49 protein-coding genes (1 of these 49 running past the window's edge) are annotated in these 57,181 nt (G+C 64.3%); 25 read left to right on the top strand and 24 right to left on the bottom strand.

The window, feature by feature from the left end; all coding sequences use genetic code 11:
• Nucleotides 1-726: the 5' portion of an undecaprenyl-diphosphate phosphatase gene (locus QZ307_RS00655; RefSeq protein WP_295994352.1), read on the bottom strand. The gene continues 228 nt to the left of window position 1, outside the view; only the first 726 of its 954 coding nucleotides appear in the window; it begins with the start codon at nt 724-726; its stop codon lies beyond the left edge, outside the window.
• A gap of 308 nt (nt 727-1,034) precedes the next feature.
• Between QZ307_RS00655 and QZ307_RS00650 the strand changes: the two genes are divergently transcribed.
• From QZ307_RS00650 to QZ307_RS00635, 4 genes are all read left to right on the top strand, one after another.
• Nucleotides 1,035-1,637: a helix-turn-helix transcriptional regulator gene (locus QZ307_RS00650; protein ID WP_295994321.1), complete on the top strand. Its 603-nt coding sequence runs from the start codon at nt 1,035-1,037 to the stop codon at nt 1,635-1,637.
• A gap of 205 nt (nt 1,638-1,842) precedes the next feature.
• Nucleotides 1,843-2,958, top strand: coding sequence for an acyltransferase family protein (locus tag QZ307_RS00645; protein ID WP_295994319.1), 1,116 nt, complete (start codon nt 1,843-1,845; stop codon nt 2,956-2,958).
• A 55-nt stretch (nt 2,959-3,013) separates the two neighbouring features.
• Nucleotides 3,014-3,559 (top strand): phosphodiesterase, encoded by a 546-nt coding sequence (gene yfcE / locus QZ307_RS00640; protein WP_295994317.1) that lies wholly within the window; start codon nt 3,014-3,016, stop codon nt 3,557-3,559.
• Between the two features lie 4 nt (nt 3,560-3,563).
• Nucleotides 3,564-4,475: an RNA methyltransferase gene (locus QZ307_RS00635; protein WP_295994315.1), complete on the top strand. Its 912-nt coding sequence runs from the start codon at nt 3,564-3,566 to the stop codon at nt 4,473-4,475.
• On the opposite strand, the gene QZ307_RS00630 is transcribed toward QZ307_RS00635, so the two are convergent.
• The 6 genes from QZ307_RS00630 to QZ307_RS00605 all read right to left on the bottom strand — a co-directional run bounded on the left by QZ307_RS00630 (nt 4,472) and on the right by QZ307_RS00605 (nt 10,040).
• Complete coding sequence (locus QZ307_RS00630) at nt 4,472-5,899, bottom strand: protein kinase (RefSeq protein ID WP_295994313.1); 1,428 nt, start codon at nt 5,897-5,899, stop codon at nt 4,472-4,474. The two genes, QZ307_RS00635 and QZ307_RS00630, sit on opposite strands and share 4 nt — an antisense overlap.
• A 106-nt stretch (nt 5,900-6,005) precedes the next feature.
• A complete protein-coding gene (locus tag QZ307_RS00625) occupies nt 6,006-6,455 on the bottom strand; it encodes a helix-turn-helix transcriptional regulator (RefSeq protein WP_295994310.1) in 450 nt (149 codons plus the stop codon).
• 82 nt (nt 6,456-6,537) lie between these two features.
• On the bottom strand, nt 6,538-7,290 hold the full coding sequence (locus tag QZ307_RS00620; RefSeq protein ID WP_295994308.1) for a DUF5067 domain-containing protein: 753 nt from the start codon (nt 7,288-7,290) through the stop codon (nt 6,538-6,540).
• 210 nt (nt 7,291-7,500) lie between these two features.
• Nucleotides 7,501-8,310 carry a hypothetical protein gene (locus QZ307_RS00615; protein WP_295994306.1) on the bottom strand — a complete coding sequence of 270 codons (810 nt, stop codon included), beginning with the start codon at nt 8,308-8,310 and terminating at the stop codon, nt 7,501-7,503.
• Nucleotides 8,304-8,999, bottom strand: coding sequence for an ABC transporter ATP-binding protein (locus QZ307_RS00610; RefSeq protein WP_295994305.1), 696 nt, complete (start codon nt 8,997-8,999; stop codon nt 8,304-8,306). The genes QZ307_RS00615 and QZ307_RS00610 overlap by 7 nt, the downstream gene beginning before the upstream one ends.
• 108 nt (nt 9,000-9,107) lie before the next feature.
• Nucleotides 9,108-10,040: a C39 family peptidase gene (locus QZ307_RS00605; protein WP_295994303.1), complete on the bottom strand. Its 933-nt coding sequence runs from the start codon at nt 10,038-10,040 to the stop codon at nt 9,108-9,110.
• Between the two features lie 242 nt (nt 10,041-10,282).
• Here QZ307_RS00605 and QZ307_RS00600 point away from each other — a divergent pair, with 242 nt between their 5' ends.
• The 4 genes from QZ307_RS00600 (at nt 10,283) to QZ307_RS00585 (ending at nt 16,073) form a co-directional block, all read left to right on the top strand.
• Complete coding sequence (locus tag QZ307_RS00600) at nt 10,283-11,005, top strand: response regulator transcription factor (RefSeq protein WP_295994301.1); 723 nt, start codon at nt 10,283-10,285, stop codon at nt 11,003-11,005.
• On the top strand, nt 10,995-13,319 hold the full coding sequence (locus QZ307_RS00595; RefSeq protein WP_295994299.1) for an ATP-binding protein: 2,325 nt from the start codon (nt 10,995-10,997) through the stop codon (nt 13,317-13,319). The genes QZ307_RS00600 and QZ307_RS00595 overlap by 11 nt, the downstream gene beginning before the upstream one ends.
• On the top strand, nt 13,316-14,299 hold the full coding sequence (locus tag QZ307_RS00590; protein WP_295994297.1) for a diaminopimelate dehydrogenase: 984 nt from the start codon (nt 13,316-13,318) through the stop codon (nt 14,297-14,299). The genes QZ307_RS00595 and QZ307_RS00590 overlap by 4 nt, the downstream gene beginning before the upstream one ends.
• 811 nt (nt 14,300-15,110) lie before the next feature.
• Nucleotides 15,111-16,073, top strand: a complete 963-nt coding sequence (locus QZ307_RS00585) for a DUF559 domain-containing protein (RefSeq protein ID WP_295994295.1) — start codon at nt 15,111-15,113, stop codon at nt 16,071-16,073.
• Nucleotides 16,074-16,295: 222 nt separating this feature from the next.
• Here the strand turns inward: QZ307_RS00585 and QZ307_RS00580 are convergent, their stop codons facing one another.
• The 6 genes from QZ307_RS00580 to QZ307_RS00555 are packed head-to-tail and all read right to left on the bottom strand — an operon-like array spanning nt 16,296 to nt 23,347.
• Nucleotides 16,296-18,893, bottom strand: coding sequence for an acetyl-CoA carboxylase carboxyltransferase subunit alpha (locus QZ307_RS00580; RefSeq protein WP_295994293.1), 2,598 nt, complete (start codon nt 18,891-18,893; stop codon nt 16,296-16,298).
• The gene (gene fabZ / locus QZ307_RS00575; RefSeq protein ID WP_275207037.1) at nt 18,886-19,359 is read right to left on the bottom strand and encodes a 3-hydroxyacyl-ACP dehydratase FabZ; all 474 of its coding nucleotides are present in this window, start codon (nt 19,357-19,359) and stop codon (nt 18,886-18,888) included. Before fabZ ends, QZ307_RS00580 begins: the two co-directional genes overlap by 8 nt.
• A gap of 15 nt (nt 19,360-19,374) precedes the next feature.
• Complete coding sequence (gene fabF / locus QZ307_RS00570; RefSeq protein ID WP_295994288.1) at nt 19,375-20,652, bottom strand: beta-ketoacyl-ACP synthase II; 1,278 nt, start codon at nt 20,650-20,652, stop codon at nt 19,375-19,377.
• Entirely contained in the window at nt 20,649-21,407 is a 759-nt protein-coding gene (gene fabG, locus QZ307_RS00565; protein ID WP_295994287.1) for a 3-oxoacyl-[acyl-carrier-protein] reductase, read from the bottom strand. Before fabG ends, fabF begins: the two co-directional genes overlap by 4 nt.
• A gap of 1 nt (nt 21,408) precedes the next feature.
• Nucleotides 21,409-22,371 carry an ACP S-malonyltransferase gene (locus QZ307_RS00560; protein ID WP_295994285.1) on the bottom strand — a complete coding sequence of 321 codons (963 nt, stop codon included), beginning with the start codon at nt 22,369-22,371 and terminating at the stop codon, nt 21,409-21,411.
• A gap of 10 nt (nt 22,372-22,381) precedes the next feature.
• Entirely contained in the window at nt 22,382-23,347 is a 966-nt protein-coding gene (locus QZ307_RS00555; RefSeq protein WP_295994283.1) for a nitronate monooxygenase, read from the bottom strand.
• Nucleotides 23,348-23,522: 175 nt separating this feature from the next.
• Between QZ307_RS00555 and QZ307_RS00550 the strand changes: the two genes are divergently transcribed.
• The 4 genes from QZ307_RS00550 (at nt 23,523) to QZ307_RS00535 (ending at nt 27,475) form a co-directional block, all read left to right on the top strand.
• Nucleotides 23,523-24,596, top strand: coding sequence for a beta-ketoacyl-ACP synthase 3 (locus tag QZ307_RS00550; protein ID WP_295994280.1), 1,074 nt, complete (start codon nt 23,523-23,525; stop codon nt 24,594-24,596).
• Nucleotides 24,597-24,826: 230 nt separating this feature from the next.
• The gene (locus QZ307_RS00545; protein WP_295994278.1) at nt 24,827-25,738 is read left to right on the top strand and encodes a hypothetical protein; all 912 of its coding nucleotides are present in this window, start codon (nt 24,827-24,829) and stop codon (nt 25,736-25,738) included.
• A gap of 48 nt (nt 25,739-25,786) precedes the next feature.
• Nucleotides 25,787-26,653 (top strand): hypothetical protein, encoded by an 867-nt coding sequence (locus tag QZ307_RS00540; protein WP_295994276.1) that lies wholly within the window; start codon nt 25,787-25,789, stop codon nt 26,651-26,653.
• A 93-nt stretch (nt 26,654-26,746) separates the two neighbouring features.
• Nucleotides 26,747-27,475, top strand: coding sequence for an Ig-like domain-containing protein (locus QZ307_RS00535; protein WP_295994274.1), 729 nt, complete (start codon nt 26,747-26,749; stop codon nt 27,473-27,475).
• A 566-nt stretch (nt 27,476-28,041) separates the two neighbouring features.
• Here QZ307_RS00535 and QZ307_RS00530 read toward each other — a convergent pair.
• Both QZ307_RS00530 and QZ307_RS00525 read right to left on the bottom strand, forming a co-directional pair.
• Entirely contained in the window at nt 28,042-29,217 is a 1,176-nt protein-coding gene (locus QZ307_RS00530) for a CapA family protein (RefSeq protein WP_295994272.1), read from the bottom strand.
• Nucleotides 29,218-29,227: 10 nt separating this feature from the next.
• Nucleotides 29,228-30,094, bottom strand: a complete 867-nt coding sequence (locus QZ307_RS00525; protein ID WP_295994269.1) for a hypothetical protein — start codon at nt 30,092-30,094, stop codon at nt 29,228-29,230.
• 488 nt (nt 30,095-30,582) lie between these two features.
• Between QZ307_RS00525 and QZ307_RS00520 the strand changes: the two genes are divergently transcribed.
• Both QZ307_RS00520 and QZ307_RS00515 read left to right on the top strand, forming a co-directional pair.
• Nucleotides 30,583-31,362: a sortase gene (locus QZ307_RS00520; protein ID WP_295994268.1), complete on the top strand. Its 780-nt coding sequence runs from the start codon at nt 30,583-30,585 to the stop codon at nt 31,360-31,362.
• Nucleotides 31,363-31,443: 81 nt separating this feature from the next.
• Nucleotides 31,444-32,355, top strand: a complete 912-nt coding sequence (locus QZ307_RS00515) for an exopolyphosphatase (protein WP_295994266.1) — start codon at nt 31,444-31,446, stop codon at nt 32,353-32,355.
• Between the two features lie 83 nt (nt 32,356-32,438).
• Here the strand turns inward: QZ307_RS00515 and QZ307_RS00510 are convergent, their stop codons facing one another.
• Nucleotides 32,439-33,107 (bottom strand): dioxygenase, encoded by a 669-nt coding sequence (locus QZ307_RS00510; RefSeq protein WP_295994264.1) that lies wholly within the window; start codon nt 33,105-33,107, stop codon nt 32,439-32,441.
• Nucleotides 33,108-33,161: 54 nt separating this feature from the next.
• A complete protein-coding gene (locus QZ307_RS00505; protein WP_295994262.1) occupies nt 33,162-33,425 on the bottom strand; it encodes a hypothetical protein in 264 nt (87 codons plus the stop codon).
• A gap of 153 nt (nt 33,426-33,578) precedes the next feature.
• On the opposite strand from QZ307_RS00505, the gene thrH reads away from it, so the two are divergent.
• The 4 genes from thrH (at nt 33,579) to QZ307_RS00485 (ending at nt 37,595) form a co-directional block, all read left to right on the top strand.
• A complete protein-coding gene (gene thrH, locus QZ307_RS00500; protein WP_295994261.1) occupies nt 33,579-34,178 on the top strand; it encodes a bifunctional phosphoserine phosphatase/homoserine phosphotransferase ThrH in 600 nt (199 codons plus the stop codon).
• Between the two features lie 167 nt (nt 34,179-34,345).
• Nucleotides 34,346-36,280, top strand: coding sequence for a tRNA uridine(34) 5-carboxymethylaminomethyl modification radical SAM/GNAT enzyme Elp3 (locus QZ307_RS00495; protein WP_295994258.1), 1,935 nt, complete (start codon nt 34,346-34,348; stop codon nt 36,278-36,280).
• Entirely contained in the window at nt 36,277-37,245 is a 969-nt protein-coding gene (locus QZ307_RS00490; RefSeq protein ID WP_295994256.1) for a class I SAM-dependent methyltransferase, read from the top strand. Before QZ307_RS00495 ends, QZ307_RS00490 begins: the two co-directional genes overlap by 4 nt.
• Nucleotides 37,242-37,595, top strand: coding sequence for a nitrous oxide-stimulated promoter family protein (locus QZ307_RS00485; RefSeq protein ID WP_295994255.1), 354 nt, complete (start codon nt 37,242-37,244; stop codon nt 37,593-37,595). The genes QZ307_RS00490 and QZ307_RS00485 overlap by 4 nt, the downstream gene beginning before the upstream one ends.
• A gap of 97 nt (nt 37,596-37,692) precedes the next feature.
• Here the strand turns inward: QZ307_RS00485 and QZ307_RS00480 are convergent, their stop codons facing one another.
• On the bottom strand, nt 37,693-38,151 hold the full coding sequence (locus QZ307_RS00480; protein ID WP_295994253.1) for a low molecular weight protein-tyrosine-phosphatase: 459 nt from the start codon (nt 38,149-38,151) through the stop codon (nt 37,693-37,695).
• 80 nt (nt 38,152-38,231) lie between these two features.
• Nucleotides 38,232-39,029 (bottom strand): hypothetical protein, encoded by a 798-nt coding sequence (locus QZ307_RS00475; RefSeq protein WP_295994251.1) that lies wholly within the window; start codon nt 39,027-39,029, stop codon nt 38,232-38,234.
• 277 nt (nt 39,030-39,306) lie between these two features.
• Here QZ307_RS00475 and ettA point away from each other — a divergent pair, with 277 nt between their 5' ends.
• From ettA to QZ307_RS00460, 3 genes are all read left to right on the top strand, one after another.
• Nucleotides 39,307-40,986 (top strand): energy-dependent translational throttle protein EttA, encoded by a 1,680-nt coding sequence (gene ettA / locus QZ307_RS00470; RefSeq protein WP_295994250.1) that lies wholly within the window; start codon nt 39,307-39,309, stop codon nt 40,984-40,986.
• Between the two features lie 296 nt (nt 40,987-41,282).
• On the top strand, nt 41,283-41,852 hold the full coding sequence (locus QZ307_RS00465; RefSeq protein WP_295994248.1) for a helix-turn-helix domain-containing protein: 570 nt from the start codon (nt 41,283-41,285) through the stop codon (nt 41,850-41,852).
• Nucleotides 41,852-42,637 (top strand): zeta toxin family protein, encoded by a 786-nt coding sequence (locus QZ307_RS00460; RefSeq protein ID WP_295994247.1) that lies wholly within the window; start codon nt 41,852-41,854, stop codon nt 42,635-42,637. The genes QZ307_RS00465 and QZ307_RS00460 overlap by 1 nt, the downstream gene beginning before the upstream one ends.
• A 98-nt stretch (nt 42,638-42,735) precedes the next feature.
• On the opposite strand, the gene QZ307_RS00455 is transcribed toward QZ307_RS00460, so the two are convergent.
• The 4 genes from QZ307_RS00455 to QZ307_RS00440 all read right to left on the bottom strand — a co-directional run bounded on the left by QZ307_RS00455 (nt 42,736) and on the right by QZ307_RS00440 (nt 51,434).
• A complete protein-coding gene (locus QZ307_RS00455) occupies nt 42,736-43,524 on the bottom strand; it encodes a 4Fe-4S dicluster domain-containing protein (RefSeq protein ID WP_295994245.1) in 789 nt (262 codons plus the stop codon).
• A gap of 11 nt (nt 43,525-43,535) precedes the next feature.
• Nucleotides 43,536-46,643, bottom strand: a complete 3,108-nt coding sequence (locus QZ307_RS00450; protein WP_295994243.1) for a molybdopterin-dependent oxidoreductase — start codon at nt 46,641-46,643, stop codon at nt 43,536-43,538.
• Between the two features lie 257 nt (nt 46,644-46,900).
• Complete coding sequence (gene fdhF, locus QZ307_RS00445; protein ID WP_295994241.1) at nt 46,901-49,609, bottom strand: formate dehydrogenase subunit alpha; 2,709 nt, start codon at nt 49,607-49,609, stop codon at nt 46,901-46,903.
• Nucleotides 49,602-51,434, bottom strand: a complete 1,833-nt coding sequence (locus tag QZ307_RS00440) for an NAD(P)-binding protein (RefSeq protein WP_295994239.1) — start codon at nt 51,432-51,434, stop codon at nt 49,602-49,604. Before QZ307_RS00440 ends, fdhF begins: the two co-directional genes overlap by 8 nt.
• A 167-nt stretch (nt 51,435-51,601) precedes the next feature.
• Here QZ307_RS00440 and QZ307_RS00435 point away from each other — a divergent pair, with 167 nt between their 5' ends.
• Complete coding sequence (locus QZ307_RS00435) at nt 51,602-52,834, top strand: MFS transporter (protein WP_295994237.1); 1,233 nt, start codon at nt 51,602-51,604, stop codon at nt 52,832-52,834.
• 120 nt (nt 52,835-52,954) lie between these two features.
• Complete coding sequence (locus QZ307_RS00430) at nt 52,955-53,686, top strand: hypothetical protein (RefSeq protein WP_295994234.1); 732 nt, start codon at nt 52,955-52,957, stop codon at nt 53,684-53,686.
• A gap of 114 nt (nt 53,687-53,800) precedes the next feature.
• Here QZ307_RS00430 and QZ307_RS00425 read toward each other — a convergent pair whose 3' ends face one another.
• Nucleotides 53,801-54,904, bottom strand: coding sequence for a cation diffusion facilitator family transporter (locus tag QZ307_RS00425; RefSeq protein WP_295994232.1), 1,104 nt, complete (start codon nt 54,902-54,904; stop codon nt 53,801-53,803).
• Nucleotides 54,905-55,231: 327 nt separating this feature from the next.
• On the opposite strand from QZ307_RS00425, the gene oxc reads away from it, so the two are divergent.
• Both oxc and QZ307_RS00415 read left to right on the top strand, forming a co-directional pair.
• The gene (gene oxc / locus QZ307_RS00420; protein ID WP_295994230.1) at nt 55,232-57,013 is read left to right on the top strand and encodes an oxalyl-CoA decarboxylase; all 1,782 of its coding nucleotides are present in this window, start codon (nt 55,232-55,234) and stop codon (nt 57,011-57,013) included.
• A 14-nt stretch (nt 57,014-57,027) separates the two neighbouring features.
• Nucleotides 57,028-57,181 (top strand): AEC family transporter (locus QZ307_RS00415; protein WP_295994349.1); only part of this gene is annotated, 154 nt, incomplete at its 3' end.

Below are 57,181 nucleotides of genomic sequence, written 5' to 3'. Positions count from 1 at the left end.
CCAGCCGAACATAACGGGAATGGCCAGGAAGAACGTGAACTCAGCCGCCGCTGTGCGCGAGCAGCCGCACAGCATGCCGCCGATAATGGTAGAGCCCGAGCGGCTCGTGCCGGGAATGATGGCCAGCATTTGGAAGCAGCCGATCTTGAGAGCGGTCTTCCAGTCGATCTCATCCACCGTGTGCACCTTGAAGAGGACCTGCTCGGCATCGTCGCCATCATCGCCCGGGCCCACCTCGTACACGGGGCGTGCGTGGCGCCCGCGCACCGAGCGCGCGCCGGCCCGATGGCTCTCCAAATACACCGCCTCGCGACGGCGATTGCGCTGTTCGAGCACGATGAACACCACGCCGTAGACAATCAGCGCAATAGCCACCGTCCAGGCGTTGTAGAAATACTCGTTGAAGAAGTCGTCCAACGTCAGGCCAATAGCCGCCGCCGGAATGCAGCCGATGACCACCATGCCCCACAAGCGCCAGGTCTCGCGCTTCTGACCGCTCGTCTTGCGCGGTGAAAAGGGGTTGAGCTTATGGAAGTACAAAATGAGCACGGCCATGATGGCGCCTAGCTGAATGACGACAAGGAACAGCTCGAGAAACTCCGCCGACACGCTCAGCTTCACGAACTCGTCGACCAGAATCATGTGGCCCGTGGACGAAATGGGCAGCCATTCGGTAATGCCCTCCACTACGCCGATGAAAAACGCCTTGAGCGCCTCGATGAGCATATCCATGCCTGTGCACACACCTCACTTACCAGGGACCATTGGAGCCGCACGCCTCAACCATGCAGCCTGAGCATCGTATCACGACCCGTTCTCCCGTCCCCTATCTTCCGCGAAAGTCCATGGCTCGCAATATTTTCAGCGGGTAGTTCGGTTATAGCGACATGGGTTCCTGCGCACTGCCCCTACAATCAAAGCATCACCGCTCGATCGCACCCGGAAAGACGGCGGTGACGACATCGATGCCGCACCTCAGCAGGCGCCCATCGCTGGACGAAGGCCCCGTCCTTCCCGTCGCAAGGGAGCATCTCATGAGAAAGCCGCCCGCCACTGCAGAATCGCACCCCCATCGCGCCGATCCGCGCCCCGCGCCCAGCAAGCCCCGGCGGCGACCGTCGCCTTCCTCGGTAGCCCGCGGCGCCGCCGTGGCGTGCTTCGCATTCGCCCTTTTCATGATCGTGGGCGCCTGCTTCATGGCCATGGACTGGCCGGCGCCCCTCGAAATGTCCGCCGCCGCCCTGTCGGTCAGCACCCTCGCGGGCGCTCTGGCCTTTATGGGCTTCGGCATCCTGTGCCTTATTCGCAAGGAGGCTCCCGCTGCAAACGCTGAGGCCGCCGAGCGCGAAGACCCGGTTGAGCGTCGTCTGCGCGCGCTTCACCTGACGGCGAAGGAGCTCACCGTCGCCCGTCTGATCTTGCAGCATCGAAGCTACGGCGACATCGCGCGCCTTTGCGACATCACCCCGCGTACCGTGCAATTCCATGCCTCGAATATCTTTCACAAAGCCCACGCTGCCCGCCGACGCGATTTCGAGCATCTCATTTTGGATGGCACGACCGACGCCGCCGAAAACGCCTCGCCTTCCGCCGGCCGCCGCCCCTCGGACCGGCGCCAAAAACCCACCTCGCGCTGACCAGAAGGTAATGGTTGGGAAAACAATGCAATTCGGTCATCGATTGCCTCGGAGCCCGTGATAGCGTGAGGACGAGGAAATAATGATGAGCACTCTCAACATATCATCTTCAGCTGAGCGACCAGCCGGCCCCTCCCCCACAGGGAGCGATGCCGCTGTCGCCGAAAGCCTTCCGAGCGGCGCCCCGCGACCCTCGCTTCACGAGATGCACGCCAGCGCTCCCGACGAGACCGACACCGCCTGGGTTTTCAATCTTCAGGCCGTCGCGGTGCTCCTTATCGTGTTAGGGCAAACCCTCGAAGCGCTCTATCGGTCGGGCGCCCTGCCCCTCACCGAGGTGGCCCTGTGGCTCCACGACTGCCTTATCCCCCTGCAAGTTCCCCTGCTCTTCTTCTGCTTGGGCTACCTGTATCAACGCTTCCGCAATGTGCGCAGCCGACGGGCGTGGGCCCTGAACCTCAAGCGCGAGGCCCTGGTTCTGCTGGCCCCCTTTGCCCTGTTCACCTTCTTGATTCTCGCAGCCAACAGCATCGCCCACAACGAACCTGCACTTAACCTACAACACCTGGTATCGGCCCTGTTGCTCAGCCCTGTCGAGCCGCTCGGCTACCTGTACACGGCCTTTCTTCTTATCGCCATCACGCCTACTGTGAAAAGCCGGCGCAACGCCTACGGGCTGCTGCTGGCCACCGCGCTCGTCAAGGTCGCCATCGTTGGCGCCCTGTCGATACCGGCCACCGTTCAAGCCACGGCAGCCCTGCCCTATGCGGTCGTATCGGTGGCGGAGAACTGGGTATGGCTTGCCGGCGGTATGGCCCTGGCGCTGCTGCGCGGCCTGCCTCTCATGCGCAGCCGCGAGAAAGCCTGGGCTCTCGGGGCCCTATGGATCGCCGCCAGCGTCATCACCTTCATGGCCGGATGGATTGGCGAGGCGTCCTACGCCGTGCTCGACGCCATCGGCATCCTGTGGTTCGCATCGCTCTTCGCCACCATCTTCCGCCGCGGCCACCAAGATCGGTTCTTCGACACCCTCACCCGCTTCACCATGGCGCTCTTTTTGATGGGAGGCCTGTTCCTCATCTTGGCCCAGGCCGCTTCGGAAGCGCTCGGATTCACGGGCGCGGGTGCCCCTCTGCTGTTCGCGCTCGTCTACGCGGTCGCGGCCTTCGGGGCGCCCCTAGCCGTCCAAGCCCTCCTCTCGCGTCTTGAGCGCGCAGATGCTGTCATCTATCCGGCCCGCTACTTGCCGCCCCTGGCCGACATCTTACGAAGCCCCACGGCAACCCGCCGCCGGCGCCCCTCGCGGCTTACTCTATACTAGGCTTTCCGTCATCAATCGGCGCACCGCTCATGGCGCGCCCTGGGGAAGGAAGCCCATGAAGCTCGTCATCGCCTCCGATATCCACGGCTCTCTTCAGTTCGCCCACCGCCTTATGGAGCACGTCGCCCAGGAAGACCCCGATTACCTGGTGCTTTTGGGCGATCTTCTCTATCATGGCCCGCGCAATGCGCTGCCCGAGGGCTACGATCCCGCAGCCGTGGCAACCTTGCTCAACGGTGCCCCAGTTCCCATCATTGCCGTACGGGGCAACTGCGAGGCCGAGGTGGACCAGATGCTGCTCGACTTCCCCTGCATGGACACAACGGCCCGCCTCATCGACGGTCCGGTTACCTTGCTCTGCTCCCACGGCCACGTGGTCGCACCCGACAGCCATCCGCCCCTCACGGCACCGGCCGCCCTGCTGACCGGCCACACGCATTGCAAGACCCTCGAGGAGCGGGACGGCGTGTGGTACGTCAATCCCGGCTCCGTGTCCCTCCCCAAAGACGGCCAACGCTCGTTCGCCACCTACGAGAACGGCACCTTTGCCCTGAAATCGCTGGACACCGGCGAAACACTCGCCTCGGCCACCCTAGGATAAGTCCATGACTCCCACGACGCCCTCCCCTCAAGTCGCTCGAAACCATTCAGCGGCCCGAGCCGCAGCCCCCTGGCTCGCCCCCTTCTCCACCATGACCGACGGCGAGCTGCGCGATCCCAAGCAGCTGCTCGGCTTGGCGCGCGCCCTTGACGCCCCGGCCGAGTCGTTGGCCCGCGGCCTTTTCGTCGCCGAGTCCATCAACGTTATCCAGCGCGCCCTGGATGCGGGCTACGAGCCTTTCGCCGTGCTAACCGACGAGCGCTGGCTCGCCAACTCCGCGGCCCTCATCGATGCCCTGCGCGCAGCGAATCCGTCACTGCCTGTGGCCGTCGTCTCTACCGACGAGGTACGCTCGATCACCGGTTACGAAACGACGCGAGGGCCCTTGGCCGCCTTTCACCGCAAGCCCGAGCCGCCTCTGGCCGACCTTCTCGCCAATGCCCATCGCGTGGCGGTTCTTGAGGACATCACGAACTACACGAATCTCGGCGCCATTTTTCGCAGCGCCGCCGCCTTGGGCATTGACGCGGTGCTCCTGACCCCTTCCTGCCACGACCCGCTCTACCGGCGGGCTGCACGGGTGTCCATGGGCACCGTGTTCCAAGTGCCCTGGGCGCGCATTAGCACCACGCGAACCTGGGCGGAAGAAGGGCTGGCCCAATTGCGCGCCGCCGGCTTCACCACCGCAGCCATGGCCCTGTGCGATGAGTCGCTGCCCCTGCAAGATCCGCGGCTCAAGCCCATCGAGCGCCTGGCCTTGGTACTGGGCACCGAGGGCGACGGACTGGCCCCGGCCACCATCGCCGCCTGCGACTACACGGTGCGCATTCCCATGGCGCACGGAGTCGACTCGCTCAATGTGGCCGCCGCCAGCGCCGTGGCCTTCTGGGAGCTGAGGTGGGATCCCGCGCACTAAAGCGTGCCGATGGTATAGCCGCCGATCACGGCTACCATGATGACAAAACCCCCGAGAAACAGCGCCGTGCCCACGATAAGCCCCTTCCCAAACGTCTGCGTGCGCATAAAGGGGATGAAGCGGCGCAAAATACGCTTGTCCATGACGCCGTAGACCATGCCGGTCATGGTTATCGCCATGCCCACATACATGAGCAGACAGACGATGAACGGGTACTTCTGCAAGTCTGGCGTGGGATTGAAGGGAAGCATCAGGCACACGCCCACCACCATGAGCCACACGAGCAGCAGCACGCCATCCCACACGGCCCCGAGCACTTCGCTGACCTTCAGCGGTGGCTTTGCCGACGCCGGCACAAGCGGGGGCGCCGTCACCGCTCCAGCGGCGGTCGCCGCTACAGGTGCGACGGGAGGGACCCCGGTTCCGAAAGAAGAAGTTGCGGGGCGCGGCGCTCCCACCCCCGGCGCCATCGCCGGCATCGTCGGCGCCCCGGGCGCCACACCGGTTGCCGGCGCGGATGCCATACCCGCAGCGGCAGCCTCTGGCGAAAACGGCGCGGCCACGGGCATTCCCGCCGGCGCGGGCGCCCCCTGAGGCACAGGCGCTCCCTGAGCTACCGAAGCCGCTACGGCCTCGGTAAAGGCGCCCTTCAGCGCCCGCACCGACTGGTAGCGGCCCTGAGGGTCGAAGGCGGTGGCCCGCGCCAGAACAGGCCGCAGGGCCGGCGGCACTTCGGGATCGTCGAACCCCCGTCGGGCCACTTCCGCCGTGGGATTGCGCTCGGTAAGCAGGAAGTACAGCACCATGCCCAAGGCGTACACGTCACTGCGCACGTCGGTCTGGCCGTAGCCGAACTGCTCGGGCGGCGCATAGGCGCGCGTGGCAAACGGCGCCGTATCGGCCACGGCCTCGGCACGGAAGGGCCGCGTGATGCCGAAATCGATAATGGTGAGACTGGAGCCGTTGACAATCACGTTCGTCGGCTTTAAATCGCGATGAATGAGCGGCGCGCCGAAATCTTCGTGCAGCTCGATGACACCGTCGCATAAAGGAGGAAACAACTCGCACGCCAAGGCAAGCGAGGGGTCGCGCTCGTATACCTCGTCGTGCAACGTGCGCCCGCGCACGTGCTCCATAATGACAATGAGCTCGTCATCGCGCTCGTGCACATCGTTGATGACGGGCAAATGGCGAAAGCGCCGCCCGCTGCGCTGCGCCGCGAAAAGCTCTCGGTAGGCCGCGCCCATATGCGCCCCCATGCGAATACGCTTGCGCACAAAGGGGCCGAGGGTAGCGCCGTTTTCCAGAGGGAAGCTCACCAGCTCGGTGACCTCGTAATCCGAGGTCTTCAGCACGCAATCGACCCGGCAGCACTCGTCGCGGGCCAGCACGTTGAGATATGAGGCAAGTTCGTCGTTTTCCATGGAACGCATGGTACCAAATGCGCGCTCCACGGAACACCAGGCTAGGTCGGCGGCGCGGTAGGAACTCTCGCTGTCAGCCTCCCTCGCCGAGGCACCCCTGGACGGTTTAGCCAATCGTGTCCTCATGGAAGCGGTAAAGCTCCTCATCGGCCCGCTGCAGCGAGTAGCCGTTGTTCAGAGCGAACGTGATAATGGCATCGCGGCGGTTCTTGGCGTAGAGCTCGCTTGCGCCGCCGGCCCTCAGCAGCCGATTGGCCTCGACGCGCGAAAGGCCCATGGCAAAGGCGAGCTTCAGCAAATTGTCGCGGCTCACATTGGGACGCTGACCTTTGAATATCTGATAGCCGTAGGTGGAATTGATGCCCGCGTCGCGCACTACTTCCGACCGCTTGAGCCCCTTGGCATCCAGCAGAAACGTCAGGTACTCGGCCACCGTGCGCTTGCCCACCTCGGGACGGTCGATGAAGCTGCGCAAGTCCGGCGCATCGAGCAGCTCGGCCAGCATGTCCTCTGTCAGCGGCTCCTCCACGCGCTTCTTCCTCCTCCTTCGTGCCATTGATACCTTCTTATTCTAACGGTATGCCGCGCACCGAAGCACGCGGCATACGCAAAACTCGCTTGTTGTAAAGGCGAAGCGCCTAGTTCATCTGGAACGTCTGCTGGGCGATCAGCTCGTTGCTGAAGTCCCACAGCTCGGTCACTTCAACCTCGACGTCGTTCTTCGTGTCAGCCAGGACATAGGCTTCCTTGACCGTGATGGACTTGCCAGGCTTGATATCCTTCATCAGATCCTGGCTGTCCACGCCGTCCACACCGATGGCACCCTCCAGCTGCACGCCGTCCTGGAAGGCCTTGGCGCCGATGGTCGTCATGAAATTACACGCATCGTCAGAGTTGTTGGTGAAGGTGTAGGTGATGATGGCAGCCTTTTCGCCCTGATAGTCGGTGCCCATTTCGGCGCCGTCGATCGTCACCACGTAGGGGGCATCGGCCTGCTGCTCGGCAGCGGCCTCGGCCGCAGCGCTTTGAGAGGCCTCGTCCGAGGACGCCCCAGTGCTCGCCGCATCGCTGGAAGCCGCCGTCTGCTCGGTCGTCGTCGAAGAGCTCGACGCGGACGAGGAGGCGTTATCCGCACTGGCAGCGGCCCCGCCGTACATAGCCACGGTTACCAGCAGCGCCAGGACACCCAGCACCAATCCAGAGATGGCGATGCCTTTTCCGCCCTTGGTGCCCTTGACGGTCTGAAATACCCCGATGGCTCCAAAGATAATGGCCAGCAGCACAAACGGAAACGACAGCAGATTGAGCAAAGGCACGACCGAGCTAATGAACGCGATAAGGCCCAGCACCAATCCCGTAATAGCCATACCCGAGGTAGGTTTTTTCTCCATGATGATTCCCTTCTTCTTAGGTTGCGTGGAGCGAATTTCTCCCAATGAGCACCAAGAAGGGTATCCGTTCTGCCGAGCCGTTTCATTAGCTGCCAGCTAAGGTTGGGCATAAAAAATCCCGAGCGCTGCGAAGGCGCTCGGGATCGGTCGGTAACAGGAAAACTCCGCGGCTCTTTCACCGCTGCCGCCGCCTGAACGGCCCTTCCCTTTCTAGGAAAGGTCGACTTTGTTCTTGAGAACGAACGCCGCCAGCACTACGGCTCCTACCGCCAGTGCGGCGTTGCAGACCATCTGCACCAGCGACAGCGAGGCAGCGAAGGCCATGCCCTGCATGCCGCCGAAAGCGGTGGCGAACGTGCCCATGCTGAAAACCAGGGACACCAGCCAGCCAATGCCGAAGAACAGCCCCACGGCGGCAGCCACCTTGTGACGGCGCGCCCACCAAGCGCCCAGCGTGAACGACACGAAGGCCAAAGCCAACTGGTACGCCGCACCGATAAGCACGTTGACGAGCCCCACCACGGCCGACACCGCGTTGAACTCGTGCACGATGCCGAACATGCCGCTCATCATGGAGAACATGATCGTGAGCATCTCCGGGTCACCTTCGGTGCCCGCCATAGTCATAGCACTCACCAGCCCAAGGGCTACCAGAGAGAACACCACCATGATAACGAGCCCCACCAGGTACTTCGCCGCCACGATGCTTCCGGCGCTCACGGGCAGCGTCAAAGTCAGATAGCCCTCGTCGGTGAACAGCGAGCGGTAAAAGCGCATGACGATGAACACGAACATGGCCACCAACGAGGCCCACACCACAAAGGCCAGAAAGAACGACAGCATGAACAACGAGGCCACGGGCCCCGAGAGGAAATCACTCAGGTATGTGGTGTCCACCGCCACGTTTGCCGCCGCCACGGTACCTACGCCGGCCACACCGGCCGCCACCATGATAGCCAGCAGCAGCACGGCCTTCTTCCACAGCCCCTTGAACTCGTGAGCGCACAGCTTGCCTAGCATCGGAACTCCTCTCGGAAATAGGCATCCAGGGAGGTGCCCAGCTCGTGGGTCACATAGCCCACGGGCGCATGAAGTAGCATCCGCCCGTAGCACAGCAGCACGAAGTCGTCGAGCACCGCCTCCACGTCGCGCACGAGATGCGTGGAGAGAACAATGCTGGACTGCGGCCGATAGCTGCGGATGATGGTCTGGAGAATATAGTCGCGCGCCGCCGGATCGACGCCGCCGATGGGCTCGTCGAGCAGGTAGAGGGCCGCATGCCGCGCCATCACCAGCACCAGCTGCACTTTCTCCACCGTGCCCTTCGACAGCGCCGAGCACGGAGCCGTCGGGTCGACGCCCAGGCGCGCCAGCATATCTTGGGCCAACAGCGTATCGAAATCGCTGTAGAAGTCGGCGAAGTAAGCCACCATCTCGCGCACGCGCATGGAGCGCGAGAAATAGGGGCGCTCGGGCAAAAAGGACACAATGGCCTTAGTAGCAGGACTCGGCGCCAGGCCGTTCACCGTAACGGTGCCCGCCGTCGGATGGGCCACCCCGGCGATAATCTTGAGCAACGTCGTCTTGCCCGAGCCGTTGGGGCCCAAAAGCCCCACCACGCGGCCGGCGGGAATGGACAAACTCACTTGATCAAGCGCCACCTGCGACCCGAAGGCCTTGGTCACGTCCCGACATTCCAACAATGCCACGACGACCTCCTTTCCCTGGGGAATCGGTAAGGTCATCCTAGCACAGTCTCATCGCTGATCTTCGCGCCCATTGAATGAGCACAGGAGGCTGCTGCGCCGAGCGCGCCCCTAGGCGCGCCGGAAGGCCCAGAGGTTGCGACACTGGTCGAGCACGCGCTGGGCATCCCAGGTGCGAGCGCTGTTCTGGGCGCTGTTGGGATCGTGCACCACAAAGTCGCCCGTCTCGTCCACCCCGGACAGCACGATGAAATGCCCGGTAGTGGTGAAATCCCCGGGGCCTACGGTGCAGATGACCGGCTCGCCCGCCTCCAGTGCCGCGATCACCGTGGCCACATCGGCCGGCAGCTCCCGCGAGGCAAGACCCAGCTGGGCCGCGCCCTCGCTCATAAGGAGCCACGAGGTAAGGCCCTCTTCCACATACCCGTTTTCCTCGCTGAACACGCCCATGGCCGGCGGATCATAATCGGTCTTGCCCGTCAGGGCCACGTAGACCATAGCCAGGCTCGTGGGACCGCAGCCGCTGTTCGCCATGTCGGCTCCCGCGTAGGGGGCGCTTCCCCACTGGGGATCGATCTGATAGAGGTAGGGCATGGTGCCGCGCTGCCATTGGTCCCGCGGCGTGCTGATGGGCTGCGCCTCCTGGGCCGCCCCGGCCTGAGGCAGCGGTGCCGACGCCAGCGTCGCGGGCTCCTCGGCCGTCAGCAGGCCCCGCACTCCTCCCAAGGCCGCCACGAGAAGAAACACCGCAAGTCCCACCGCCGCCACCCAGGGCATAAGCCGCAGAGACGCCATCGCCGAGCATGTCCCGCGCCGCACAAAGGCCGCGGGCTTCCCGGGGAGCTCCCACGCGGGGCGTCGGCGCGTCGGGACGCTCCGGCCGTCGCGGCGCCGCGAATCCCGAACCGCAAAGGGCACCGCTTCTCCCGAACCGCCGCCCACCGGCCCCGATACCGCGGCGCAGCGCGCCGTCACGTCGGGGGCGCCGGGACGGCTCCACCGCTCGCGGCTAAAGGGGTTCTGCGTAAAGGGTTCGTTTCCCATAAGGTACTCCTGAAAGCAAATCGAAGCTAGGCAGGGCATCGGAAAGGAGCCTGTGCCCCTTTCGCAGGGCCGCGCAAAGACAGCGGAGGCGTCCGGCGCTTCTCCACCCTACCGTGCCGCCGCCTTACCCGTCCCATAGCAAATGCTGAACTCTTCGCAAGGGCCCTTAACTTTTTCTTACAAGGCCTGGAAGGCGCCATTGTTCGGCTATAAACAGCTCGTCAATCGTGTACCATAGGCCCATGGAAAAACGAGCGCACATCCTGGTGGTAGACGACGAACAGGCCATCGCCGACTTGGTGGTCAACCTGCTGGTGGCCGAGGGCATGGACGCCTTGGCCTGCTATAGCGGCCAAGCGGCTTTGGAACAGCTGGCACGCTCGCCCTTCGACCTGGCCATTGTGGACATCATGATGCCCGGCATCGACGGCTTCGAGCTGTGCGTGCGCATTCGCCAGCTGTGCGACATCCCTGTCATCTTCCTGTCGGCGAAGGACGAAGAGGCCGACCAGGTGGTCGGCTTCACCCTGGGCGCCGAGGACTACGTCACCAAGCCCTTCCGCCCCCGCGAGCTGGTAGCCCGCGTCAAGGCCCGACTGCGGCGGCGCCAAGACGCCAGCCCCGCCTCCTCCACCCTTCTGCGCGCCGGCGCCATCGAGGTGGACCTGCGCACCCATTTGGCCACCCTCCACGGCGAGCCGCTGCACTTGACGCCGAAGGAGTTCGCCATCTTGGCCCTGCTCGCCCAATCGGTCGGCTCGCCCGTGTCCGCTGCCGACCTGTTCGAAGGCGCCTGGCACGAGCGCTTCGACGACGCCGCGGCCAATACGGTTATGGTGCATATCCGCCGCTTGCGCAAAAAGCTGGCCGCCATCGACGCCTCCACCGCTTTCATCGAGACGGCCTGGGGCGTTGGCTACAAGCTGCGGGGCGGCCCAGGCTCCGACAACGGCTATGGCGCTTAAAAGCGAGCAGGCCCGTGTCCTGCGCCGGCGCGTGCTGGGGGGCGCCGTCCGCAACCTCGTCATCTTCACCGTCATCTTCGCCCTGGGCTGCGTGGCAGCAGAGCGCACCGTGGTGCCCACCGTGGCCAACTACGTGGCCGATTCCACCTCGGTGTGGCGCACCTTGGACTCCTCGTCCGATTACCTGGCCCTTTTAACCGAGCAGGGCATGTTCGACTCCCCCGCGTTCAACGATCAGGTCGATGCCCTGGCGGCCGACGGCTACTCGTCGGCGGAAGGCACCCTTGACGAAGTAGAAGACGAGCTGGCTGACGGAAGCAAGCTCATTCAGGCTTACGCCGTCGACCCCGAGGCGGCAAAGAAGCTGAAGGCCGACGACAAGCTCGAGACAGCGGGCATCGAGGACGTCAACGTCAGCGCCGCCGTCGACGAGCCCTCCGACGCCAGCGAAGACGAGGACGTCAGCAGTGCCGCGAGCTCCGCCGGCATGCCCGCCGACCAGGAAGACACAGTGCCCTACCTCAGCTACGAGAGTATTCTCGCCGCCTTCGGCATCAAGCCGAGCTCTGCCAGTGCCGCCCAGGCTATGGCAGCACTGCACATATCGGCCATGATCCAAGAGCTGCACCTCTCGATCGTCCGCGAGCCTCCCTTCATGCCCCTGCAAGTTACCGAAGACCAGGCGAACCAGATACTCTCGTTCGCCGCTCTCTATGGCTACGATGAAACGTCGCTGATGGGCACCCTTGCCGACGCCTACACCGCTTCCCAGGAGCAGGCTTACGAAACTTGGCAGGCCCTGAGTCCCGCCGAGCAAGCACGGGCTCTGGGCATTCCCTCCGACCAGCCCGTTTGGCAGATAGAACACGACGATCAGGGCTCTTACGCCATGCGCGATATCGCCACCTATACTTTGCTCAAGTCGCTCAAGCTGCCCTTGGCCTTCTTAGTATTCGCCATTGGCATGCTCCTCATCGTTTTCCGCTCGCTCAATCGCTCGCTTCGCTCCTTCGACGACTTGTCCGGCGCCGTGGCCACTCTGCTGGCCGACAAGGACGCCCCCATCGACCTGCCCGCCGACCTGTCCATTGCCCGCAACGAGCTGACGGTCATCCGCCAGCAGTCCCTGGCCGACGAGCGGGCGGCCCACGCCGCCGAGCAGCGGAAAAACGAGCTCGTGGCCTACCTGGCCCATGACATTCGCACACCGCTTACCTCAGTGCTGGGCTACCTCGACCTCCTGCGCGAGACCACCGATCTGCCCCGCGACACCCTGCGCCACTACGCCGACATCGCCTATTCCAAGGCCGAGCGCCTCGAAGGCCTTATCAACGAGTTCTTCGAGATCACCCGCTACAACTTGTCCGCCATTCCCATCGAGCGCGAGATGATCGGCGTGCGCCTGTTCTGCCAGCAGGTAGCCGAAGCCTTCTTCCCCGAGGCTTCGGCGCGCAACATCCGCATCTCCGTGGACGTAGGGCCTTCCGAGCAGTTTTTCGTCGATCCCGACAAGCTGGCTCGCGCCCTGGGCAATGTGCTCCGCAACGCCGTGGCCTATGCTGACTCGAACTCGGTCATCGCCCTGACCGCCCGCCAAGACGCCCGCTTCACCACCATTACTGTGGCCAACCGCGGTCGCGAGATATCCGAGGCCCATCTGGAATCCATCTTCGAGAAGTTCTATCGCGAAGACGGCGCCCGTACCACGCGCAGCGGCGGCGCGGGCCTTGGCCTGGCCATCGCCAAGGAGATTGTCGTGGCCCACCACGGCGACATCGAAGCGGCCAGCCAGCGCGGCGTCACCGTCTTCACCCTGCGCATTCCCACCCGCGGCGAGGAAGCGACGGCTCCCGTCCAGCCGCTGGCCGCCCCGCGCGACAATGCGAACGCTCCACTACCGCCGGACCGCCGCGCAACGGCCGCCCAGCCGCTGGACGGTCTGCGCGACAATGCGGGCACCACGCCGCCTCCTGGCCGCCGCGCAACGGCAGCCACGCCAATGCCCTCAGGGCGCGGTTCCGCGCGGTCGTCGCGCACGCGAACGGCAACGCTAGGCGACACGTCCGGTCGGGCCGCCTCGCCTAGCGGCACCACCGCGCCGCCCGCGCCGTCCGCGCGGACGGCTAGCAGCGCCGGAATCGCGGACGGGCAAACAGCCCCCAGGCTTTCCGGGGACAGGGCCGCTTCCGAACGCCCGACGGCCCCTGCTCGGTTAAATCCTCGTTACGCGGGGCACGGCAGGCGCACAGACGCGACCCCTATGCGCCATAATGGAGCCACTAAACGCACTCAACCCTCAAGGAGGCACCGGTGATTCGCATTGGCATTCTCGGATACGGAAATCTCGGACGCGGCGTAGAGCTGGCCGTGGCCGCCAACGACGACATGGAGCTGGTGGGCATCTTCACCCGCCGCAACCCCGACAGCGTGAAGCCCTACGGCGAGAACGTGGCCGTGTGGCCTGCCGCCGATCTGGCCGCCCACACCGACGACATCGACGTGCTGGTGCTGGCCGGCGGCTCGGCCACCGACCTGCCCGAGCAGACGCCCGAGGCGGCGCGCCTCTACAACGTGGTCGACTCCTTCGACACCCACGCCAACATCCCCGCGCACTTCGCCGCCGTGGATGCCGCCGCCCGCGAAGGTGGTCATGTGGCCATTATCTCGGTGGGCTGGGATCCGGGCATGTTCTCGGTGTCGCGCGTGTACGCCGGTGCCATTATGCCCAACGGCGCCGACTACACCTTCTGGGGCCGCGGCGTGTCTCAGGGCCACTCCGACGCCATCCGCCGCATCCCCGGCGTGGTGGACGCCCGTCAGTACACGGTGCCCGTGCCGGCCGCCCTCGAGGCCGTGCGCTCCGGCGCCAACCCCGAGCTGACCACGCGCCAGAAGCACACCCGCGAGTGCTTCGTCGTAGCCGAGGAGGGCGCCGACACCGCCGCCATCGAAGAGGCCATCGTCACCATGCCCAACTACTTCGCCGACTACGACACCACGGTCACCTTCATCTCCCAGGAAGAGCTCGACCGCGACCACGCCGGCATCCCCCACGGCGGCTCGGTCATCCGCACCGGCACCACCGGCGCCAACGGCGAGAACACCCACGTCATCGAGTACTCGCTCAAGCTGGACTCGAACCCCGAGTTCACTGGAAGCGTCCTGGCCGCCTGCGCTCGCGCCTGCTACCGCATGGCCCAGGCCGGCGAGACGGGCTGCAAGACCATCTTCGATATCGCCCCGGCCCTCCTCTCGCCGCTAAGCGCCGAAGACCTGCGCGCCCACATGCTGTAAGCCCTGCGCGCCCACATGCCGCAAGCCCTGCGTGGTTGCAGGCGGTCAGCAACTAGCAAGCCCTTGCAGCCCGCGGTCGGCCCTGGCACCAGTTGCCAGCCCTGCAGCCGTCAGCCCTGCGCAACAGTCAGCTCGCGAGCCTCAAGCTGCGCAGAACCCGCAAAACACCGTAACCGATTACGTCATGCAACCTCGAAGGACCCGCTCAGCGGGTCCTTCTTTTTGCGAGAGGACTCCGCTCGCTGCAGTCTCTTTTCTGCACCTCTGCCACTGTGCCCACCCCGCCCCCTTCTCGCCGTGGTCAAAAATTCGTCCAAGCGGGGGTTTGGTTCCAAATCGGGCGTTTAAGGTCAAAATCGCGTCCAAGTTGATGCTTTTGCAGGCCGAAAAAATCGCCTCGAACTATTTTTGACCCCATCGACCATAGTTCGTTTATGAGGAAACGGGTTAATCTCGCAAAACGCTACCATGGGCGCCATGCGCTCTTTGACAAACCCCCGCTTCGGCCTCTTTTCGACCTTAAACGCCCGATTTGGAACCAAACCCCCGCCTTAACCGTTTTTTGACCCGAGCCTCCCCCAATCCAGACACCAGCCCGTCAACTTCCATCCACGCAGCAGCTGCAGAACCGCGCTCCGCCCCCTCACTTCCATCCTTGCCGCCCTCTACTACCTTCCACTGCCCTCCACCACGCACCACACCCGTTTTCGACCCGAGCTTCCCCCCAATCCAGACACCAGCCCGTCAACTTCCATCCACGCAGCAGCTACCGCCCCCGTTTCATCCTATCCCTTCGGAAAGGAGATCCCCTATGGCCCTCTTCCTTGGATTCGACACTGCCCGTATGCTCTGGCGCAAGGCACGGGGGCCTCTGGAGCTCCAAACACGCCGACTGCCGTCTGTCAGTAAGCCGCCCCAGGTCAGCGAGGTACGCGACGCGCGTGCCTTCCTCCAGGGGCGCGGGTTGTTGGGAGAGGACGATCCCCTGCATCTCGTCATTCCCGACCGCAGCTGCCATCGTTCGTTTAGCCACGCCGTTTGCCACGTATGGGCCACCTCGGTACGGCCCTGTTTTCATCCCCTGGCCACGGACCTCTTCCTCAGCAGCCCCGAAGCCAGCTGGCGGCAGATGGCCGGCGTGGCGGACCTCGTAGATGTCGCGCGCTTCGGTTATGAGCTTTGCGCCTCTTACGTCCCCGACAGCACCGACGAGGAGCTCCCCGCCCGCTTGCCCCTTACCACACCGGGGCGGCTAGCGGAATTCGCGGCGAAAATGAACGGCGGCCGCGGGTGCGCCGTGGCGCACCAGGCGCTCAACTACGTTGCCGCCGGTTCCGCCTCTCCCCGTGAAACGGAAATAGCCCTGTTCCTTTGCCTTCCGCGTTCCGTGGGAGGCTATGGCCTGCCGCGGCCGCACATGAACGAGCGCATTCCCCTGGTGCGCGACGGGGGCCAGCTCACTGAGCGCGAGTACTTTCTCGCTGACCTCTGCTGGCCTGAATTCAAAGTGTGCATCGAATACGATTCCGACACCTACCACGGCACCGAGCAACGAGCCGTGGCGGACTCGTCCAAGCGCAACGCCCTGCAAAGCTTGGGATACCAGGTACTCACGCTCACCAATCAGCAGGTGAAGGACGCACGGCGCCTCGATGAGGCCGCGACGGCCCTCTACCAGATGATGGGCCACCGGTTCCGCGTGCGCAGCCAAACCTGGCGCGAACGCCGCTACGTGCTGCGTCAGCGCATCCTCTATCCCCACCTCTACCTCTAGCATCAAACGCACGCGAAACGACACCGCAAAAGCGAGCACGAAAAGCAAGCTCGACCTAAAAAGGGACTGACCCCGGAGGAGTTCCGGGGTCAGTCCTTAGCAGCTTGAGCCCTTATTAACCATATCGAAGTTTTGAAGTGCGGCCCATTGCCTCCAATCCCGCTGCCGGCATTCGTCCCAAGGCCCCAGCGCCGGCTGCAAGCCCCCCTTGCGCGCTCGGCGCTAGAACTGGGCGAAGCGCTCCTGACGCTGGCGCACCAGCTCCTCGGGACTCAAATCGGCCAGCTCCTTGTAGGCCTCGCGCACGTAATCGCGCACTGCGGCCACGGCCTCGTCGGGGTTCTCGTGGGCCGGGCCCTCCCCTTCGGAAAGCACCGCGTCGATAACGCCGCATGCCAGCACCGACGCCGCGTCCATCTTCATGGCCTGGGCGGCCTCGGGGGCGCGGGAACGGTCCTTCCACAGGATGGAGGCGAAACCCTCGGGCGAGAGCACCGAGTACACCGCATGCTCCTGCATGGCCACGCGATTGCCCACGGCCAGGGCCAAAGCACCGCCCGAGCCGCCTTCGCCAAGTAGCACGCTAACTACGGGCACGGTCAGGCCGGCCATGAACACCAGGTTATCGGCAATGGCGTTGCCCTGGCCGCGCTCCTCGGCTTCGGTGCCGCAGAAGGCGCCCTGGGTATCCACCAGACATAAGATGGGACGGCCGAACTTCTGCGCCTCGCGCATCAGGCGCAGCGACTTGCGGTAGCCCTCAGGCTGCGGACAACCGAAGTTGCGCGCCACGCGGTCAGTCAGGTTCACGCCCTTCTCCTGGGCAATCACCGTCACGGGATGACCCGAGATCCAGCCGAGACCGGCCAGAATGGCCCCGTCGTCAGCGAAGGCGCGGTCGCCATGCAGCTCGATGAAGCCCTCGACAATACCCTCGATGTAGCGGCGCGCCGTGGGACGGTGCACGTTGCGGGCAATCTGCACGCTTTCCCAGGCACTGCCGGCCTCGGCCTCGCCGCTGATGCCCGACTTACGCGCCTCGCGACGGGCATGGCGCTCCAGCTCGCGCCGGTCGGCGGCCTCGGCTTCCTCGCCCTCCTCGGGCTTGCCGATGAACTCGCCCACCACGGGCACCGCTTCGGCCAGATTGCGCAAAAAGCCCGCTTCCTCCTCAGCGCCCAGGCGCTCGTTCTCTTCACGGGCCTCGGGAGCCACATCCACCGAGCCGTAGGCGCCGGCGCCCACCGAAAGGGCGTCCATGACGCTGTGGTAGGTCACGATGCGCGTGGGGTCGTCGGCCGGGGCGTGCAGGGCCAGCAGCTGGGCCAGTACGCTGCGCATCTGCGAACGCTCCACAATGGCGTCGATAAGACCGTGCTCCAAGGCGAACTCGGCGGTCTGGAAGCCCTCGGGCAGCTCTTGCTTGATGGTATCGCGAATAACGCGCTGGCCGGCAAAGCCGATAAGGGCGTTGGGCTCGGCCAGAATAATGTCGCCCTGCATGGCGAACGAGGCGGTCACACCGCCCGTGGTAGGATCGGTGAGCACGGTGATGAACGGCAGCTTCGCCTGGCCCAAACGCTCCACGGCACAGGACACCTTCGCCATCTGCATGAGCGAAATGAGGCCCTCCTGCATACGGGCACCGCCCGAGGCGCAGAACACCACCACCGGCAGGCGCTCCTCAATGGCGCGGTCGATCAGCGCCGCCACCTTCTCGCCCACCACGTGCCCCATGGAACCCATGAAGAAGCCGGACTCCATGACGCCGATGGCCACGGGCAAGCCGGCGATGGTAGCGCGCCCGGTGCACACGGCCTCTTCCAGGCCGCTGCGCTCGCGCTGGTCGGCGATCTTCTCGGGGTAGCCCGGGAAGTCGAGCGGGTTGGAATCGGGCATCTGCGCGTTCCACTCCTCGAACGACCCGGCGTCCACCGTAGCGGCAATGCGCTCGTCGGAGCGCAGGCGCTGCAGCGTGCCGCAGGCGGGGCAGCGATGGCCCTCATCGATCATCTCCTGCTTGTCGAAGAAGAGCTTGCACTTGTGGCAGCGGCGCCAGTGGGTGGGACCCTCGTCATCGTCCACCGTGGGCGCGGTTCCCTCTTCCCAGGGGGCCTCGGAGGGCACCGAGCAGGCGCCATCGCCCTCGGCCGTCAGCAGTTCCACCCAGCCCATGCGCATGGTGCCCTCGAACGCGGGGGCGAACACGCGCAAACCGCGCTTGGCGGCATGGCGCAGAAAGTAGCGATCCTCGGCCAAGGGCGCCGTGGCACTGTCAAGGAAGATGAGCGACGCGCCGCAGGCCTTCGCGGCCGAGAGCACCGTGTAGATGTTGCCCATCAACAGATCGGCGCTTACCTGGGGCGTGGTGAGTCCCAGGTTGTAGGTGGGCAGCGTGCGGCGAGCGAAGCCGTCCAGGGAGCGATTGTCCACGGTGGCGAACACCACGTCAAGGCCGGCCGCCTCCATGGGCACCACGAAGGCGCGGGCGTTTTTCGCCGAGGCAATAACCAGGGCCCGCGGCTTGGCCGCCTGCACCTCGGGGGAAACGGCGAAGTCGTCGCCGATGGTGGAACGCACGTGGCGCGCCACGTGGAGCACCGCCTCTTCCGGATCCTCGGGCGTGCCGGACGTTTTGGCGCCAATGAGGGCCGCGGCGGTGTCCGGCAAGCTGCCGGCGGCCTCGGCAATGGCGTCCAAAGCATAGGACACCGCGGACTTCAGCGCGCCTTCGGCCTCGGGTGCCTCGGGAGCCGCCGCCTCGTCGTTGACCAGCTTGCCCGCTGCGTCGAAGCTGATGTACTTGGAGCTTTTAGCCATGATTCTCGTCCTTCGGCGCGAGCACGTACTTCTGCGTGGCCGTGGCGCACACCTGGCCGTCAACGGAGGCCTCTACGTCGGCCACCACCAAGCGGCGCGACGACTTCACAATGGTCGCCTTCAGGGTGACCACGTCGCCCGGCACCACTTGACGGCGGAACTTCGCCTTGTCGATGCCGGTCAAAAAGCCGATGCAACCGCGCAGCTCGGGATCTTGCAGCACGGCAATGGAAGCGCACTGGGCCAGGGCCTCCATGAGGATGACGCCGGGCAGCACCGGATGATCGGGGAAGTGGCCGCGGAACAGGTCCAGATCGGCCGGCACGTCCAGCTCGCCTTCAATGGAGACACCGGGCTCGACGGCGGTAATACGGCTCACCCACACGAAGGGGTCGCGATGGGGCAGAATGCCCTCGATTTCCGCACGCCCCCAAGGCAGGGGGGGCAAGACGGTCTGATCAGCCATGACGCAACTTCTTTCTTAGTTCTGATAGGGCGAGAAGGCCAGCGCGGCGTTGTGGCCGCCGAAGCCCAGCGACGTGGACAAGGCCACCTTCTGGGGGTAGTCGGTCTTGGCCTCGGTGACCACGGCCACCGGACAGTCCTCGGCCGGCTCGGCGAAGCCCGCCGTGGGCGGCACAGCATCGCGCGCTACGGACAGGGCGCACACAATAGCCTCCACGGCGCCGGCAGCACCCAGCATGTGACCCGTGGTGCCCTTGATGGAGGTAACCGGCACCTCGGCCGCACCGTCGCCCACCAGGCCGTAAAGCGCCTTGGACTCGGTGGCGTCGTTAGCCGGCGTACCCGTGCCGTGGGCGTTCAGGTGACCCAGGTCAGCCGCGGTGAAGCCGCCCTCGGCCAGGGCGGCCGCCATGGCGGCGGTGATGGCCGTGGCCTCCGGGTCGGGCGCCGTCATATGGTAGGCGTCGCCCGTACTGCCGAAACCGGTGATCTCCGCGATGGGCTGAGCCCCGCGAGCCAGGGCACTTTCCAGCGACTCGATGACCAGGGCGCCCGCGCCCTCGCCGGCCACAAAGCCGCCGCGGCGGGCATCGAAGGGCAGCGAAGCCTGGGTGGGGTCCTCGGCACGGGTCAGGGCCGACAGGTTGGTGAAGCCGGCGATGCAGATGGGGCTCACGGACTCCTCGGTGCCGCCCACCAGGGCCGCGTCGATATAGCCGTGGCGAATGTCGCGCAGGGCCGTGCCGATGCAGTGGGCGCCGGTGGCGCAGGCGGTGACCACGTTCAGGCACTCGCCGCGCATGCCGTAGCGAATAGCCAGGTTGCCGGCGGCAATGTTGCCGATCATGGTGGGGATGAACAGCGGGTTCACCCGCTTGGGGCCCTTTTCCTCCAGAGTGGCGAAGCTCTTCTGCAGCTCGTCGATGCCGCCGATGCCGGTGCCGAACACCACGGCGATGCGGTCGCGGTTCCCGTCGGTCACTTCCAGCCCCGACTGCTCCAGGGCCTCGTCGGCGGCCACGATGGCGTACTGCACGAAGCGCTCGAAACGACGGGCCTCCTTCTTGGAAAGGCCGTGCTCGGTGCCGTCGAAATCGCGCACTTCGGCGGCAATGTGCACCTCGTAGTCGGAGGTGTCGAAGCGCTCGATGGGGGCGATGCAGGTCTCACCGCTCATGAGCTTGTCCCACAGGGCCTCGACGCCCACGCCAGCGGGTGTAACCGCGCCCACGCCGGTGATGACCACGCGGTGGGTGCCGTCGGGGCGGCGCGTCTGAATGTTCTCGTTCGTCATAGGGACATACCTCCGTCCACGCAGATAACCTGCCCGGTAATGTACGATGCCTCGTCCGAGGCCAAAAAGCGCACCAGGTGCGCGATGTCGGCCGGCTCGCCCAAGCGCCCGCAGCCGATGCGGCTGGTGATGGCCTCTTTCTGGCTGTCAGACAGGGCGTCGGTCATATCAGTGGCAATGAAGCCGGGAGCCACGGCGTTGGCCGTCACGTTGCGCTTCGCCAGCTCTTTGGCGATGGTCTTGGTCATGCCGATGACGCCGGCCTTGCTGGCGGCGTAGTTGATCTGACCGGCATTGCCGTAGACGCCCACCACGCTGGACATATTGATGATACGGCCCCAGCGCTGCTTCATCATGGGCTTGGCCGCGGCGCGGCAGCAATGGAACGTGCCCTTCAGGTTGATGTCGATGACGGCGTCGAAGTCCTCGTCGGACATGCGGGCGGCCAGGCCGTCGCGGGTGATGCCGGCGTTGTTCACCAGCACGTCCACGCGCCCGAAGGCCTCCAGGGCCGCCTCGATAAGAGCGTTGGCCTCGGCCTCGACGGCCACATTGGCCGCTACGGCCAAGGTTTCCACACCGAACTGGTCGGCCAGCTGGGCGGCCAGTTCCTCAGCGGCCGGCAGGCTACGCTCCGACGAGCTGTTCACCACCACGTTCATGCCCGCCGCAGCCAGCTCGCCGGCGATGGCGCGCCCGATACCGCGGGTGGACCCGGTGACTACCGCACAGCGGCGGTCGTTCGTCTCGGTCATGTTAGTTTTCCTTCCATTCTTCCACGAACGCCTCGAAACTGGGGCGATCCTGCACGCAGGCGCGGGGCGCGCTGCGGTCGATGCGCTTAATGAGGTTGGCCAGAACGCCGCCGAAGCCCACTTCCGTGAACTGGCGCGCGCCGGCGGCCTGCAGCTTCTGCACCGACGTCTCGAACTGCACGGGCGACGTCAAGTGAGCCACCAGCTCGTCGCGGGCGCCGGGCGCCGTCAGCGGCGCGGCGTGCACGTTGCCGATAACGGGCACCGCCGACTCGCGGAACTCGACGCCCTCCAGGTAGGCGCCGAAGGGCTCGGCCGCCGAAGCCATGAGGGGGCTGTGGAATGCACCAGACGTGGCCAGGCGCGAAGAACGGCCCTTCTGCGCGGCCCAGGCCTCCTCGGCGCGGGACACGGCGGCGGGCGTGCCGGCCATGACGATCTGGCCGCCGCCGTTCATGTTAGCCGGCACCAGCACCTCGCCCTGAGCGCAGGTGGCCGCCAGCTCTTCGGCCTGTTCAGGCGTGATCTTCAGGAAAGCGCTCATGACGCCGGGATTGGCGTCGGCCGCCTCGCCCATAAGGCGGGCACGCTCGGCGATGAGGGCGAAGGCGTCCTCCTCGGCCAGCATGCCGCCGAGCACCATGGCCGAGATTTGGCCGAGCGAAAAGCCCAGCAGCGCATCGGGCACGATATCGCGGGCCATGAGCGCCCAACCGGTGCCGATGGATAGCGCGCTAATGGCAATCTGCGCGTTACGCGTGTCGTTCAGTTCCTCGGCATCGGCCTCGCGCACCAGGGCCGCCACATCGCGGCCCAGCACCTCGGAGGCGCAGGCGAAGGTATGAGCCACTTCAGGAATGTCGAGCAGGTCGGCCCCCATGCCGGGCTTCTGCGAGCCCTGGCCCGAGGCCATGAACACGAGGCCCGCGGGGCCCAGTGCCTCTAAAGGAGTTGCGTCAACCACAGCAGCCCCCCTACACGCGCTCGCGGCGGCTGTTCAGGGCCGCCAGCTCGTCCAGACCGCGTCCGGCCAGAGCCTCGGCCTCGCGCACCATGTCGGTAATGACCGAAGCCGCCGTGCCGCGCTCGTTCACCAACGCCGCCACCTGGCCGGCCATGACCGAGCCGTTCTCCACGTCGCCGGCCACCGCGCGGGCCAGAGAGCCGGCGTACATGCCCTCCAGCTCCTCGCCGCTCTTCGCGGACATTTCCATCTTGCGGCACTCGCGGGCGAACTTGTTCTTCAGGCCGCGCACGGGATGCCCCGTGCCGCGCCCGGTGACGATGGTGTCGGAGTCCTTCGCCGCCAGCACCTTCTCTTTCCAGGCCTCGTGCACGCTGCATTCTTCCACGGTGAGGAAGCGCGTACCGCACTGCACGCCCTCGGCACCCAAGGCGAACGCGGCCAGCATGCCGCGCCCGTCCACAATGCCGCCGGCGCCGATGACGGGGATGGACACCTTCTCGCACACCGCGGGAATGAGTGCCATGGTGGTCAGCTCGCCGATGTGACCGCCGGCCTCGGTGCCCTCGGCCACCAGAGCGTCGGCGCCCAGGCGCTCCATGCGGGCCGCCAGCGCGGCCGATGCCACCACGGGCACCACCTTCACGCCGGCTTCCTTCCACATCTTCATATAGTTGGCGGGGCTGCCCGCGCCGGTGGTGACCACTTCCACGCCCAGCTCGCACACCAGCTCGGCCACTTCCCCCGCGCGCGGATCCATAAGCATGACGTTGATGCCAATGGGCTTACGGGTCAGGGAACGGGCGCGGGCCACCTGCTCGCGAATCCACTCGGGCGACGCGCCGCCGCAGGCGATGATCCCTAAGCCGCCGGCCTCGCTGACCGCGCCGGCCAGGCCGCCGTCGGCGATGCGGGCCATAGCCCCTTGCACGACCGGGTACTCGATGCCCAATAGCTCGGTGATACGGGTCTTCATAACGATGAGTCTTCCTCTCTCTGATAAACTATCTGAGAAATCTTAAGGAATTTGGTCAAAAAACTGACTGCGCGTCTAAAATCTTCATCAAACATCTTATGGATGATCGCGAAGATCATAAACGCAGTGAGTATCATAGCGCAGCTAGCGGCGCATTTCAGGGAAAGGAACGGCATTGGGCAGCGTAATCATCGGATCAGGAAAGTCTCTGCCGAAGCGCACGGTGACCAACGACGAGCTGGGTGCCATCGTTGACACCTCCGACGAGTGGATCGTTCCCCGCACCGGCATCCATACGCGCCAGATTGCCCTCGAGGAAACCTGCACCGACCTGGGTGCCGAAGCGGCCCTGCGCGCCCTGGGCCAGACCGAGGGCGGCTGGCAGCGCGAAGAAGGCGCCCTCGACCCCGCCTCGCTCGACCTCATCATCTGCCCCACCCTTACTGCCGACACTCACTTCCCCTCCGAAGCCGCCCGCATCCGCGAGCGCATCGGCGCGGTGAACGCCGTGTGCTACGACATGTCCTGCGCCTGCTCGGGCTGCGTCTACGGCATCTCCACCGCCGACCTCATCATGGCCGGCAGCGCCTTCGACCGCGCCCAGGCCGAAGCGGCCGGCCGCGGCCCGCGCCGCAACGTGGTGCGCCGCGTGCTAGTGGTAGCCGCCGAGCGCCTGAGCCGCCTGGTGGACTGGGAAGACCGCGCCACCTGCATCCTGTTCGGCGACGGTGCCGGCGCCGTGGTACTGGAATGGCGCGAAGACGAGGAGGGCGTGCTTTCCAGCTACATGGAGAACAGCGACGACACCGCCCGCACCCTGTGGTGCGACAGCGCCTTCTGCGCCCGCGAGACCCCCTTCGCCGCCGGCAACGAGGGCGTCGAGGAGCGCGACAACCTCGACCCCTACATGCGCATGGCCGGCCAGGCGGTGTTCAAGTTCGCCACCGCCGCCATGATGCGCTGCACCGAGGAGGCCCTGGCCCGCGCCGGCCTCACCATCGACGACGTCACGCTGTTCACCCCCCATCAGGCCAACGAGCGCATCATCCGCTACGCCGCCAAGAAGATGGACCTGCCCATGGAGCGCTTCCAGGTGATCATCGACCACGTGGGCAACGTCAGCGGCGCCAGCGCCCTCATCGCGCTAAACGAGGCGCTGTGCGAGGGCAAGCTGAAGCGCGGTGACATCGCCTGCATGACCGCCTTCGGCGGCGGCCTCACCGCCGGCTCCTGCGTCCTGAAAATCTAGCAGCCCGCGCGGCCGGCCAGGAAAGGGCCTGCTCTACTTCCGAATAGCGAGCTGAAAGCTCATTGTTTCCATAAGTTGGATGGTGCTATCATGACAGAGCGTCAGCCTTAGATCATTCTGCCTCTTTTGAGCGCGACGGCTCAAGACTCGACGCATGAGGGCAGACGTCCTCTTCAGTTTCATCACGCATAGCCGCATGAAACGATCCTCTCTCCCCGAAAGGAGTCGTCATGAACAGTTCCGCCCTTCCCCTTTGGCGCCCGCGTTCATTAGCTATCGCCTGCGTCATTGCGTTTTTGCTGGCGATCGGCGCAGCTGTTTTACCGACAGACGCCTATGCGGCCGACAAACCTTTGCCGGCACCGACGCATGTTAAAGCGAAGGCCACGAAAAAATGCACAGTAAAGATTAGCTGGAAGCGGGTACCTGACGCCGATGGGTATATGATTTATCGCAGTACTCACAAAAATAAAGGATACAAAAGCCTCGGGGCCCTCCCAGCCGCAGGCCTACCAACCGAAGGCTCCATTTCGGTCACCGATCCCAGCACGGCGGCTGGCCAAACATACTATTACAAAGTCTCCGCCTACCGAGCCAACAACGCTGACCCCAGTATCGACAACGGCCGCTCCAGCAAACCAGCCAAAGCGAAGGCCAGCTCAACATTCAAGAACTCATACGTCAAATTCACCATCCCCAAGCTCTGGCGCGGCAAAGTGTACGTCTTCGAAGATCCAGGAAATCGCAACTTCAAATCACTTGAAATCCGGGAAAACAAGACCGGAGAGCCCCTTGCGACGTTCTACTGGCACAACAGCAAAACCCACTTTGACGGCGGGGACCCCTGCGGCTTCCCCGTTAATCGCTGGAAGCGTGGCAAGGGCTGGGTCGAGCTCTGGATAACATCATGGCCCCAAGTGCTCTACCACGCCAAGTACCTTATGTCTGGCAGCTCCGTTGTCACCGGCTCCACAGGAGCCAAGCTCAGCAAGTCAGAGACTAACCGACTGATCAAATTGCAAACTGGTGGAAAGTACACTTACGACAAGATTAAGCGAGTCAAAGGCGATAAGTACAAGTCTTCCAAATACTCCTACGACACCTATATCAAGAAAAACCTCAAAGTGAAGATCGTCAAATAGTCAAACCGCTCAGCCACTAGCAAAAGAGCCCAGAAGGAGGAAACCAGAATGAAAAGAAAGCAGGCAATTGTTCACCCAAGCTTCTTCGTACTTACGCTAGCTTCAATAATGAGCCTCCTGATACTCTGTGCCGCCATAATTGTCTCTTCGCCCTCCAGCGCTTGGGGCGCCACAGCTGCAAACTCGAAGACCATCTGTGCTTCCTCGGGAGAGCAAACCACCTACAGCAAAATGGACATCGACAGAGATGGAGCCACAGATAGCGTAACGCTCTCTGTCGATGATTCGACAGTAAGGGTGTTCGTCAATGATAAACGTGTCTACTCGTTCGACTCGCACAAACACGGACTAACGCGGAGCTCATCGTTCGACACAGAGCTCTACGCAGAGATTAAGCTAATGAAGATGAGCAGCGGACGCGCCTTTGCGTATCTCCATGTCGCCGTGGAAGGCACTGGTTACTGGCGGGACTACGTTCTGGCCTACGAGAAGGGCAAGCTCACAAAAGTACTTGATGCCAACAAGGTCACAAAGGGAACAGGAGCAGGTCGGCACTACGTCTCCGGCATCAAAGCGAAGGGTAATCGTATCGTAATTCATCATAGTGCCTCTGTGGGCAAATATCTTGAAGCAAGCTACTCCTACAAATACAAGAACAAGAAGCTGGTGCGCACAAGCAAGACGGGGGCGTGGCTTGGCGAGAAAAAAGTGCGATCCATGAGAAACAACCTGCCCGTATACAAATCTCCAAAATGCAAGGGCATTACCACGCGTTTAAAAGAAGGGCAAAAGGTGCGGATTTCGAAGATTTACCTCAATGGCGGCCGTGCTGTCGTCAAAGTAAAAACCTCGTCGGGTAAAACTGGATGGGTTAAAGTGACGGATAACTCCTTAGATTACCTGACCTTTCTCTAGCTCATATACACACCCCATCGAACATTCGCCCAGCACCTTCCTAACCTCGCGATTTCCCACCATTGAAAAGCCATCGTACGAAAGGGTTCGATCGTGCATACAGCATCCGTACCGCACGCCGCTTATGGCAAAAAGCTCTTCATCGTCGCCCTCGTTGCGATGTTGGCCCTTGGAGCCCTTGGCGCCGTTATCCTTTCGCCCTCTAAGGCTCATGCAGCAGCCAAGCCGAAACTTTCTTCTGCAAGCAAGAAGGTTGTCAAGGGTAAAACCTTCACTCTTAAAGTGAAGAATGCGGGCGGCAAAAAGGTGACCTGGAAATCTTCCAACAAGAAGGTTGCCTCTATATCCAAAAAGGGCATAGTGGTTGCCAAGAAAGCCGGTACTGCCACTATCACCGCCAAAATTGGCAGCAAGAAACTCACCTGCAAGGTGAAGGTATACGGAAGCGCCAAGCAGAAAGCACTGGCAAGCCTAAACGGTTGGTGGCATACATGGAGCTCGGGGGGCGGGTATCGGTATATCAAGAACGGCAAGATATACTTCTTCTCCGTAGGAATCGACAGCGATGGCATGTTCTACGACTCAACATCCCACGTGAGAAAAGAGAAACTCAGCCTCGTTCGGGTCAAGCACGCACCCCTCGGCGATGGTGCCGCTTATCTCGTAAAGGCCAACGGCAAGACAGCGTACTGCTACAACGACAACACCCATGACGAACTTTCTTCCTGGGACGGAACCAATTACAGCGGCGGTGGCAGCCTCTACCGCATCAACTCCTCTGAGGTTCCCCCCAAACTCAAGAAATACGCGAAACGCTTCTAGCAAACGCACACCATCTTGAGCGGATTCGACGACTCGAGCCACTTATCCCCTTACCAAACCTCGGAGGTGCAGCCCATCTACTTCTGTGTGCTGAAACTCCAACAGCCCACGCGAACGTCTCGCAATTCAAGGAAGCGAGCCTCTCCCTCAAAAGGTTCCCAAATGGGCCTGTTTGGTTCCCGCAGCTTCAGCAGTCGAACATTCTGACCTGGGATTTTATACGCGCGGGGAACCAAACACCCGCTTTTTGGCATACCTCAGGGAACCAAACAGGCCGATCCTGGAACCTACGCTTCAACCTGCAACCCCACGCACCGCCCACCCTCGTAGGCCCTGCGCCCGGAGGGTTCCGCAGCGGTGTCTGAGCGCCCCGCGGAGAACGCGGCCGTTAAGAAACAGATTCCACTTCGCCAGCACCGATACGGGGATAGTACCGACTTATGGGCATCATCTTCTCTGTTTCTTTTGCCGCGTTCGCAGCGGGATCAGCGCGAGGTCTCCGCTGCGGAACCCTCCGGCCGCGGGGCCGGTCAGGTGGATATACGCCACCAGCAGGCCACGCGGCGTTATGCCGCCACCATTTCCGCAATCTCGTCAGTGGAGTCCTGGATCTTCTTCTCGATGCGCTCTTTTTCGTCGCCCTCGGCCAGCGTGGGCTGATAGGTGTTGCGGTCGCTTTCCGACGACACCGAGCAGGCGATGAAGTCCACGTCGTCGTTCTTCGCCACCTCGTCGCCAGTGACGGTGAAGGTTTGCTGGAAGATCATGCAGTCCTTGTCCTCGGGGTTCGAGTTGCCGCCGAAGCAGAAGTTGCCCAGGCTGTACACGATATAGCGGCCCTGGTATACCTCGTAGCCCTGAATGACATGGGGATGGCCACCCACCACCAAGTCGGCGCCGGCGTCAATGGCGGCGTGGCCCATGGCGATCTGGTCCTGGGTGGGCGTGTACTCGCGCTCGATGCCCCAGTGCACATAGACGAGTACCAGCCGGGCGCCCTCTTCGCGGGCCTTCGCGATGTTGTCGGTCATCTGCTTGCGGTTGTCGTCGCTGTCTTCGGGGAAGGCTGCGCCGATGAGCGCCACCTTCACGCCCTTCACGTCGCGATAGCAAATGCGCTCGTAGCCGAAGGACTCAATGCCCTCGGCGTCCAGCGCCTCGATGGTGTCGTCGAGGCTCTGCTGGCCGTAGTCGGCCGAATGGTTGTTGGCCACCGACGCCGTCTCGACGCTGGCCGAGCTGAGGATCTTCGCGTATTCCGCCGGCCCCTTGAAGGCGAACTGCTTGTCGGCCCGCTCGGTGCTTTCGGTAAGCGTGCCTTCCATGTTCACCACGGTCAGGTCGTCGGCGCCGAACAGGTCGGCCACGTTCTTCAGGAAGTAGGCCGGGTTCCCGTCCTCGGCTTCCCAGCGCGAGGTAAAGTTGCGCGAAGCGTCGAAGTTCTCGTCGGTGCCCAAGGTGCAGTCGCCGGCGAAGGTGACCGTCAGCGTGACGGGCTCGGATTCAGCAGCGGCATCACCCTCGGCACCATCGTTCGCCGCCGCAGCGTCTTGTTGCTCGGAACCGGATGCCGCGGTATCGGATACCGCGGGCTGGGCAGCCGTCGAGGCTTCAGCCTCCTGGCCACCACCGGCGGCCGTGGCCCTCGAGGAAGCCAGCAGGCCGATGACGACCAATTCGATAACAATAACGGCGACGACAAGAACTTTGACAAAGGGCGGACAGGCCGGCTGAGCGTACATGGGGGCCTTTCTAGCGAAGCAAGAGCACGATAATAACTACCAAAAGGATAACAATAATGGGAATGCCGATCTTCAAGAACAGCGGAATACCGGCGCCACGGCCACTCGGGGCGGCGTAATCGGCCCGCCCGCTCATGACGCCGCCGGAAAAGCCAACGCCCGCTCCGCGCATATCGCGGGGACGCAGCGGCAGCCCATGGGCCGGAGCATCCGGGGACGCATCGAAGCCCTGGCCGGCGCGGGAGCGCCAATTCGTGCGGCTGTTGACCGTGTCGAGCATGGGATCGGGGCGGTCGCGCTCGTCGCGGGAATAGCCCGAGATTTGGTGGCTTTCGTTGAAGGTGCGCGAGTCGATGCTGCCGCGCCCGTCGATAACCTCGCGATTGAGCGCGCGACCGCGACGCGCCTCGGACAGCGCATCGCGCGAAGCCCGCGCCCGCTCGTAGCTTTCCTGGGAAGAGCGGGTGAGGTCGTAGCTTTCCTGGGACGACAGCGGGGGCACAACCCGCGTGCGGCGCTGCGGCTGGCCGGCGCTCGGCCGCGGCTGGGAAGCTCGCTGAGCCTCGCGGGCGGCGCGCAGGGCCTCTTGCTCGCGCTGCTGAGCCGCAAGCGCTTCCTGGCGCGCCCGACGATCGGCGTCGCGCTGGGCAGCGTTGGCGGCATAGGACTGGGCCGCCGCCTGGGACTGCATGCGGGCATTGCGGGCGCGCATTTCGTCCTGGGAGGCGTAGGATTGCAGAATACTCTCACGGGAGGGGCGCGTGGTTATCTTGCCGCGCGAACCCGGCTGCGCTCCGCGAGCGGCCGCAGAAGGGTCGATGGGCTGCCCTCCGGGGACACCGGGGGCGGCGTCATAGCGATCGTCGTTCATTCCCATGGATAATCAACCTCTTGTTCATCTGTCCTGCGTTTTAAGGCTCATTGGTGGGAGTGCGCCGGCGGCGGCGAGCCCCGCGGCGCGCGGCTGCGTCCATCGAACTCAGTCGTGGTGCCATTATAGGCATAACCTCCCCCTTTGCTGGGATCGTTTCGCGAATTGACCCCACATATCACGGTTCCTTTACACCTGGCTCCGCATTCCCCGCGCACGGCACCCCTATCGGGAGTCCCGACTGTTTGCACAGTGTCAACAGAACTGACGGGGAGACAACAGCCGCCTCACGAAACGGCGACTTTCTTGCATAACGGTGATGATGCCCATACGTGATTCAAACAAAGACCAGTTCAAAGCATATTTATGACATTCCCGCTCTAAGATACAGCGTGATAGGGATTGCACCGATGCCCTCGTCGCCCGAGGAGCCGTCGGGCACAGCTGAGGCTCGCCGCGCCACCACGCGCGCCCCTCGGGAAAGGAAGAAGATCATGAAAGCACCCAAGGCCTTCGCCGCCGTTGCCGCCAGCGCCGCCGCCATCTGCCTCGCCGCCGGCCTGGCCTTTGCGGTGGACACGCCGCTGCCCACGGAGGAACCGGCTCCTGCCGAGGCTCAGGACACCTCCATCACCAAGCAAGTGGCCGTCACCATTGTCTACCAGGATGAGAAGGAGGCGGATTCCATGGCCGCCCAGCTCGAGCAGTCGCGCAACGACGCCCTCGCCGCCATTGAGGCCGAGGCCAACGACGGCGCCTCCACCGTCGGCACCACCATCGGCACCGCCAAGGCCCTGCAGGTGGCCAAAGACGCCGTCCAGGAAAAATACGGCGTCTCGGACCTTGAGAGCGAAAAGACCATCGAGGCCAGCACGGTCGAAACCACGGCGCCGGGCGCCATGGAGGCCGACACCATCGACGTCAACGGCACCGAAATGGCCTACGTGCCCTCCTACAAAACCTCGTCGGCGCCCTCGACCGGCGCAGGCCTGTGGATGGGCTCCGACAGCACCACCGACGGCACCTGGGGCTACTTCATCGGCCATAACCCCGGAGCCTTCACCTGCGTCATGTCCCTGAAGAACGGCGACCCCGTCACCGTCTGCGACAGCGACGGCCAGCAGCGCACCTATCACGTGGTCGACGAGTTCATCGTTCCCGACAGCACCTATTGGGAAGACATCCAGGCGCGCGTGACCACCTATGGCGAGTCCATCATTCTGCAAACCTGCTGCGGCGACAACGCCCACTACCGCGTGGTGGTAGCCGACTAAGCCGCCCGGCCTTGAACGATTCCGGGCCATGGGGCACACTGGGGGCCGTCCCTGAAGCCGGCCCAAGAAAGGAGTGTTCCCATGGCCCGTTTCGGCGTTATCGACCTGGGTTCCAACTCGGTGCGCCTTGTTGTCTACGACGTCAAGGAAGCCGCCCCGTCTCCGCGTTTTCGCACTGTCGTGGACGAGAAGAAGATGGCCGGACTGGCCGCTTACGTCGTTGAAGGCGTGTTCACCCCCGAGGGCCTTCGGCGAGCCGAGAGCATTCTGGCCTCCCAGCTGAAAACCGCCCGCACCCTGCGCTGCGAGCGCATCGATATCTTCGCCACCGCCGTGCTGCGCAACTGCGTCAACTCCGCCGAGGCGGTAACCGCCCTTGAAGAGGCCATCGATCACCCCATCAACCTGCTGTCCGCCCGCGAAGAAGCCCATCTGGGCTTCGTAGGCGCCACCCTGGGCCAGCCCCTCGAGGCCGGCACGCTCATCGACATCGGCGGCGGCTCCACCGAGCTGACCGTCCTTCGCGCCACCGGCGACGCCGACGGCGTCAGCCTTCCCCAGGGCAGCGTGTCCTCCTACGCCCAGTTCGTCTCACTCGTGCTGCCCACCGCCGCCGAATGTGCCGCCATCGAGGAATCGCTGCGAGGGCATCTCGACGGCCTTGGGACGCTGGCGCCCTACCGCACCGCCCACCTGTTCGGCATCGGAGGCTCGGTGCGCGCCGTCGCCAAGATGCAAGCCCAAGCCCTGGGCGTCGGCGGCAAGCCTCCCCTCATCACCCGGCAAAACCTGCAGGCGCTGTTCGCCCTCTTCGCCGAAGAGCCGTCCCGGTTCGCGCACAGCGCCGTGAAAGCCTGCCCCGATCGCGTGCACACCCTGGTGCCGGGCATGGTTATGGTGCGCACCCTTATGGATTGCCTGGGCGCCGACGATCTCACCGTGTGCAAGTACGGCATTCGCGAGGGCTATTTAGTTGACCGCATGCTGAAGTAGAGGCCGCGGCCGCCCTTCAGCAGGGCGCCGCGATCGTCTTTCGACAGGGCGGCGCGGGCGCCTTTCGTCAGGTCGCTGCGCTCCTACTCCGCCCCGCGCACGCGCTCCATGACCTTGCGCTCCAACGCTTGGGCCGTGGGCGGTGTCCAGCTGATAGCGCTGGCGCCGGCCTCCAGCGTCTCGAGGATAGAGGCGTCCGTGGGGCCGCCCGTGGCAATAATGGGCAGGTGCGGGTATTGCTTATGCAGCTGGGCCACGACAGCGGCCGTCTGGCGCCCCGCGGCCACGTTCACCATGTCCACTCCGGCCTCAATTTGGGCACGCGCCTGCTCGTCGTCACGATACACCGTCACAATAACGGGCACGTTCACATGGGCGGCCAAATCGTGCACGGTATCCACGGGAATACCCGCGTTCACCACCACGCCGGCCACGCCCTGCATCTCGGAATGCAGGGCCAAGGTAACGCAGCGCTCACCCTGAGTGATTGAACCGCCCACGCCGTTGATGACCGGGCGCTGAGAAGCCGCCACCAACGCCTGGGTGATGGCCGGCTGGCACATGAAGGGATACACCGCCAGTACGGCATCGGCGTCGCAGTGGCAGATAATGGCCAGGTCCGTCGAGAACACGAGCGACTTCACCAACCGCCCCTGCAGCATAATGCCCGGCGCCTGCTGGATAACGGCGGGCACCGGCAGCTCGGCCGGAGCGTTAATGTCACTCAAAATGCCATCGGCGCGCTCGATCATAGGGCCTCGGGCCTCCCTTCTTTTTTGGATCCGCCTAGTATAAGGGTGGCAGCGCTAAAGACGCGGCAGAAAGAGCATCGCCACAAAGGAAATCAGAACACTGATGCTGAACACCACCAGCACCGGGCGCAGGGGCTTTTTCAAATAGACGCACACCAGCGCGGCGAACCCGCACACGCCGGCCACCACCCAGCAGAGAAACACGACAGCCGTCAAAAGATCAACCATGGCAGCCCCTTTCTCTTTTCCGCAGAAGACGGCGGCGTTTCTGGTGCGCATCACCGTTGCCGAAGCCATATTACTGATGTTTTCGATCATGGTAATCCACTTGCGGTGCCGGGGGCGCCACCCTCCCCCTTCGTTGCCCACTCGTTGGGAAAGTTGGGATACGCTGGGCAGGAAAAATCCCCCTCGGGCCGTCCGCCAGCCTTCCTCGGCCTCGCGCCCTCGTCGCACAAAGGAGCAGATCCCATGAATGTTGTTTGCCTGGACCTCGAAGGCGTGCTGGTTCCCGAAATTTGGATTGCCTTCGCTGAAGCCGCCGGCATTCCCGAGCTGAAGCGCACCACCCGCGACGAGCCCGATTACGACAAGCTCATGGCCTACCGTCTGGACATCCTGCGCGAGCACGGCCTGGGACTTCCCGACGTGCAGAAGGTCATCGCCACCATCGACCCCATGGAGGGCGCCCGCGCCTTCCTTGACAAGCTGCGCGCCACCACCCAGGTCATCATCATCTCCGACACCTTCGAGCAGTTCGCCAAGCCGCTGATGGAGAAGCTCGGCTGGCCCACGCTGTTCTGCAACGAGCTGGTGGTGGACGCCGACGGCACCATCTCCGACTACCGCATGCGCTGCCCGCAGACGAAGCTCACCACGGTGAACGCCCTGCACAGCTGCGGCATGGAGACCATCGCCGCGGGCGACTCCCACAACGACCTGGGCATGATCCTGAACTCGAAGGCCGGCTTCCTGTTCCGCTCCACCGACGCCATCAAAGCCGAGTACCCCGACGTACCGGCCTACGAAACCTACGACGAGCTCTTCGAGGCCATCGAAGCCGCCCTGTAAGGAAGCGAAGCCGCGCTGACGCCGGCAAACGAACCGCGGCAGCAAGAATTTTCGCGGCAACCGCCAAATCTTCGACTTTTGATGCAGACGGGCAAGCCTCATCCAATCGGTCGTTTTGGCGAGTAGAGTTAAACGCTCAGGGAACGCGCCGCGCTTATAATGGGCCTATGGAAGATGCTCTTCGAGAAATAATCGATGCGGTGCGGGCGGGCACGCCCGTGGATGCCGTCTGGCTCGACAAGCTGGTGCGCCGTCACAACCGCGCAGCCCATGACGGCACCCGCCACGTGGCAAAGCGTCGGCTGCTCCCCTACTACCTGGCGGTGCGGGCGAACGAGCCCGAGCACTGGGCGGCATGGAACGTCGACGAAGCCACCGACCGGGCCGTGGTGCGCCTTTTGCAGGCGAAGCCGCGGCGCACCGCCTCGGGCGTGGCCACCATCACCGTACTCACCAAGCCGTGGCGCTGCTCCAGCCAATGCGTGTACTGCCCCAATGACATTCGCATGCCCAAAAGCTATCTGGCCGACGAGCCGGCCTGTCAACGGGCCGAGCGCTGCTGGTTCGATCCGTTTCTGCAGGTGGCAGCCCGTCTGCGTGCCCTCACCGACATGGGTCACGTCACCGACAAAGTGGAGCTCATCGTGCTGGGCGGCACCTGGAGCGATTACCCCGCAGCCTACCAGCGCTGGTTCATCGGCGAACTGTTCCGCGCCCTTAACCTCAGCGACGAAGAGCGCACCAAGGAGGCCGCCGCGCGCCGTGCCTTCTACGAGAGCCTGGGGCTGCCCCGCGAACGCGACAAGCTGGCCGCCGCCACCGCGTTAGTGCAGGCCCGCATCGACGCCGGCGAACTCACGTACAACCAGGCCTGGCCGCTTTTGTACGAGGATGCGGCCCATCGGGCCGTGACCGAGGCCATCGAGGGGCGGCGCAGCAACCCCCACGGTATAGCCGCCGACGCGGCGCCCAACCCGCGCAACACTCTCGACCTCGAGGGCGCTCCCGTGCCCATCTCTCCCGCCGATATCGAACAGCTGCACCATGCCAACGAAACCGCCGCCAAACGCGTGGTGGGCCTGGTGGTAGAGACGCGCCCCGACCTCATCACCGCCGAGAGCTGCTTGGGGCTGCGCGCCCTGGGCTGCACCAAGGTGCAGCTGGGCATCCAGAGTCTGAGCAACGAGCGGCTGGCAGCCAACGGGCGAGCCATCACCGACGAGCGCATCGCCGAGGCCCTGGCCCTACTGCGCCTCTTTGGCTTCAAAAGCCACGTGCATTTCATGGCGAATTTGCTGGGAGCCACGCCCGAAGAGGACATCGCCGACTACCATCGCCTCGTGACCGACCCGGCTTTCCTGCCCGACGAGGTGAAACTCTACCCCTGCGCCCTCGTGGCCAGCGCAGCCCTGACCGAGGCCTTCGAAGCGGGCACCTGGCGTCCCTACACCGAGGAAGAGCTGGTGCAGGTGCTGGCAGCCGACGTACAAGCCACGCCGCCCTACACCCGCATCTCCCGCATGATCCGCGACATTTCGGCCACCGACATCTTGGTAGGCAACAAGAAGACGAACCTGCGCCAAATTGTCGAAGGCCATCTGGAAGCTGAAAACGCCCCGGTGCAGGAAATTCGCCATCGCGAAATCGCCGTTGAAGGCGCCGATACGACCCAACTGACCATGGAGGAAGTGCGTTACGACACCACTGTCAGCGAGGAGCGCTTCCTGCAATGGGTCACGCCCGAGGGGCGCATCGCCGGCTTCCTGCGCCTGTCGCTGCCCACGGCAAGCATTCCCGCGGCCCCCGCATCCGCCGGCGAGAACGGCGCCACAAAGGCCGCGACCGACCCGCTGCCCGCGCAATCAGGCGAGGCCATGATTCGCGAGGTTCACGTGTACGGCAAGGTGGCCGCACTGCACCAAACCGGCGAGGGAACTCAGCACCTGGGCCTTGGGCGCCAGCTGGTGGAAGAAGCCTGCGCCCAAGCCAAGGCAGCTGGCTACACCGCCATCAACGTCATCAGCGCCGTGGGCACGCGCGACTACTATCGCCGCCTCGGGTTTGCCGATGCCGGGCTTTACCAGCAAAGAAGCCTGGCATGAGCAGCAGCTTCGACGACGCCGCCGTGCGCTCCCTGAACGCCCTCACCAGCGACTTCTATGCCCGTGAAGCCACTTCGTTCTCGGCCACGCGCCAAGCGCCCTGGCAGGGGTGGGAGCAAGCGCTTTCCGCCATCGCTGAAGTCGACCCCGGCTTCAGCAGCCGCCCCCTCTCCGTGCTCGATCTGGGCTGCGGCAACCTGCGCTTCGAACGGTTCTTGGCCGAGCACGTGCCCGCGCAGCTCAGCGTGCATGCCGTCGACAACTGCGCGCCCCTTGCGAAACAGGCAGCGATCGATTTCCCCGCGATCCCATTGCCCGCGCAGCTCGACGTCGCGCCGCTTACGCACCAGACGCCCGCATCGTCGGTAGCCCCCGCCTCGTCCGCAACGCCCACGTCGTCGGCAGCGCCCACGCTCCTTTCATCATCGGCGTCGACCCTTCCACCCACGTTGGCGGCCTCCGCCGCAGGTGCTTCCTCCCTGGACTTTTGCGAGATCGACCTAGTAGACGCTCTGCTGGAAAGCGGGCTTCACGAAGCGCTCCCCGATGGCGCCTGCGATCTCGCCGTAGCCTTCGGGGTCATGCACCATCTTCCCCGATTCGACCTACGGGCGCAGATGCTTGCCTGCCTCGGACGATCCCTCCGCCCTGGTGGGTTTGCCGTCATCTCATTCTGGCAGTTCCTCGACGACCCGCGCCTGGCCGCCAAAGCCGAGCGCACCACCGCCGAGGGACGCGCCGCCTACCAGCTTCCCTCCTTCGGCCCGCGCGACGCCCTACTCCCTTGGCAGCGCGCCACGGGCGTCTACCGCTTCTGCCATCACTGCGACGAAGCAGAAATCGATCAACTTGTCGCAGAAGCCCAGCTTGCAGCACCCCTGCAAGAAGTAGCCCGCTTCAGCGCCGATGGTAAAAGTGGCACGCTCAACCGCTATGTCGTCCTGAGAATAGAATGCGCCCTATGACACGACCCGAAGACACCCCCGCCGTGGCCAAGCGCCGCGAACGAGAGAAGCGCACCATCTCGCAGATGGTGGCACTCTATTGCTCCGACCACCACCGCGACGCCGACCGCACCGATCGGGCTTTCTGCGGCGAGCCGGTGTGCCCGGAATGCCTGGCACTCGACGAATACTGCGTCAAGCGCACCGAACGCTGCTGTTCTATGGCAAGAAAAACCAGTTGTGAGCAGTGCGGCAACCACTGCTACAGTCGCCGTCAGCAAGAGGAGATTCGCAAGGTCATGCGCTACGCAGGACCCCGCATGATTCTCCACCATCCCATGGCCGCCATCCGACATCTGATGGGGAAATAGGCCCTCATCCGTCATCCAGAGGCCATAAAGTACGGTGAGAAGGCTTTGCTTCTGGTCAGAACTCGACTTTTTTGCCACTCCGACCCGAATTTCGGTACTACCGCTCTTCCAACTCCCGCAGCAAGCCTTCGCAACCCGCTGCCACATCGCGGTAAGTGGCTTCGAAGTCACCAGTGTACCAAGGGTCGGCGATGGCGCTCGTTTCCCCGGCGAACTCCAGAAGCAGGTGCACCTTGCCCTCGGGGTCGCCGCCAAGCATGCGGGTCATGTTGCGAATATTGGCCTCGTCCATGCCAATAAGCAGGTCGTACTGATCGTAATCATCGCGGCGCAGCTGACGGGCGCGCTTTTTCTCAAAACCGCCGATACCGCGCTCGCGCAACGCGCGCTGAGTGCCCGGATGCACGGGGTTGCCAATCTCCTCGGTGCTCGTGGCCGCCGAGGCAATGACGAACTGATCGGCCTCGCCCCGTCTCTGCACCATATCCTTCAGCACGAATTCAGCCATGGTGGAGCGACAGATATTGCCGTGGCAGACAAACAGAATGCGATGCATGGGAATCCTTTCCTGATCAGCAACAACTAAAGCGGGGCGCCGCTTTCGCTGGCGCCCCGCATCTTGCTTAAAGCTAGTGGCTACTTCACGCGCATCCAATAGGAATTGAGCTTCTTGCCGCTCTTGGTCTTCGCGTTCTTGTAGAACGACGTCTTCGAGAACGCAACCTTGCCCTGCCAGAACTGCTTGTCAGCCTTAGTCTCGGCCTTCTTGTTATAGCCGCCAATGCCGATGCAGAGCCCCTTGTAGCTAGCGGGGTAGGTAATGGCGACGTGGATCTTCATCTTTCTGTCCAGAGCAAGAGAGTGGCATTTATCCTCGTCGGTGATCCACTTTGTCGGGCTGCTGGTTTTCCAGGTTGTGCTCCGCACCTCGACCTTTTGCTTGTTGTTGCTCACCGCCAAGCTTCGCCCCGTCGTACGGTCAACTACCGCAATATACACGCCACCGCCAACACTTTTTGTGTCCACATAATAGTTGGTATCCATCATCTTATGGACCTGCTTTTTCGTGGGCGTCCATGCGAGGGTCTTCACAACGTCGAAAGACACCGTCTTGTAGCCCGGCTTGTTCTTGGCGTTGCGCACCTTATAGTTCTTCATGAGCACGTTGCTCTTCTTGGCACCCACACCGGCGTAGGGCTCCGTGATCGTGAACTTCTTGTTCTTCTTGAGCGTCCACTTCAGCTTGAGCTTGGCCATGACCGCCTTGCTCGTCTTCTTAGCGGCAGTCGTCTTGGTGGTCTTCTTGGTAGTGGTTGTCTTAGTGGTTTTCGTAGCCGCCTGGGCCTCATCCGCGCCGATGGGCAGCGTCACCATGCCCACCGCCAAGGCGCACGCGGTAAACACCGCGATAGATTTATGCAAGAGCTTCTGCATTTCCCGTCCCTTTCTCTTGGGTTTGCCCAGTGTAACGCGCACCGAGCCCCCATCAAGCGCCTAACATCGCGCCAACAAGAAAAACCCGCAAGGAGCCGCCGCTCCCCAGCGCCTCACTTCCAGCCCCTCGCCGTGATCATTTGCCGAGCGCGCCCACAACTTCGCGCCAACCGCCCCATTCCGTGCGACAATACCAGCCAGCAACAACGGACGCCGGCACCCGCAGGCAGCAAACTCCGGGCCGCGCCGGCATCCACTCGATTCGCAAGGAGCATTCATGGCGGAATTCATCTACACCATGTACAAGGCCCGCAAGGCTGTGGGCGACAAGGTCATCCTCGACGACGTCACCCTGTCGTTCTACCCCGGCGCGAAGATCGGCGTCGTGGGCCCCAACGGCATGGGCAAGTCCACGCTGCTGAAGGTCATGGCCGGACTGGAAGAAGTGTCCAACGGCGAGGCGCGCCTGTCCCCGGGCTACACGGTGGGCATCCTGCAGCAGGAGCCGCCGCTCGACGAGGACAAAACCGTGCTGGAGAACATCCAGATGGCCTTCGCCGATGTGCTGGCCAAGGTGGAGCGCTTCAACAAGATCGGCGAGGAGATGGCCGAGCCCGACGCCGACTTCGACGCCCTTATGGAAGAGATGGGCAAGCTGCAGGATGAGATCGACGCGGCTAACGGCTGGGACCTGGACAGCCAGCTCTCCCAGGCCATGGACGCGCTGCAGTGCCCCGACCCCGATGCGCCGGTGAACATCCTCTCGGGCGGCGAGCGTCGTCGCGTGGCCCTGTGCCGCTTGCTGCTGGAAGCCCCCGACCTGCTGCTGCTCGACGAGCCCACCAACCACCTGGACGCCGAGTCGGTGCTGTGGCTCGAGCAGTTCCTGAAGAACTACCCGGGCGCCGTGCTGGCCGTCACCCACGACCGCTACTTCCTCGACCACGTGGCCGAGTGGATCTGCGAGGTGGATCGCGGGCAGTTGTTCCCCTACAAGGGCAACTACTCCACCTACTTGGAGACCAAGGCCGCCCGCATCGCCGCCCAGGGCCAGGCCCAGGCGAAGCTGGCCAAGCGCATGGAGCGCGAGCTGGAGTGGGTACGCTCCAGCCCCAAAGCCCGTCAGGCGAAGTCGAAGGCCCGTCTGGCTAACTACGACGCCATGGTGGCCGAGGCCGGCAAGGCAAAGAAGCTCGACTTCGCGGAAATTCAAATTCCCGTGGGCCCGCGCCTAGGCTCGAAGGTGCTGGTGGCGAAGAACCTGCACAAGGAGTTCGACGGCCGCGTGCTCATCGATGACTTGTCCTTCGAGCTGCCCCGCAACGGCATCGTGGGCGTCATCGGCCCCAACGGCGTGGGCAAGACTACCCTGTTCAAAACCATCGTGGGCCTGGAGCCCTTGGATGGCGGCGAGCTCGAGGTGGGCGAAACGGTGAAGATCTCCTACGTCGACCAGACCCGCGAGGGCCTCGACCCGAACAAGAAGCTGTGGGAAGTGGTGTCCGGCGGCACCGACTACATGATGGTCGGCGAGACCGAGGTGCCCTCCCGCGCCTACGTGGCCGCTTTCGGCTTCAAGGGCGCCGATCAGCAGAAGGCCGCGGGCGTGCTGTCCGGCGGCGAGCGCAATCGCCTGAACCTGGCCCTTACCCTGAAAGAAGGCGGTAACCTGCTGCTGCTGGACGAGCCCACCAACGACCTGGACGTGGAAACGCTCTCCAGCCTGGAGGCGGCCCTGCTCGACTTCCCCGGCTGCTCGGTGGTAGTCAGCCACGACCGTATGTTCCTCGACCGCATTGCCACCCACATTCTGGCCTGGGAAGGCGATGACGAGAACCCCGGCCGTTGGCACTGGTTCGAGGGCAACTTCGAAAGCTACCAGGCCGACCGCGAGGCGCGCCTGGGCAAGGAGGCCGCCAAGCCCCATCGCCTGCACCGCAAGCTGACCCGCGACTAGCACCCAAGCGCGGCCTGGCGCAACCCCGCGGCACGGCCCCCGGTGACATTGCAGCTCCTTCAGTCGTATTAGGAAAAACCCTCAACGACTGAAGGAGCTTTTTTATGGGGGCGGTACGAAGGGCGTGTGATCGATCATGGGAGTCTTCCGTCCCTTGTGATGCCTGAGCAGATCAAATGATTTATCTATCATTTGATAGTATTAAGAAAATAATTTAATCAATAGATGGCAATTAATCTTCCCTTGCTTATCACAAGATGGTACTATCCCACCAACATTGCGAGGAAGGAATTGCCATGATCGACCCTCTCACTCCCGAAGCTATTAAGGATATTCGGCGCTATTACGGCTTATCCCAACAGGCCTTCGCCCGCATACTCGGTATCGGGGAGGCGAGCATCGCCCGCTACGAAAACGGCGCGACGCCCACCAAGGCCAACGCCAATCTTATTCGTGCTGCCGCCATCCCCCAGTTCATGGCCGACTGCTTGGAACGCGAGGGCGAAGCGCTCTCTCCCAAGCAGCGAGAAAGCGTCGAGCGCATCGTGTACGCCGAAGTCACCTTTGACGAGGAGGGAAACACCATGGACATCAACGAAATCTACGAGCTCACCCTGCAGCAAGAAGTACTCAACGAGAAGGCATGGGAGATCATCGGCCAGATATCCCGAGCACGTTCTCAGGCCATACGAGATAACAATGAGGCTCTTGCCATGGTCTACAAAGATATCGAACTGCAAATCGCAAAACTCGTTCCCTTCATCCTTTCGGAAGAAAGCTGCAGCCCAGAGTATCTGTGCGAAGTGAAAGGGCAGCTCAAAGGCTTTGAAAAGCTTATTGAGTCACAACTTGCGAAAGCGGCCTAATGATGGCGGCCGAGGATTTCACCGCAGAGGAGTTCAACGAGAAGCTCGAAGAAGTACGCCACATCATTCTGTCGGCCTACGCCCCCTTCTTGGACCCGCATCCCCAAGCGTTTCTCTTAGGAGGCCAAAGCGGCGCAGGCAAGACAACGCTTCACAAAATGATTCGCAGAACCTTTGGGAGCAACTATGTAAGCATCATTGGGGACGACTATCGAAAACTTCATCCTCGATTTCTCGAGCTCCAACAACAATACGGCGATAGAGCCGTCGACTATACCGCCCCATGGGCGGGCCGCATGACCGAAGCTCTTGTCGACTCGCTTTCCACGATCGGTTACAACCTCATCGTGGAGGGAACGCTGCGCACGGCGGACGTGCCCTTGAAAACCGCCCGTCTCCTAAAAGAGCGCGGCTATCGCATATCGCTAGCCCTTATGGCTGTGAAACCCGAGATATCGCTTCTCAGCTGCCAGTTGCGTTACGAGGAGATGCGCATCGCGGGCACCACACCCCGCGCCACCGATCCGGCCCACCATCGCAACATCGTCGATCAAATTGTCAGCAACCTGCGCACCCTTGAGGACAGCGGTGCTTTCGAAAACATCTATCTGTACACGCGCAGCCAAGTCTGTCTGTTTCCCCACGAAGAGGGCCAAGGCACCGCCAGCGAAACCCTCGAGCAAGCCCTCTTCGGCCCTTGGACGGCCGAGGAGGAAAGCCACTACCAGTTCCTAAAAGAAAAGCTCGACCGCCTTCGCGCTGCGCCTTCTCCAAAAGCGAAGTAGCAAGGTGACGAAGGGGCGCTACATTGAAGCGGTCGGTGGGAAACTCTCCCTCGTTGCCGAACTTCCCACCGGCTGCTTCTCACTTTTTTAAAACCGCATTACCGCCGCGGCTGCTTCATGCCGTAGCCGAGCAGCACGATGCCGCCCACGGTGAGGGCTCCCAACACGCCGAGCGAAACCGGACCCGCAAGCTCCGCGCCTTGCACCGTGGCATTCGAGCCGGTATCGGCCAGCACTTCGCCCCGCGCACCGGAAACGCCGTATTTCAGCACCTCGATTACGCGCAGGCCGCCCTGCTCGGTGGCGCCGAAAACGCAGGCGTTCTCAAAGCCCTGCTCCTTCAGAGCATCCACGCGGCGCTGCGCCTCCTCAAGCAGCTCGGGACGGTCACCGAACAGCAGGGCATCGTTGGCGCAGGAGGCCGTGCAGAACGGCTCCGCGCCCCCAGCTACCGCCTCGGCGCACCCATCGCACTTGACCACTCGACGCTGCTCGGCGTTCATCCGCGGCACATCGAAGGGACAGACCGCCTGGCAAAGTCCGCAGCTCACACATCGATCGGCGTTGCTGCGCACGAAGCCCGTCGCGTCGTCGACCTCCATGGCTCCCGTCGGACACACGCGCACGCACGCTGCGTCGCGGCAGTGCATGCAGCTCTTACGGCCGTACTCCAGCTGAAGGCCCTTGGGGCCCTCCGTGCGCTCCGTCACCGTCACGGCCAGCAGCGTGTCACCATCGACGTCGGCGGCCCAAGGACGCACGCCGCCGCGCACCATCGCGCCTTCTTCTACCACCGGGGCGCCTCCCCGGGCGGCCTTGCAGGCCATCTGGCAGCGTTTGCAGCCCGTACACTTCGAGCCATCGAACAGCATCGCTTTGTCAGCCATGATCGCCTCCCCTACGCCTTCTCGATTTGAACGGTCCAGGTCTGCCACGCCGGCGCCCCGGTGCTACCGTCGCCGCGCACCGAAGCCACCGCCTCGCCGCCCTCGCCGACCAGCACCGAACCGCACCAGCTGTACGGCGACGACAGACGCACCACCGGCACCTCGACACCATCGACCACAAAGGGGCGCACCCGCTCGGTAACCCATGCGCGCGCCTGCACCGTGCCGCGGCCGTTGGATAGGCGCACCTTGTCACCCGACACGATGCCCCGGGCCGCCGCCAGCGCAGGCGCCAGCTCCACGTAGTTCTCGGGCGCCAACGCGGCGGCGTCCACACTGAAGCGCTCATCGCCCAGGCCCATGCCGTCCCAGCCGTCCAAGCGCAAAACACCCAGAACCGTTGCCTCAGCGCCCGGCTCTGCCGCGCTTTCCGCGCCTTGCGCCGCGGTGGGGCACACCGCCGCTCCGTTGACTGTCAACGACAACGGCACCGTCTCGCCCTCGTAGAACTCGGGCAAGGGGCCGGAAGGCAAATCGAAGGCTGCCAGGCGCCCGCACTGCTCCCACAGCTGGGGGAAGGCGTGGTTGTCGGGCACCGCGCGCTCGCCCGTGCCCCCGGCCGGAAAATCGGCAGCGTCGTACTGCACCCAGCGGGCGCCGTCCCATTCCACCACCGTCTTCTCTTCGTTCCAGGGCTTGCCCGCCAAGCTGCAGCTGCCGCGATTGCCGGCAATGCGCACATTGTGCGGCCACGAGAATCCCCAGTGATCGAAGATGAGAAGGTCCGCCGGGTCGTCGATCTCGCGTCGTCCCACCGGTTGCTGGGCGGCATCCCCCGCACCGGCGATGTTGTTCCAGCAGCCGCTGTAGATAAGCGCTCCGCAGGCCGTGGTGCCATCGGCCGCAATCTCGGAGGCCTGGCGCATCAGCTTCACCGTGTCCTCAGCGAAGGACGTGCCCGCCACCGTATAGCCGTTGAGAGCCCAGCACACCTTGCGTGGACTGAAGCCCTGCTCGGTACGGTAGTCCCACTTGAGATTCGTGACGGCTTCGGGAAGCTTCCCCTCGCCGTCCTCGTAGCGCTCGGCCACGCGCGTTCCCAAATCGACGACGATATCACCGACGCTGCGCACGTTCTCGGGAGGCGCCACCACCGCGTCGGCGTGCTGGAGCCAGCGCGCGTCGCTTACCCACACGCCCTCCTTTTCCCAGGCACGGGCCGAGGGAAGCAGGTACACGGTCGTTTCCACCGTCGCGCTGTCCACGCCGGGGGCACGCCAAAACGAGGTCGTCGCGGTCTCGGCGGCGTCCGTGGCCACAAGCACCTCAAGGGAGGCCAGCTTGTCGCCTACCGTTGCACCGCCGCGGCGCGCCACATCGGCGTCCCAGGCGAACAGCCCGCGCACCGTACCCTCGGCCAGGGCATTGCCCAAGCCGATCAAGCCCGGCGTCGCGGTGGCGGACGCCTTGGGCAGCCAGCCGAACCCGTAGTCGTTCTCGACCGTAGCCGCAGCGCCCCACCACTCCTTCATCAGGGACACCAGGGCCTTGGGCCGCTCGGCGTTCGTGCCGTCGGGCACTGTATGGGCCTCGAGCCACGATTTCAGCGTGGCCGTAGCCGTCGTGGGCGCCGGCAGGTAGCCCGGCAGAAAGCCGGGGGTAAGCCCCATATCCAGGGCGCCCTGGCTGTTCGCCTCCCCCGTCAGGTCGTACACGGCGCCGCCGGCCATGCCGAGGTTGCCCAAAAGCAGCTGCACCATCAGTGCCGCGCGGCAGCCCTGAACGGCGGTCTCGGTGCCCACGAGCCCCGCTCCGTACAACAGCGCACCCGTCTGCTCCGGGGCGCCCGTGGCACTGAAGGCGGCATAGGCCTGTTCGACCAGCTCCGCGTCCGTGCCGCACAGGGCCGCCACCGTCTCGATGTCGTAACGGCTCACATGATGGGCCAGCTGCTGCCACACGCAAGCGGGGTTGCGCAGCGTCACGTCGCGCTGCACCACGGGCACCGCCGGCAGCTTCCAGGTGGGCACTCCCGTGGTGCGCACCCAGCCGTAGGTGCTGCCCGGCAGAGTGCTCCACGACTCCGAGCGCGCGCTGTCGTAAGCCCACGCCGCCGTGTCGTAGGCCTCGCGATCGGCGCTCCAGCCGGAAAACAGGCCGCTTTCCGTGTCGAAGCCGAATTGGCCGTTCAACACGTAGGAGGCGTTGGTGAAGTTGAGCACGTACTCATGCTGCCACTGATCGTTTTGGATGATGTAGTTCATAAGGCCGTTCAGGAAGGCCACCATGGTGCCCGGCCGCACGGCCACAAAATAATCGGCACGCTCGGCCGCAGCGATGAAGTGGTCGTCCACGACAATCCAAGGGGCACCCTGGGCGCGGGCGCCGTCGATCCACGGCTGCGCCGCCGGGTTCAGCACCGGATCGGCCCCCAGGGACAGCACCGCCTGGGCATGGGCGACCGTGCTCAACGGCGCCGCGGCGGAAGGCGATCCGATGGTGGCCGCGCTGGCCAACATACCGGCCGCGCGATCGGCGCTCGCCTCGCTGTCGAGACGGGTGATGCCCCAGCTGCGCAGCAGCTTTCCCAGCGCAAACTGCTCTTCGGTCGTCAGGCGCGCCCCGCCGAAGCTGGCCCAGCCGTCGCAACGGTTGACCGTCGCCTTGCCGTCCTTCTCCACGAAGGACTCGTCGCGGATGCGCTTCACCCAGTCGGCGATCTCATCCAGCGCCGTATCCCATTCGAGGGGCTCCCAGTCCGTCGCTCCCGGGCGGCGCACCAAGGGCCCCGTCACGCGGGGCAGCGGGTTGCCGGCGGCCGCCTCGTCGGCGCCGCCGCCCAAGGCCGCCGCCTGCACCGCACCGCGAGCGCAGAGGCCGCCGCGGCTCAGCGGATGGGACGGGTCTCCCGCCACCGATACCACCTGGCCATCGGCCACCGTGCACACCACGCCGCACCCTGCGGCGCAGCCCGGGCACACCGTTGCCTGCGACGTCTGGTGCGTCGTCGGCTCTTCGTCGTCGGCCAGGGCTCGCGAAGGCGTCGTCAACCCCGCCGCAGCCACGCCCGTCGCCGCAGCGCCCACCGCGCCGAAGAACCCTCGTCTCGTCAACTCCATGTATCATGCTCCCTTTATGCCCGCTCGCACTGGCGGCATCGCCCGCAGCGGACGCCCCCGCCGCGGCCCGTAGCTCAGCGCTCTTGGCAAGGCGCCTGCGAACGGCCCTCTTCTTTCAATTTCGGCTTGTCATTTTCACATAGAAGCGCCGCGAGAAAACCCTCGGGAACCGAGGTTCCCGAGGGCCATCGCTAATTGACCATAAGTTGTCCACGATTTCGGCTGCGAACAGGCTATTGTTGAGTTAGATCCTCACGCTACAGGCGCTCCACGGCCACGGCGCAGACCTTGTACTCGGGCACCTTGCACACGTCGTCGAGCGCCGCGTTCGTCAGCCAGTTCGCATTGCCGTCTTGGAAGTGGAAGGGCATCCACGTCTCGCCCGGCGAGGTCTTCGCCGACACCCGTGCCGTCGTCTCGATGCTGCCGCGTCGACTGGACACGCGCACCCGCTCGCCGTCGGCCACGCCCAAGCGCGCCGCATCCTCGTCGTTCAGCTCGATAAAGGAACGGTCGCCGATTACCTGCAAGCCCTCGGTGCGGCTCGTCATGGCGCAGGCGTTGTACTGGTGCAGCACGCGCCCGGTCATGAGCACGAAGGGGAACGCCTCGTCGGGCAGCTCGTCGGAGGCGCGGTAGTCCGCGTCCGAGAACCAGGCGCGCCCGCGGGTGAAGGCGCCCACGTGCATGATGGGCGTGCCCGGCGACGATGCCGTGGGGCACGGCCACTGCAGGCCCCGGCCGCCCACCTCGGCACTGTCGAGGCGCTCGTGGCTGATGCCGCCGTAGCTCGGCGTGAGCGCTGCAACCTCGTCCATGATAGCGGCCGGCTCAAGGTGCGGCTGCGGGTAGCCCATACGGTTCATGATCTCGGTGAAGATCCACGTGTCCGCCCGCGTGCCCTCAAGGGCCACGGCCGGGCGAATGCGCTGCACCCGTCGCTCGGTATTGGTGAACGTGCCCTCTTTCTCGGCGTAGCTGCGCCCAGGCAGCACCACGTCGGCCAGGGCCGCCGTCTCGGTGAGGAACAAGTCGTCTACCACCAGGAAGTCGAGCGATTGCAAGGCGCGCAGCACATGGTTCGTGTCGGCATCGGTGCGCACCGGGTCCTCGCCGAACACGAACAGCCCGCGAATGCGCCCGTCGATCATGGCCCCGAAGCACTCGGTGGCCATAAGTCCCGGCGTGGTGGGCAGCGCCACGCCCCAGGCCTCCTCGAACTTGGCGCGCACCGCGGGATCGGCCACCTTTTGATAGCCGGGGAAGTCGGCCGGGGTGGCGCCCATGTCGCAGGCGCCCTGCACATTGTTCTGGCCGCGAATGGGGTTCACGCCGCAGCCGGGACGGCCCAGCTTGCCCGCGGCCAGGGCAATGTTCGACAGCGCCATCACGCCCTCGGTGCCCGTGGAGTGCTCGGTCACGCCCAGGCAGTAGATGATGGGGGCACGGTCGGCCCGGCCGTACAGGTGCGCGGCCGCCACCAGGTCATCGGGGTCGATGTGGCAGATCTCGCCTACCCGCTCGGGCGTGTAGCTCTCCACCATAGCGGCGAAGGCCTCGAAGCCCTCGGTGCGCTCCTCGATGAACGCCCGATCCACCAACCCCGCGTGAATGAGCTCGCGCACGAAGCCGTTGGCGAAGGCCACGTTTGTGCCGGGGCGCAGCTTTAGGTGCAGGTCGGCCTTCTCGGCCAAATCGATGTCGCGCGGGTCCACCACGATGAGCTTGCTGCCCTCTTCCACAGCCCGGCGCACCTGCATGCCGATGACCGGGTGGGCCTCCTCGATGTTCGAGCCCACCAGCATGATGACATCGGGAGTGTCGGTGATGTCGGCGATGGTGTTGGTCATAGCGCCCGAACCTAAGGTGGTGGCCAGACCCGCCACCGTGGGGGCATGGCACACGCGGGCGCAGTTGTCCACGTTGTTCGTACCGAAGGCACAGCGGGCCATCTTCTGCAGCATATAGATGTCCTCGTTGGCCGACCGCGAGCAGGCGAAGGCCGCTACAGACTCAGGCCCCGTCTCGGCAATGAGGGCGCGGAAGCGCTCGGCCACATAGTCCAGGGCCGTGTCCCAGTCGGTGGGCTCCAGCTGGCCCGTGGCCTGGTTGCGCACAAGCGGCGTGGTCAAGCGGTCGGGCGCCTGCACGAAGTCGAAGCTGCCGGAGCGTCCCTTCACGCACAGGCGCCCCCGGTTGGAGGGGCCGTCGGCGGCGCGGGTGTCCACAATCCGTCCGTCCTTCACCACCAAGTCGTACTGGCAGCCCGTGGCACAATGGGGGCAGGTGGTGCGCACGTAGCTCACTTCCCAGGCGCGGTAATCTGCGCGGCGCTTCTCCACAATGGCGCCCGTGGGGCAGGCCGCCGCGCAGCAGCCGCAGCTCTCGCAGCCGCTTTCCCGCCACGAGGGGCCGAAGGGCGCGAACACCGCCGTGCGCGCTCCGCGCTTGTAGGGCTGCAGCGCGTGGTTGCGCGCCTGGTTGTTGCACGCGCCCACGCAGCGCTGGCAGCCGATGCACAAACGGGGATCGAAGCGCAGGAACGGGTTGTCGTCAAAGACGAAGGGCGCGCTCGGCTCCGCGGAAAAGGTCGGCCCGTCTATGCCCACCTGGCGGCACACGTCCTGCAGCGTGCAGTCGCCGTTCTTCAGGCAACTGAAGCAGAAGTGGGTGGTGTTCAGACCATGGCGCGCCAGTATCAAGTCGAGGGCGAGGCGCCGGGCCTCCTGCACGCGTGGAGTGTCCGTGCGCACCACCATGCCCTCTTCGACCGGAGTCTTGCACGAGCACACCAGTTCGTCGACGCCCTCTACCTCCACCACGCACACGCGGCAGGAGCCGATGGCGCTCACGTCCTTCAAAAAGCACAGCGTGGGCACGGCCGCGCCGGCCGCCTGGGCCGCCTCCAGCACCGTGGCGCCAGCGGCAACCTCCACGGGCCGTCCGTCAATCATTACCTTAGGCATACTGGATTCGCCCTCCTTCCGCGTTGCCGCAGCCGTTCACGTCGCAGCGCAGACAGCGCCCGCACTCCTGCACGGCCTCTTCGCGGGTGAAGGGTTCCTCCACCGCGGCGAAATCACGTTTGCGCTGGCGGGCCGGGCGCTCGGTAGCCGCCACGCGCCCGCGTGGGGTGCGATCGACGATGGCCGCCGCCGGCACCGCGGCCGGGCAGTCCAAGGTGTGGCCATAGCCCAGATAGTCATCGATGTTGCGCGCCGCCACCTTGCCTGCGGCGATAGCCTTGATCACCGTGGCCGGCCCCGTCTGACAGTCGCCGCCCACGAACACGTTGTCGAAGCCCTCGGCCGCAAGAAAATCGTCGGCCAGGAAACGACCGCGCTCCACGGCCATGCCGAAGGCAGCGAAGGGGTCCGCCAGAATGTCCTGGCCCACGGCGATGAGCACGACATCGGCCTCGATCACCTGGGCGGGCTTGTCGGCGTCCACCGGCGCGGGACGGCCCCCGCGCACTGGCCCGGGTATTTGGGGACGGGTGACAAGGGCGCGCACGGCGCCGGCCTCGTCCACTTCCAGGGCCGCCGGCGCCTGCAGGGGCAGCATTTCCACGCCCTCGGCAATGGCGGCCTCCACCTCTTCGGGCAGCGCCGTCATGTCCTCCAGACGCCGCCGGTACACCACGGTCACCTCGCCGCCACAGCGCACCGCCGTGCGGGCGCAGTCCATGGCCACGTTGCCGCCGCCCACAACCACTACCTGCTTGCCCGTGAAGTCGGGATAGGCCCCGTCGCCGATGGCGCCCAAAAGCTCCACCGCCGACATGACGCCGGCCGCCTCCTCGTTCTCCAGCCGCAGCGATTTGCCGCCATGGGCGCCGATGGCCACGTACACGGCATCGTACTCGGCCGCCAACCGCTCCATTTCCGCAGCGTCCACCTCGTGCTCCAGCGACATCTCGATGGCACCGGCGCGCACGATGGCCGCGATGTCGTCGTCCAGGCGCTCGCGGGGCAGGCGGTAGGCGGGAATGCCATAGCGCATCATGCCGCCCAAAGCGCGCCGCCGCTCGAACACAGACACCTCGTGCCCCATGAGCGCGGCGAAGTAGGCGCAGGTGAGCCCCGAGGGGCCGCCCCCTACCACGGCAATGCGCCGACCACTGGCCGGGGCCGCCGCGGGCAGGGGGGCCTGGGTGGCCGGGCACTGTTCCACGGCGTAGCGCTTAATGCCGCGAATGTTGAGCGGCGCGTCGATGAGCTGACGGCGGCAGCGGCTCTCGCACGGGTGCTCGCACACGTAGGCGCAGGCCGTGGGGAACGGATTGTCCTTGCGCACCATGGCCACGGCGCCGGCGCAGTCGCCCTCGCCGGCCAGGGCCAGGTAGGCCGGCACGTTCACATGGGCCGGGCAGTCGGTCTCGCAGGGCACGGTCTGCCCCCTGCCGGCGGTGCAGCGATAGCGCTCAAGGTGCTGAGCGTATTCGTCGGCATAGCGCTCGAAGCTTTCCAGCAGGGCCTCACCGGCCTCGAAGCCGATGGCGCAGTCCGAGGCGTCGCGGGCCAGCACCGCCAAGGCGCGCAGGCGCTCGAAGTCCTCGGCCGTGGCGCGGCACTCGGCCACCGCCCGCAGCAGCGCAACGGCCTGGGGAAGCCCATCGCGGCAGGGAACGCATTTTCCGCAAGTCTGCGCGGCCGCGGTTTCCAACAGGGCCGTCTGCGCCACCACCGGGCAGGTTCCCGGCGGCATGGCGGCCACCCGGCGCTCGAAACGCGCAAGCGTCGTAGCCAGGCTATCGACGCCCGAAGCCGCCCCTAGGGACAGTTTGGTCATAGTCTCTTCTCTCTTCCTCGCTTTGTTCATCGCTTCGGCACAAAGCCGCCAAAGGTAAACGCGCGTAAGTATAGGAGCGGTTGTGTTTCCAGCGCGTAACAAGATTACGAAGCTGCTCATTCTTTCTGCGAGGTGCCGTAATCTGGCAGCCAGAGAAAGGAACGCCCATGCCGCACGCCCTGCAGAAGCACTACCGCGCCATCATTGTGATCGGCTGCTTCCTGGTGCTCTTCGCCAACCAGGGACTGCCGGCCACGGCCTTCAACGTCTACCAAACCTACCTGGTGGAACTGCCCGGCGTGGGAGCCGTAGGTGGCTCGCTCGTCATGACCGTGCGCGCCTTCGTGTCGCTGGCGGTCATGTTGCTCGTCACCGCCTTCTACCGCCGCATCGACGCGCGCTACGGCGTGCTGTTGGCCACCTTGTGCACCGCCGCGGGCTTCACCATCTACGGGCTGTGGGAAACGCTGCCCGGACTGTGCCTGGGCAGCGTCTTCACCGGCATCGGCTATGGTCTGGGCGGCATGGTGGCCACCACCATCATTCTGGGACGGTGGTTCCACGGGTCTCTGGGCGTGGCCGCCGGCTTCATCGGCATGGGCAGCGGCGTGGCTTCCTTCGTCATCCCCACCGCCGCCGCCGAGATCATCGAGGCCTCCAGCCTCTCCACCGCCTTTCTGTGCGAGGCCGCCCTGGCCCTCGTCCTCGCCCTGCTCTTCGCGCTCTTTCTTCGCTCCGACCCAAAACACGTGGGGCTCGCTCCCTATGAGGCCGCCGCACCCGCTTCCCCGAAGGCCGCGAAGCGCCAGCGCAAGCCCGTCGCCGAGGATCTTGCCGGCCGCGACAAGCACCTCATGATGCTCGCCATGGTGCTCATGGGCGGCGTGGCCATTACCGGCTTCGGCTATTTCTCGGTGCTCCTTACCTCGTCGGGCGTCAATCCCCTCGCGGCCGCCGTCATCACCTCTTTGGGCGGGGCCTTCCTGGCCGTGGGCAAACTCGTCTGCGGCTGGACCTTCGACCGTTGGGGCACCCGCACGGGCACCGTGCTCTTTTTCATCGTCCTGACTGCGGGACTCGTCCTGTGCACCACGGTGGGGTTCGGCGGAGCCACCGAGGGCTTCTTCGCCGCCGTGGCCTACTGCACCGGCATCTCGGTGGCCACCACGGGCATGGCCGTGTGGTCGCTGGAGCTCTCGAGCCCGGCGCGCACCCTGGCCACCGTGCGCGACTTCAACCTGGCCTATGCCGCCGGAGGCTTTTTGTTCAACATGCTCCCCGGCGTCCTGATGCAGCTTACGGGCAGCTACGCCCCCACCTACGGATTGTTCGCCGTCTTCTCTCTCGTCAGCGCCGTCATGGTCGTGCACGTCTACACTCGTCGGCTGGCAACCGCCTAAAGGGATACCTTGTCTTACGGGAACTTCACAGATGCCATTCGCCTCAAAACCTGACCTTGTCGCTAAGGGAAGCATCGCTATACTAAGGCCGTCCTATTCGTTCGTACAAAGGAGAACCCCATGTACACCAACCATGCCAAGGCCATCAAGGGCCTCAGCATCGCCAATATCGTCCTCGGCGTGCTCGGTATTCTCGGCTCGCTGGGCGGCTGCGCCGCACTGGGCAGCAGCGCCGCCATTGTCGCCAGCTCGGGCTACGACTACATCCCCCTCGACGACGGCTACTACATGGACACCGCCGCCGCTGCAGGCCTTATGGGCATGCTCACCATTTTCGCCGTCTTCGCCTGCATTGCGGCCATTTTCATTCTGGTGGCCGGCATCGTGGGCGTGCGCAACGCCGATAAGCCCGAGAAGCTGAAGGGCGTCATGGTGTGGAACATCGTCGGCGCCGTTGCCGGCCTGTTCGGCAGCTGGATTTCACTCGTGCTCTGCATCATCGTGGCCGTGTTCGCCAACAAGGACAAGAATGCCTACGCCACGGGCTCCTATGGCGCTCCGGCCGCACCCTACGGTGCTTACGGCGCTCCGGTTCCCCCGGCAGCCCCCGCCGTCCCGCAGCAGCCGGCCGTCGCCGACGCCCCCGTGGTTCCCACGACGCCCGTGGCCGCCGAAGCCGTCACCCCGCAGCAGCCGGCGCCGGCCCAGGTAGAGGCCGTTGCGGCCGAAGCCGAAGTAGCCGCCGAGCATGCCGCCGATCCGGCCATCATCCTGCCCAACGACAATATCCAGGATGTGGACGTGGCCTCCGTCGTCATCGAGGAGAACGACGGCGACAAGCCCCAGGCGTAACAGCCTCCCCTGCAGCGACGCTTCTCAACGCGCTCCAGCTAGCAGCAGCTTAGCGGGCCCCGGCTCATCAGAGTCGGGGCCCGCTTCTTTTGAAGCCCGCTTTGGCCCGCCGCGCTATCCTTCGTAGTCGGCGTCGACGATAACGTTGTAGGTATAGGCGGGGTACGCTTTCTCCATAGCCTTCACCACCGCCTCGCGAATGGCCTCGTCGTCGGCTTTGAAGTCAATGACCAGGTCGAAGTAGACCGTCTTCTGCTCCTCGTCCACGTAGAAGCCGTGAGTTTGGAGGATCTTCGGGTGCTCCTCCACAATACGCGCCAGTTCGGCGTGCATGGGGGCGTACTTCCCCGTCGTGTTCTCGGCGTAGATGCCCACGGTGGCCAGAATATTGAACTTCTCGAACAGCCCCACAGTGATCTTGCGCGTCAGCTCGTGAATTTGGCGGGCGCTCATGTCGTCGGGCACCTCGATGTGCACGCTGCCGATGGTCTCGTTGGGCCCGAAGTTGTCCAACAGCAAATCGTAGGTGCCGCGCACGCCGTCGAAGGAGTTCACGTAGTCCTCTATCTTGCGCCCCAGCTCATCGTCTTCGCGCTGTCCGATGATGGGACCTAAGGCATCGCGCAGCACCTCCAGGCCGGCCTTGATGACCACCAAGGAAATAAGCAGACCCACAATACCGTCGATGTTCACGTTCCAGGCCAGCTGGGCGATGGCCACCACCAGCGTGCCCGCCGAAAGCACCGCATCGTAGTTCGAGTCGATACCCGAGGCAATAAGCGCCTGGGAGTTCGTCTTCGTGCCGGCGCGCTTGAAGTACACGCCGATGAAGATCTTCGCAATAATGGCCACCACGATGACGGTAAGGGTGATGGCCGTATAGTTGGTCACGGCCGGATGAATAATCTTGTCGATGGACTCGCGCAGCGACAGCGCGCCGGCCACCAGAATAATGATGGCGATGATGACCGACGTCAGGTACTCGATGCGGCCGTAGCCGAAGGGATGCCGGCGGTTCGGCCGCATACCGGCGATTTTCGTGCCCACAATGGTGACGATGGAGGACAGGGCATCGGTGGCGTTGTTCACCGCATCCAGGATAATGGCGATGGAATTCGCCGTGAATCCCACAATGAGCTTGAACACCACCAGCAGCATGTTGCCCGCGATGCCCACGAAGCTCGCCTTGATAATCTCGCGCTCTCGCTCGTTCTTCATCTTCGATCACCTTCGTTGCCCGATCGCGCGCTTTCGTATATGACTCTTTTGATTATAGTCCCCGCAAACGCCCGCGGTACGTTGACCATGTTGCCTTTCAAATGCAGTTCGGTAACCCCCCGCCAACATCACCTCCAAGGGGTGAGTTTGCTCAGCGGCAGGGTCTATATTTCAAAGCAGAAGCAGCGCTCCCCTTCTGCCTGTCTGCCTTCTTGCAGCCCGCGCCGTCCAGTAGCACGCGCGCCAACGGGCTTCCCCGGGCACCAGCGCACAGGCGAACAACGTTGCCGATAGTCTGAACGCTCTCAATAAAACAGGAGGCACCCTATGACTGCAACCGACCAGACAGCATCAGCCACCACCGAGAATCTGACCGACGGATTCCACGTGCTGGTCGAATCGCTGCTCAAGAACGATCTCGACAAGATGTACGGCGTCATCGGCATCCCCGTCACCGACGTGGCCCGCATCGCCCAGGCCAAGGGCATTCGCTACATTGGCCTGCGCCATGAGTCCGACGCCGGCAACGCCGCCGCGGCCGAGGGTTTCATCACCGGCAAGCCGGGCCTGTATCTGACCGTGTCCGCCCCGGGCTTTATGAACGGCCTCATTCCCCTGAAGGAAGCCACTGAGAACGGCTGGCCAGTCATCATGATGTCCGGCTCCTCCTCGCGTGAGCTCATCGATATGGGCGAGGGCGACTACGAGGGCATGGACCAGCTGAACTACGCGAAGCCCTTCTCGAAGGCCGCCTACCGCGTTGACAAGGTGGAGGATATCCCGCTGGTAGTGGCCCGCGCTATCCGTGCCGCCTGCACGGGACGCCCCGGCGGCGTGTACATCGACCTGCCCGGCGACACCCTGGGCCAGACCATCGACGCCACCGTGGCCGAAGGCCTGCTCTACAAGGTGAACGATCCCTGCCCGGCGCAGATTCCGGCCCAGAACGTCATCGACCAGGCCATGGAGCTTCTGGCCACCGCCAAGAAGCCGCTGATCTACCTGGGCAAGGGTGCCGCCTACGCCCAGTGCGACGAGGCCATCAAGCAGTTCGTGGAGAGCACGGGCGCCCCGTACCTGGCCATGTCCATGGCCAAGGGCCTGCTGCCCGACAACCATCCGCAGAACGCCGCTTCCGCCCGCGGCATGACCATGCGCGAGGCCGACGTCGTGGTCATGGTAGGCGCTCGCCTGAACTGGATGCTCAACTTCGGCAAGGGCAAGCACTGGAACCCCGATGTGAAGTTCATCCAGATTGACATCGACCCCACCGAGATCGACAACTCCCGCTACATTGCCGCCCCGGTAGTCGGCGACATCAAGAGCACCATCGGCCTGTTCAACGAGTACCTGGCGAAGAAGCCCTATCACGCCGACCCGGCCTGGATGGCCGCCATCGTGGCCGATAGCGAGAAGAACAACGCTCGCTTCGCCGGTGCCACCACCGCCGATACCGTGCCCATGACCCATTACAACGCCCTGGGCGCCATCAAGAAGGTCACCGACGCCAACCACGACGTCTACATTGCCAACGAGGGCGCCAACGCCCTGGACGACTGCCGCGACATCATCGACATGTACCTGCCGCGTCATCGTCTGGACTGCGGCACGTGGGGCGTTATGGGCGTGGGCCTGCCCTACGCCATCGGCGCTGCGGTGACCACCGGCAAGCCGGTCATCTCCATCCACGGCGACTCGGCCTTCGGCTTCGACGGCATGGAGGTAGAAACCATCTGCCGTTACCAGCTGCCTATCACCGTGGTCATCCTCAACAACGGCGGCATCTATCGCGGCGACTTCAAGAACCTGGGCGATGACGGCGACCCCTCGCCGCTGACGCTGTCGGCCTGTGGCCACTACGAGAAGATGATGGAGGCCTTCGGCGGCACCGGCTACTACGCCAAGACGCCCGAAGAGGTTGAGAAGTACGTGGCCGCCGGCGTGGCCAGCGGCAAGCCCACCATGGTGTGCTGCGAGCTGTCCATCCACTCCGGCAAGGAGTCGGGCCACATCACCTACTTGAACCCGCAGCCCGTCACCGGTCCCCTCGTAGGCAACGAGCAAGAAGACCTGGCCGAGCACCGCGAAGACGGCAAGCTGGTTGATTAAGAAAGGATAGAGCCATGGGAGACATCGGTAACATACTCCTCTCAGACATTTTGCCGATCTTCGTCATTATGATCCTCGGCTACCTGGGCGGTCGGCTGCACAAGTTCGACCACGACCAAATGCAGGGCCTGAACAAGGTCGTGCTGGACATTGCCCTGCCGGCGGCCC

The sequence above is a fragment of the uncultured Adlercreutzia sp. genome, assembly GCA_910585575.1.
Lineage (GTDB): Bacteria > Actinomycetota > Coriobacteriia > Coriobacteriales > Eggerthellaceae > Adlercreutzia.
This window is presented reverse-complemented; position numbering and strand designations above follow the sequence as displayed.

What these genes read in the sequence shown, in the direction of transcription:
- QZ307_RS00650 (WP_295994321.1), top strand. Translation starts at nt 1,035, where the DNA reads ATGAGAAAGCCGCCCGCCACTGCAGAATCGCACCCCCATCGCGCCGAT.
- QZ307_RS00645 (WP_295994319.1), top strand. Translation starts at nt 1,843, where the DNA reads ATGCACGCCAGCGCTCCCGACGAGACCGACACCGCCTGGGTTTTCAAT.
- yfcE (WP_295994317.1), top strand. Translation starts at nt 3,014, where the DNA reads ATGAAGCTCGTCATCGCCTCCGATATCCACGGCTCTCTTCAGTTCGCC.
- QZ307_RS00635 (WP_295994315.1), top strand. Translation starts at nt 3,564, where the DNA reads ATGACTCCCACGACGCCCTCCCCTCAAGTCGCTCGAAACCATTCAGCG.
- QZ307_RS00630 (WP_295994313.1), bottom strand. Translation starts at nt 5,899, where the DNA reads ATGGAAAACGACGAACTTGCCTCATATCTCAACGTGCTGGCCCGCGAC.
- QZ307_RS00625 (WP_295994310.1), bottom strand. Translation starts at nt 6,455, where the DNA reads ATGGCACGAAGGAGGAGGAAGAAGCGCGTGGAGGAGCCGCTGACAGAG.
- QZ307_RS00620 (WP_295994308.1), bottom strand. Translation starts at nt 7,290, where the DNA reads ATGGAGAAAAAACCTACCTCGGGTATGGCTATTACGGGATTGGTGCTG.
- QZ307_RS00615 (WP_295994306.1), bottom strand. Translation starts at nt 8,310, where the DNA reads ATGCTAGGCAAGCTGTGCGCTCACGAGTTCAAGGGGCTGTGGAAGAAG.
- QZ307_RS00605 (WP_295994303.1), bottom strand. Translation starts at nt 10,040, where the DNA reads ATGGGAAACGAACCCTTTACGCAGAACCCCTTTAGCCGCGAGCGGTGG.
- QZ307_RS00600 (WP_295994301.1), top strand. Translation starts at nt 10,283, where the DNA reads ATGGAAAAACGAGCGCACATCCTGGTGGTAGACGACGAACAGGCCATC.
- QZ307_RS00595 (WP_295994299.1), top strand. Translation starts at nt 10,995, where the DNA reads ATGGCGCTTAAAAGCGAGCAGGCCCGTGTCCTGCGCCGGCGCGTGCTG.
- QZ307_RS00585 (WP_295994295.1), top strand. Translation starts at nt 15,111, where the DNA reads ATGGCCCTCTTCCTTGGATTCGACACTGCCCGTATGCTCTGGCGCAAG.
- QZ307_RS00580 (WP_295994293.1), bottom strand. Translation starts at nt 18,893, where the DNA reads ATGGCTAAAAGCTCCAAGTACATCAGCTTCGACGCAGCGGGCAAGCTG.
- fabZ (WP_275207037.1), bottom strand. Translation starts at nt 19,359, where the DNA reads ATGGCTGATCAGACCGTCTTGCCCCCCCTGCCTTGGGGGCGTGCGGAA.
- fabF (WP_295994288.1), bottom strand. Translation starts at nt 20,652, where the DNA reads ATGACGAACGAGAACATTCAGACGCGCCGCCCCGACGGCACCCACCGC.
- fabG (WP_295994287.1), bottom strand. Translation starts at nt 21,407, where the DNA reads ATGACCGAGACGAACGACCGCCGCTGTGCGGTAGTCACCGGGTCCACC.
- QZ307_RS00555 (WP_295994283.1), bottom strand. Translation starts at nt 23,347, where the DNA reads ATGAAGACCCGTATCACCGAGCTATTGGGCATCGAGTACCCGGTCGTG.
- QZ307_RS00545 (WP_295994278.1), top strand. Translation starts at nt 24,827, where the DNA reads ATGAACAGTTCCGCCCTTCCCCTTTGGCGCCCGCGTTCATTAGCTATC.
- QZ307_RS00540 (WP_295994276.1), top strand. Translation starts at nt 25,787, where the DNA reads ATGAAAAGAAAGCAGGCAATTGTTCACCCAAGCTTCTTCGTACTTACG.
- QZ307_RS00530 (WP_295994272.1), bottom strand. Translation starts at nt 29,217, where the DNA reads ATGTACGCTCAGCCGGCCTGTCCGCCCTTTGTCAAAGTTCTTGTCGTC.
- QZ307_RS00525 (WP_295994269.1), bottom strand. Translation starts at nt 30,094, where the DNA reads ATGGGAATGAACGACGATCGCTATGACGCCGCCCCCGGTGTCCCCGGA.
- QZ307_RS00520 (WP_295994268.1), top strand. Translation starts at nt 30,583, where the DNA reads ATGAAAGCACCCAAGGCCTTCGCCGCCGTTGCCGCCAGCGCCGCCGCC.
- QZ307_RS00515 (WP_295994266.1), top strand. Translation starts at nt 31,444, where the DNA reads ATGGCCCGTTTCGGCGTTATCGACCTGGGTTCCAACTCGGTGCGCCTT.
- QZ307_RS00510 (WP_295994264.1), bottom strand. Translation starts at nt 33,107, where the DNA reads ATGATCGAGCGCGCCGATGGCATTTTGAGTGACATTAACGCTCCGGCC.
- QZ307_RS00505 (WP_295994262.1), bottom strand. Translation starts at nt 33,425, where the DNA reads ATGATCGAAAACATCAGTAATATGGCTTCGGCAACGGTGATGCGCACC.
- thrH (WP_295994261.1), top strand. Translation starts at nt 33,579, where the DNA reads ATGAATGTTGTTTGCCTGGACCTCGAAGGCGTGCTGGTTCCCGAAATT.
- QZ307_RS00495 (WP_295994258.1), top strand. Translation starts at nt 34,346, where the DNA reads ATGGAAGATGCTCTTCGAGAAATAATCGATGCGGTGCGGGCGGGCACG.
- QZ307_RS00490 (WP_295994256.1), top strand. Translation starts at nt 36,277, where the DNA reads ATGAGCAGCAGCTTCGACGACGCCGCCGTGCGCTCCCTGAACGCCCTC.
- QZ307_RS00485 (WP_295994255.1), top strand. Translation starts at nt 37,242, where the DNA reads ATGACACGACCCGAAGACACCCCCGCCGTGGCCAAGCGCCGCGAACGA.
- QZ307_RS00480 (WP_295994253.1), bottom strand. Translation starts at nt 38,151, where the DNA reads ATGCATCGCATTCTGTTTGTCTGCCACGGCAATATCTGTCGCTCCACC.
- QZ307_RS00475 (WP_295994251.1), bottom strand. Translation starts at nt 39,029, where the DNA reads ATGCAGAAGCTCTTGCATAAATCTATCGCGGTGTTTACCGCGTGCGCC.
- ettA (WP_295994250.1), top strand. Translation starts at nt 39,307, where the DNA reads ATGGCGGAATTCATCTACACCATGTACAAGGCCCGCAAGGCTGTGGGC.
- QZ307_RS00465 (WP_295994248.1), top strand. Translation starts at nt 41,283, where the DNA reads ATGATCGACCCTCTCACTCCCGAAGCTATTAAGGATATTCGGCGCTAT.
- QZ307_RS00460 (WP_295994247.1), top strand. Translation starts at nt 41,852, where the DNA reads ATGATGGCGGCCGAGGATTTCACCGCAGAGGAGTTCAACGAGAAGCTC.
- QZ307_RS00455 (WP_295994245.1), bottom strand. Translation starts at nt 43,524, where the DNA reads ATGGCTGACAAAGCGATGCTGTTCGATGGCTCGAAGTGTACGGGCTGC.
- QZ307_RS00450 (WP_295994243.1), bottom strand. Translation starts at nt 46,643, where the DNA reads ATGGAGTTGACGAGACGAGGGTTCTTCGGCGCGGTGGGCGCTGCGGCG.
- fdhF (WP_295994241.1), bottom strand. Translation starts at nt 49,609, where the DNA reads ATGCCTAAGGTAATGATTGACGGACGGCCCGTGGAGGTTGCCGCTGGC.
- QZ307_RS00440 (WP_295994239.1), bottom strand. Translation starts at nt 51,434, where the DNA reads ATGACCAAACTGTCCCTAGGGGCGGCTTCGGGCGTCGATAGCCTGGCT.
- QZ307_RS00435 (WP_295994237.1), top strand. Translation starts at nt 51,602, where the DNA reads ATGCCGCACGCCCTGCAGAAGCACTACCGCGCCATCATTGTGATCGGC.
- QZ307_RS00430 (WP_295994234.1), top strand. Translation starts at nt 52,955, where the DNA reads ATGTACACCAACCATGCCAAGGCCATCAAGGGCCTCAGCATCGCCAAT.
- QZ307_RS00425 (WP_295994232.1), bottom strand. Translation starts at nt 54,904, where the DNA reads ATGAAGAACGAGCGAGAGCGCGAGATTATCAAGGCGAGCTTCGTGGGC.
- oxc (WP_295994230.1), top strand. Translation starts at nt 55,232, where the DNA reads ATGACTGCAACCGACCAGACAGCATCAGCCACCACCGAGAATCTGACC.